At 40.4% G+C, this 57,671-nt stretch carries 59 protein-coding genes and 1 CRISPR repeat array (1 of these 60 running past the window's edge); of the genes, 43 read left to right on the forward strand and 16 right to left on the reverse strand.

All coding sequences use genetic code 11. The features are described 5' to 3' along the window. Nucleotides 1–53: 53 nt before the first annotated feature. The 9 genes from tnpA (GPK88_RS00485) to tnpA (GPK88_RS00525) all read right to left on the reverse strand — a co-directional run bounded on the left by tnpA (GPK88_RS00485) (nucleotide 54) and on the right by tnpA (GPK88_RS00525) (nucleotide 7,267). Complete coding sequence (tnpA, locus tag GPK88_RS00485; protein ID WP_148446810.1) at nucleotides 54–440, reverse strand: IS66 family insertion sequence element accessory protein TnpA; 387 nt, start codon at nucleotides 438–440, stop codon at nucleotides 54–56. Between the two features lie 715 nt (nucleotides 441–1,155). Further along, nucleotides 1,156–1,677: a hypothetical protein gene (locus GPK88_RS00490; protein ID WP_215707448.1), complete on the reverse strand. Its 522-nt coding sequence runs from the start codon at nucleotides 1,675–1,677 to the stop codon at nucleotides 1,156–1,158. Further along, a complete protein-coding gene (locus GPK88_RS00495) occupies nucleotides 1,652–2,347 on the reverse strand; it encodes a hypothetical protein (RefSeq protein ID WP_173763012.1) in 696 nt (231 codons plus the stop codon). Before GPK88_RS00495 ends, GPK88_RS00490 begins: the two co-directional genes overlap by 26 nt. Further along, nucleotides 2,337–3,062, reverse strand: a complete 726-nt coding sequence (locus tag GPK88_RS00500) for a hypothetical protein (protein ID WP_173763011.1) — start codon at nucleotides 3,060–3,062, stop codon at nucleotides 2,337–2,339. The genes GPK88_RS00495 and GPK88_RS00500 overlap by 11 nt, the downstream gene beginning before the upstream one ends. Nucleotides 3,063–3,487: 425 nt before the next feature. Continuing rightward, nucleotides 3,488–3,718, reverse strand: a complete 231-nt coding sequence (locus GPK88_RS00505; RefSeq protein WP_173763010.1) for a DUF6718 family protein — start codon at nucleotides 3,716–3,718, stop codon at nucleotides 3,488–3,490. Further along, on the reverse strand, nucleotides 3,690–4,313 hold the full coding sequence (locus GPK88_RS00510; protein ID WP_173763009.1) for a RelA/SpoT domain-containing protein: 624 nt from the start codon (nucleotides 4,311–4,313) through the stop codon (nucleotides 3,690–3,692). Before GPK88_RS00510 ends, GPK88_RS00505 begins: the two co-directional genes overlap by 29 nt. Before the next feature lie 216 nt (nucleotides 4,314–4,529). Continuing rightward, nucleotides 4,530–5,157: direct repeats of the CRISPR family, unit length 30 nt; unit sequence ATTTACATTCCAGTATAGTTCTATTAATAC. A 344-nt stretch (nucleotides 5,158–5,501) separates the two neighbouring features. Beyond that, entirely contained in the window at nucleotides 5,502–6,137 is a 636-nt protein-coding gene (locus tag GPK88_RS00515) for an IS66 family transposase (RefSeq protein WP_243279046.1), read from the reverse strand. A 394-nt stretch (nucleotides 6,138–6,531) separates the two neighbouring features. Then, a complete protein-coding gene (gene tnpB, locus GPK88_RS00520) occupies nucleotides 6,532–6,891 on the reverse strand; it encodes an IS66 family insertion sequence element accessory protein TnpB (RefSeq protein ID WP_148446808.1) in 360 nt (119 codons plus the stop codon). After that, on the reverse strand, nucleotides 6,881–7,267 hold the full coding sequence (gene tnpA / locus GPK88_RS00525; protein ID WP_195566328.1) for an IS66 family insertion sequence element accessory protein TnpA: 387 nt from the start codon (nucleotides 7,265–7,267) through the stop codon (nucleotides 6,881–6,883). Before tnpA (GPK88_RS00525) ends, tnpB begins: the two co-directional genes overlap by 11 nt. A gap of 988 nt (nucleotides 7,268–8,255) precedes the next feature. Here tnpA (GPK88_RS00525) and GPK88_RS00530 point away from each other — a divergent pair. The 16 genes from GPK88_RS00530 (at nucleotide 8,256) to GPK88_RS00605 (ending at nucleotide 24,191) form a co-directional block, all read left to right on the forward strand. Then, complete coding sequence (locus GPK88_RS00530; RefSeq protein WP_215707449.1) at nucleotides 8,256–8,672, forward strand: hypothetical protein; 417 nt, start codon at nucleotides 8,256–8,258, stop codon at nucleotides 8,670–8,672. Continuing rightward, entirely contained in the window at nucleotides 8,647–9,180 is a 534-nt protein-coding gene (locus tag GPK88_RS00535) for a hypothetical protein (protein ID WP_215707450.1), read from the forward strand. Before GPK88_RS00530 ends, GPK88_RS00535 begins: the two co-directional genes overlap by 26 nt. Nucleotides 9,181–9,201: 21 nt before the next feature. Continuing rightward, the gene (locus GPK88_RS00540) at nucleotides 9,202–9,726 is read left to right on the forward strand and encodes a hypothetical protein (RefSeq protein ID WP_148447055.1); all 525 of its coding nucleotides are present in this window, start codon (nucleotides 9,202–9,204) and stop codon (nucleotides 9,724–9,726) included. Between the two features lie 75 nt (nucleotides 9,727–9,801). Then, nucleotides 9,802–10,605, forward strand: a complete 804-nt coding sequence (locus GPK88_RS00545) for a toll/interleukin-1 receptor domain-containing protein (RefSeq protein ID WP_215707451.1) — start codon at nucleotides 9,802–9,804, stop codon at nucleotides 10,603–10,605. A gap of 176 nt (nucleotides 10,606–10,781) precedes the next feature. Beyond that, on the forward strand, nucleotides 10,782–11,081 hold the full coding sequence (relB, locus tag GPK88_RS00550) for a type II toxin-antitoxin system RelB family anti-toxin (RefSeq protein ID WP_195566324.1): 300 nt from the start codon (nucleotides 10,782–10,784) through the stop codon (nucleotides 11,079–11,081). A gap of 131 nt (nucleotides 11,082–11,212) precedes the next feature. Then, on the forward strand, nucleotides 11,213–11,770 hold the full coding sequence (locus tag GPK88_RS00555) for a transposase (RefSeq protein ID WP_148447051.1): 558 nt from the start codon (nucleotides 11,213–11,215) through the stop codon (nucleotides 11,768–11,770). Next, nucleotides 11,755–13,296: a YifB family Mg chelatase-like AAA ATPase gene (locus GPK88_RS00560; protein ID WP_148447049.1), complete on the forward strand. Its 1,542-nt coding sequence runs from the start codon at nucleotides 11,755–11,757 to the stop codon at nucleotides 13,294–13,296. Before GPK88_RS00555 ends, GPK88_RS00560 begins: the two co-directional genes overlap by 16 nt. 122 nt (nucleotides 13,297–13,418) lie before the next feature. Beyond that, on the forward strand, nucleotides 13,419–14,081 hold the full coding sequence (gene dprA / locus GPK88_RS00565; RefSeq protein WP_244094391.1) for a DNA-processing protein DprA: 663 nt from the start codon (nucleotides 13,419–13,421) through the stop codon (nucleotides 14,079–14,081). Between the two features lie 64 nt (nucleotides 14,082–14,145). After that, nucleotides 14,146–17,109: a fucose pyrophosphorylase domain-containing protein gene (locus GPK88_RS00570; RefSeq protein WP_195566321.1), complete on the forward strand. Its 2,964-nt coding sequence runs from the start codon at nucleotides 14,146–14,148 to the stop codon at nucleotides 17,107–17,109. 36 nt (nucleotides 17,110–17,145) lie between these two features. After that, nucleotides 17,146–17,526 carry a hypothetical protein gene (locus tag GPK88_RS00575; RefSeq protein WP_243278947.1) on the forward strand — a complete coding sequence of 127 codons (381 nt, stop codon included), beginning with the start codon at nucleotides 17,146–17,148 and terminating at the stop codon, nucleotides 17,524–17,526. A 111-nt stretch (nucleotides 17,527–17,637) separates the two neighbouring features. Further along, nucleotides 17,638–18,411 carry a YveK family protein gene (locus tag GPK88_RS00580; protein WP_195566319.1) on the forward strand — a complete coding sequence of 258 codons (774 nt, stop codon included), beginning with the start codon at nucleotides 17,638–17,640 and terminating at the stop codon, nucleotides 18,409–18,411. Nucleotides 18,412–18,432: 21 nt separating this feature from the next. After that, entirely contained in the window at nucleotides 18,433–19,137 is a 705-nt protein-coding gene (locus tag GPK88_RS00585) for a CpsD/CapB family tyrosine-protein kinase (RefSeq protein WP_195566318.1), read from the forward strand. Between the two features lie 17 nt (nucleotides 19,138–19,154). Beyond that, on the forward strand, nucleotides 19,155–20,150 hold the full coding sequence (locus GPK88_RS00590) for a hypothetical protein (RefSeq protein ID WP_207743744.1): 996 nt from the start codon (nucleotides 19,155–19,157) through the stop codon (nucleotides 20,148–20,150). 20 nt (nucleotides 20,151–20,170) lie between these two features. Further along, entirely contained in the window at nucleotides 20,171–21,196 is a 1,026-nt protein-coding gene (locus GPK88_RS00595) for an LCP family protein (RefSeq protein ID WP_195566315.1), read from the forward strand. 145 nt (nucleotides 21,197–21,341) lie between these two features. After that, nucleotides 21,342–21,962, forward strand: a complete 621-nt coding sequence (locus GPK88_RS00600; protein WP_195566313.1) for a hypothetical protein — start codon at nucleotides 21,342–21,344, stop codon at nucleotides 21,960–21,962. Nucleotides 21,963–22,382: 420 nt separating this feature from the next. Further along, on the forward strand, nucleotides 22,383–24,191 hold the full coding sequence (locus tag GPK88_RS00605) for a Na/Pi cotransporter family protein (protein ID WP_173761581.1): 1,809 nt from the start codon (nucleotides 22,383–22,385) through the stop codon (nucleotides 24,189–24,191). Between the two features lie 45 nt (nucleotides 24,192–24,236). Here the strand turns inward: GPK88_RS00605 and GPK88_RS00610 are convergent, their stop codons facing one another. Continuing rightward, a complete protein-coding gene (locus GPK88_RS00610; RefSeq protein ID WP_148447030.1) occupies nucleotides 24,237–24,716 on the reverse strand; it encodes a cyanase in 480 nt (159 codons plus the stop codon). Nucleotides 24,717–25,000: 284 nt separating this feature from the next. Between GPK88_RS00610 and GPK88_RS00615 the strand changes: the two genes are divergently transcribed. The 10 genes from GPK88_RS00615 (at nucleotide 25,001) to mscL (ending at nucleotide 32,973) form a co-directional block, all read left to right on the forward strand. Further along, complete coding sequence (locus GPK88_RS00615; RefSeq protein WP_148447028.1) at nucleotides 25,001–25,807, forward strand: alpha/beta hydrolase; 807 nt, start codon at nucleotides 25,001–25,003, stop codon at nucleotides 25,805–25,807. 150 nt (nucleotides 25,808–25,957) lie between these two features. After that, complete coding sequence (gene hxsD / locus GPK88_RS00620; RefSeq protein WP_173761582.1) at nucleotides 25,958–26,353, forward strand: His-Xaa-Ser system protein HxsD; 396 nt, start codon at nucleotides 25,958–25,960, stop codon at nucleotides 26,351–26,353. Continuing rightward, nucleotides 26,346–26,570, forward strand: coding sequence for an HxsD-like protein (locus tag GPK88_RS00625; RefSeq protein WP_148447025.1), 225 nt, complete (start codon nucleotides 26,346–26,348; stop codon nucleotides 26,568–26,570). Before hxsD ends, GPK88_RS00625 begins: the two co-directional genes overlap by 8 nt. Continuing rightward, nucleotides 26,557–27,579, forward strand: a complete 1,023-nt coding sequence (locus GPK88_RS00630; RefSeq protein WP_173761583.1) for a prepilin peptidase — start codon at nucleotides 26,557–26,559, stop codon at nucleotides 27,577–27,579. The genes GPK88_RS00625 and GPK88_RS00630 overlap by 14 nt, the downstream gene beginning before the upstream one ends. Then, entirely contained in the window at nucleotides 27,576–28,682 is a 1,107-nt protein-coding gene (gene hxsC, locus GPK88_RS00635; RefSeq protein WP_173761584.1) for a His-Xaa-Ser system radical SAM maturase HxsC, read from the forward strand. Before GPK88_RS00630 ends, hxsC begins: the two co-directional genes overlap by 4 nt. Next, a complete protein-coding gene (gene hxsB, locus GPK88_RS00640) occupies nucleotides 28,683–30,077 on the forward strand; it encodes a His-Xaa-Ser system radical SAM maturase HxsB (protein WP_215707452.1) in 1,395 nt (464 codons plus the stop codon). Then, a complete protein-coding gene (locus GPK88_RS00645) occupies nucleotides 30,074–30,985 on the forward strand; it encodes an MORN repeat-containing protein (RefSeq protein WP_215707453.1) in 912 nt (303 codons plus the stop codon). Before hxsB ends, GPK88_RS00645 begins: the two co-directional genes overlap by 4 nt. A gap of 12 nt (nucleotides 30,986–30,997) precedes the next feature. After that, complete coding sequence (gene hxsA3 / locus GPK88_RS00650; protein ID WP_148447015.1) at nucleotides 30,998–31,519, forward strand: His-Xaa-Ser repeat protein HxsA3; 522 nt, start codon at nucleotides 30,998–31,000, stop codon at nucleotides 31,517–31,519. Nucleotides 31,520–31,559: 40 nt separating this feature from the next. Then, complete coding sequence (locus tag GPK88_RS00655; RefSeq protein ID WP_173761587.1) at nucleotides 31,560–32,384, forward strand: TrmH family RNA methyltransferase; 825 nt, start codon at nucleotides 31,560–31,562, stop codon at nucleotides 32,382–32,384. 172 nt (nucleotides 32,385–32,556) lie between these two features. Next, nucleotides 32,557–32,973 carry a large conductance mechanosensitive channel protein MscL gene (gene mscL, locus GPK88_RS00660; RefSeq protein ID WP_173761588.1) on the forward strand — a complete coding sequence of 139 codons (417 nt, stop codon included), beginning with the start codon at nucleotides 32,557–32,559 and terminating at the stop codon, nucleotides 32,971–32,973. Between the two features lie 77 nt (nucleotides 32,974–33,050). On the opposite strand, the gene GPK88_RS00665 is transcribed toward mscL, so the two are convergent. Continuing rightward, on the reverse strand, nucleotides 33,051–34,589 hold the full coding sequence (locus tag GPK88_RS00665; RefSeq protein ID WP_173761589.1) for a PucR family transcriptional regulator: 1,539 nt from the start codon (nucleotides 34,587–34,589) through the stop codon (nucleotides 33,051–33,053). A 200-nt stretch (nucleotides 34,590–34,789) separates the two neighbouring features. On the opposite strand from GPK88_RS00665, the gene GPK88_RS00670 reads away from it, so the two are divergent. The 8 genes from GPK88_RS00670 to queA all read left to right on the forward strand — a co-directional run bounded on the left by GPK88_RS00670 (nucleotide 34,790) and on the right by queA (nucleotide 40,586). Further along, entirely contained in the window at nucleotides 34,790–35,785 is a 996-nt protein-coding gene (locus tag GPK88_RS00670; protein ID WP_021978098.1) for a uroporphyrinogen decarboxylase family protein, read from the forward strand. 195 nt (nucleotides 35,786–35,980) lie between these two features. Next, on the forward strand, nucleotides 35,981–36,304 hold the full coding sequence (gene ylxM, locus GPK88_RS00675) for a YlxM family DNA-binding protein (RefSeq protein WP_021978097.1): 324 nt from the start codon (nucleotides 35,981–35,983) through the stop codon (nucleotides 36,302–36,304). A gap of 3 nt (nucleotides 36,305–36,307) precedes the next feature. Continuing rightward, nucleotides 36,308–37,660: a signal recognition particle protein gene (ffh, locus tag GPK88_RS00680; RefSeq protein WP_118369243.1), complete on the forward strand. Its 1,353-nt coding sequence runs from the start codon at nucleotides 36,308–36,310 to the stop codon at nucleotides 37,658–37,660. A gap of 45 nt (nucleotides 37,661–37,705) precedes the next feature. Continuing rightward, nucleotides 37,706–37,951: a 30S ribosomal protein S16 gene (gene rpsP, locus GPK88_RS00685; RefSeq protein WP_015525220.1), complete on the forward strand. Its 246-nt coding sequence runs from the start codon at nucleotides 37,706–37,708 to the stop codon at nucleotides 37,949–37,951. A 56-nt stretch (nucleotides 37,952–38,007) separates the two neighbouring features. Beyond that, nucleotides 38,008–38,238: a KH domain-containing protein gene (locus GPK88_RS00690; RefSeq protein WP_015525219.1), complete on the forward strand. Its 231-nt coding sequence runs from the start codon at nucleotides 38,008–38,010 to the stop codon at nucleotides 38,236–38,238. A gap of 60 nt (nucleotides 38,239–38,298) precedes the next feature. Further along, a complete protein-coding gene (gene rimM / locus GPK88_RS00695) occupies nucleotides 38,299–38,805 on the forward strand; it encodes a ribosome maturation factor RimM (RefSeq protein ID WP_148447009.1) in 507 nt (168 codons plus the stop codon). Beyond that, nucleotides 38,806–39,558 carry a tRNA (guanosine(37)-N1)-methyltransferase TrmD gene (trmD, locus tag GPK88_RS00700; protein ID WP_021978094.1) on the forward strand — a complete coding sequence of 251 codons (753 nt, stop codon included), beginning with the start codon at nucleotides 38,806–38,808 and terminating at the stop codon, nucleotides 39,556–39,558. Between the two features lie 2 nt (nucleotides 39,559–39,560). Then, a complete protein-coding gene (gene queA / locus GPK88_RS00705) occupies nucleotides 39,561–40,586 on the forward strand; it encodes a tRNA preQ1(34) S-adenosylmethionine ribosyltransferase-isomerase QueA (protein WP_021978093.1) in 1,026 nt (341 codons plus the stop codon). Nucleotides 40,587–40,668: 82 nt separating this feature from the next. Here the strand turns inward: queA and GPK88_RS00710 are convergent, their stop codons facing one another. After that, nucleotides 40,669–42,183, reverse strand: a complete 1,515-nt coding sequence (locus GPK88_RS00710) for a CapA family protein (protein ID WP_173771501.1) — start codon at nucleotides 42,181–42,183, stop codon at nucleotides 40,669–40,671. Between the two features lie 171 nt (nucleotides 42,184–42,354). On the opposite strand from GPK88_RS00710, the gene GPK88_RS00715 reads away from it, so the two are divergent. Together GPK88_RS00715 and GPK88_RS00720 are read left to right on the forward strand one after the other, a co-directional pair. Next, on the forward strand, nucleotides 42,355–43,200 hold the full coding sequence (locus GPK88_RS00715; RefSeq protein WP_173771503.1) for a deoxyribonuclease IV: 846 nt from the start codon (nucleotides 42,355–42,357) through the stop codon (nucleotides 43,198–43,200). A 3-nt stretch (nucleotides 43,201–43,203) separates the two neighbouring features. Next, nucleotides 43,204–43,728 (forward strand): ribonuclease domain-containing protein, encoded by a 525-nt coding sequence (locus GPK88_RS00720; RefSeq protein WP_173771505.1) that lies wholly within the window; start codon nucleotides 43,204–43,206, stop codon nucleotides 43,726–43,728. Between the two features lie 87 nt (nucleotides 43,729–43,815). Here GPK88_RS00720 and GPK88_RS00725 read toward each other — a convergent pair whose 3' ends face one another. From GPK88_RS00725 to GPK88_RS00735, 3 genes are all read right to left on the reverse strand, one after another. Then, complete coding sequence (locus tag GPK88_RS00725) at nucleotides 43,816–44,802, reverse strand: 2-hydroxyacid dehydrogenase (RefSeq protein ID WP_173761592.1); 987 nt, start codon at nucleotides 44,800–44,802, stop codon at nucleotides 43,816–43,818. 257 nt (nucleotides 44,803–45,059) lie between these two features. Continuing rightward, the gene (gene aroA, locus GPK88_RS00730) at nucleotides 45,060–46,334 is read right to left on the reverse strand and encodes a 3-phosphoshikimate 1-carboxyvinyltransferase (protein ID WP_215707454.1); all 1,275 of its coding nucleotides are present in this window, start codon (nucleotides 46,332–46,334) and stop codon (nucleotides 45,060–45,062) included. A gap of 21 nt (nucleotides 46,335–46,355) precedes the next feature. Continuing rightward, a complete protein-coding gene (locus tag GPK88_RS00735) occupies nucleotides 46,356–47,447 on the reverse strand; it encodes a prephenate dehydrogenase (protein WP_215707455.1) in 1,092 nt (363 codons plus the stop codon). 230 nt (nucleotides 47,448–47,677) lie between these two features. On the opposite strand from GPK88_RS00735, the gene GPK88_RS00740 reads away from it, so the two are divergent. From GPK88_RS00740 to GPK88_RS00765, 6 genes are all read left to right on the forward strand, one after another. Beyond that, on the forward strand, nucleotides 47,678–48,400 hold the full coding sequence (locus tag GPK88_RS00740) for a phosphatase (RefSeq protein WP_148446997.1): 723 nt from the start codon (nucleotides 47,678–47,680) through the stop codon (nucleotides 48,398–48,400). A 150-nt stretch (nucleotides 48,401–48,550) separates the two neighbouring features. Beyond that, nucleotides 48,551–50,641 carry an elongation factor G gene (locus GPK88_RS00745; protein WP_215707456.1) on the forward strand — a complete coding sequence of 697 codons (2,091 nt, stop codon included), beginning with the start codon at nucleotides 48,551–48,553 and terminating at the stop codon, nucleotides 50,639–50,641. A gap of 116 nt (nucleotides 50,642–50,757) precedes the next feature. Continuing rightward, nucleotides 50,758–50,928, forward strand: a complete 171-nt coding sequence (locus GPK88_RS00750; RefSeq protein ID WP_215707457.1) for a chorismate--pyruvate lyase — start codon at nucleotides 50,758–50,760, stop codon at nucleotides 50,926–50,928. Next, nucleotides 50,925–51,932, forward strand: a complete 1,008-nt coding sequence (locus GPK88_RS00755; protein ID WP_215707458.1) for a LacI family DNA-binding transcriptional regulator — start codon at nucleotides 50,925–50,927, stop codon at nucleotides 51,930–51,932. The genes GPK88_RS00750 and GPK88_RS00755 overlap by 4 nt, the downstream gene beginning before the upstream one ends. 219 nt (nucleotides 51,933–52,151) lie before the next feature. After that, the gene (locus tag GPK88_RS00760) at nucleotides 52,152–53,828 is read left to right on the forward strand and encodes a glycoside hydrolase family 13 protein (protein WP_215707459.1); all 1,677 of its coding nucleotides are present in this window, start codon (nucleotides 52,152–52,154) and stop codon (nucleotides 53,826–53,828) included. 14 nt (nucleotides 53,829–53,842) lie between these two features. Then, nucleotides 53,843–55,834 (forward strand): glycoside hydrolase family 31 protein, encoded by a 1,992-nt coding sequence (locus tag GPK88_RS00765; RefSeq protein ID WP_215707460.1) that lies wholly within the window; start codon nucleotides 53,843–53,845, stop codon nucleotides 55,832–55,834. Nucleotides 55,835–56,000: 166 nt separating this feature from the next. On the opposite strand, the gene GPK88_RS00770 is transcribed toward GPK88_RS00765, so the two are convergent. Continuing rightward, nucleotides 56,001–57,230, reverse strand: a complete 1,230-nt coding sequence (locus GPK88_RS00770; protein WP_148446992.1) for a dicarboxylate/amino acid:cation symporter — start codon at nucleotides 57,228–57,230, stop codon at nucleotides 56,001–56,003. 252 nt (nucleotides 57,231–57,482) lie between these two features. Here GPK88_RS00770 and leuS point away from each other — a divergent pair, with 252 nt between their 5' ends. Then, nucleotides 57,483–57,671, forward strand: the start of a protein-coding gene (gene leuS, locus GPK88_RS00775) for a leucine--tRNA ligase (RefSeq protein ID WP_148446991.1). 2,229 nt of this gene lie beyond the right edge of the window; the window shows 189 of its 2,418 coding nt (coding positions 1–189); the start codon lies at nucleotides 57,483–57,485; its stop codon lies beyond the right edge, outside the window.

Here is a 57,671-nt window from a genome sequence, read left to right on the forward strand (position 1 = left end):
GTCTCAGATCTGTGTAGCCGGTAGCCAGGTAGATCCTGCGGAACCCGGAAGCATCATTCAGCATGAAAGATCTCTCCGATCCGTGACAGGAGTTCTGCTGAAACGGAATTGGATATCTCTACAGAAACCGCTCCTTTTCGGATGATGATATCTGGCTGGAATCCATTTCTGACAGACTCCTGTTTTATTGGAAGGCTGATCTCTGCAAATGAGATCTTTTGCGGTCTGGTTTCATCTGCCGGGGCTGTAATAACCGAAAGTTCCTTTGATGCCGAAGCTTCAAAAGCTTCTTTTCTTAAGATTCTTTGCCAGTAAAAGAATTGTTTGTCTGAGATTCCATTAGCCCGGCACCATTTGGTCTTATTCATGCCGCTGTTCAAACATTCATTCATGATCTGGGTCCAATGCTCAATACGGACCTGACGTGTGATCTTATCCATAAGATTGCTCCTTTAAAAAACTTTTAGTTTTACAAAGAGATTATCTCATGGTTTTAGGCAAAAAGCACGGTACTGGTTATTTACCGTATACCTGTGTGAAATCTCACCTTAACGATAAACCCACATGTTGCCTTCCCCTCAGACCACAGAGTCGGCACTCCAATTTATGGTATTTCGGCGCTCAATTGCTGTCCCTGCAACCTTGCTGTCTACGCTTAGCCCATTACATTGCTGTAATACACTCAAGACTCGCTTCAAATGCTGTGGTTAGCAGCTTATTTGACAGGATTTCCACCTGTCGGATTGCACGCCCTTTGCTGGACGCACGGTCTGGCACCCGGTATTCCCATTCGACACCTTTCGACATCATTTGAACTTTTGTTCACACTTTGTTAACGGTACCTGACCCGGAGCTCCACGGAGCTCCATTGCTACCTGACCCCAAGCAGCCCCCTCAGACAGATGACTCTAATCTGTCTGTTTGTCGTGTCCAAAACTGACAATTCTCTCACTTTTTCTTGTAATTTTATTGCATACATGTTGCTTTTTATCATACCGAACACTTTATCGAACATCTGGCTTAATGGCATTGCCCAGTGCTTTATTCTACATTAACAGGCCTAAAGACAATGGGGGAAAATCTTAATTTTCAGAATTTTCAGAGTTATCTGGCACTTAACCCCTATAAATTCGTTTTGAAGGAGCTCTGAAATACCTAAGCAATCAGTAATTTATATTTTTTTATATCTTTCAATAAGTCTTCATTTATTTCTTCAATATTTATTAATTTTGCATCACATACTTCTTTAATATATTCCTTAACAGTATCTCTTGATAAATCCACAACTCTTTTTTCCATGCTAAGAGATTCTTTAGTCAACATAATAATTCCACCTATTTTTTCATATGTAAGATTGCAAAAATCCACATGTAACTCTTCAAATCCCAAATACCCCGTTTTACCTTTTTTACTGAAATCTCTTTCTATGCTATATTTATCAAGCATATCATCGTCCAATATAATAAATCTAGATTTTTCAATCCCTGTAGTAGATAAAAGAATTGCTTTTATAGTATCTACTATATTGTCTAAAGACTCACATTTCCAGAACGAAAGAGTATTTCCTTTTGTTGTCCATTCCTGCTTTAGTAGATCAGCTGGGGTATTTCCAATATTAGGCATATATTTTAATTTATTTACAGTATTTGGTTTAGATAATTTTCTGATATAGTACATTTTTCCTCTCCAGGTTTTCTACTACATCCTTTATATAATCTTTCAACCAACCAGTTGTAACTTGTAAAGTTTTCAAAAGTGGCAATAACTCAACATCACTCCAGTTATCAATCAACTGAATGGTATATTCTTTGACACGTTCATCAGAATGATTTAAAAGGCCAGCCAACATCGCCACTCCCCAAGGTTTCACTTCCTCCAAATCGTATCTTAAAAGGGATCTACATATTCCAATCAAATATAAAGGATTATCAAAATTTCTAACATAGATATGTTGAATCACTTCTCCTAAAATTCTCATTTTATAATCATGCTCAATTTCTATAATTTTTCTTTCTGCAGATGAATATTCTTCATTTTCTTCATCAAATAAATTTAATTCTTCCTCCAATTCATATACAAGTTTCTCAATAACTCTATCTTTTTCTGCTTCTTCATCTATAATATTACGTCTTGCAAGCATTCTATTTAATTCTGAAAATCCGCTGTTATTTATAATTTCTGTCGATGTTCTCGTTTCTGCAAAAACAGATGTCTTTTCATTTGATTCTGAGCTATCAAAAGATACGGGTAATATTTTTACAGATGAAGAAATACTTTCCTCAGTATCTTTTGTTCCTTCATTTAATAAGCCTAAAAATAATCTTAAATATAAAGCCTTATTTTTCATCTTGTATCAATCCTTCAAGATCATCTTGTATTTCTAAGAAAATACTCCTAGCTTGTTTTTTAAATATCGCTATTGAATCAGATTCAAATCTAAAGTCCTTATTTTCAGGTATTGTATTAATATCCGTATGGCATATAATCCTTGTTTCTTTTGTCGTTTGCTCAGTTGCATATGTGTATTCTGTAATAATATTTAGACTTTCTTCAATACCATTAATGCTCATCATACCTCGTGCATTCGTTCTGGATGACCATTCCTTAATTGTTTTATTCTTATAGAATGGCCCAACGTACATAACCTGTTTTTCAAACACACTATTGCCATTACATATATTGCTTAAACAAGTAACATTTAACGCTAGTCTATTAGCAAAAACCTTTGCCTTCTTCATAATAAACTGAATAATTTCCGAAGCTATATTAAACTTATCTTCTATCCCTTCCTGATGATCAATATCAAAATTAAAAACACAGTCAATTCTATTTTCAGTACAAATAACTTGGCCTGAATTATCCATAGTTGAAAACGATAAGTCAGAAACATTTTCGATTGTACCTGTTTTAATATCTATTTTTTGAGAATTTACAACATTAGGAAGAAATTCTATTCCTGATAATTCCTTTAATTTAGGCATTAATACAGCTATATTCTCCGCATTTGGGAGTACTTTCTTATTACTAAATGCTGAAAGTTGAATTGTCAAAATTGCGCCCATGCGATACTGCTCCTCTCTCATTCTTGTAGTGTTATATTAGATATATTTAGCTTTTTTAAATAAAAAAACAATTTTCTAATGATAAAAGTATTGATCAGATATTAATACTTTTAAATTTAGATATTATTCATAGTCATAATCTTTTCAACCACATTCCATTTTATCCCTACATATGTACTTCCCTACTTCTACAAACACAGCCGACACATTAGCCTAGGCCTCAAATTAATGTTCAATAATTGGTACTTATTCACCTTACAATATTTCTTATATAATCTCCCCAATAATATTTCCGATATGAATTCATATAATTTAATCAATTGTGCAATGATATCAGTTTATACTGCATTCAGCATAACCGTTTCACTACATTTCATCCGAAGAACCTTTCAATTCCTGGCTACTTGCTGTTCTGTACATTAGTCCTATGGACGAAGTCCTTTTACAAGATTTTGAAACTCCTGCTCTGTATCCACAAAATGATAAGGTGCATACTCTCCATACGCTGTTGGCCTACTAATTGTTACAAGCTGTACTCCCTTGTAACCGACTGCTCGATTCAGTTCCCTTTTTAATTCTACCAGATGTTTCCCATGAGTTGTTTTTAAAGCAAAACAACCATGTGTATCACGATCTTTCGCTACCAGATAACACATTATTCAGCACCTCCTTAAATTCTTGCTCATTTCGAATCAATCCACTTTCATACTTTTCACGCATTACTCTTCCTGTTTCTATCGGATAATTCTTCTTATATAGGTAATCATGTAACCAGTTATTCAGCTGTCTGTCAAATAGCGTATTAAACTGGATTTCTATAGGATAATGTCTTCCACTTTTCTGATAATACACATGAACACCTCTGTATCCATCATCCACTGCTTTTCCTTCTGTCATATCTGCGACTCTGAATTGCGAAGAGCCTCCTTCTAATATTTGATCGTAACTATCACAAAAAGCCCGAAACCCCAGTATATCATTAAATACTTTCCGCGTCTGATGATCTGGATAGTAACGGTCATACTTCAAAAGTATGGAATCCAAACTCTTTATCCTATAATCTAGCGCAATATCTGAAAGGATTTCCAGTTCATCCAACCACTCAGTCAGCTCAATCAATTCAGCAATTAATATATCCTTATCAAAATAATGCAAATTCTTCTTCAATGGAATTCCCATATGTGACTCAAATGACAACGCATCCAGAATTTCCATCGATAAACCATTCATTTTCAGCAACTGCTCATTCATAAGCACACCTCCTGCTTATCAGGATTCTTTAACTATGCTACCACAGATATTTTAAATTATCAAGGCATTAATCATTCCTCTATTAATAGGGATTTGGATGCGATAAAAATGAATGTAAAAGTATTCCTTTACATTCATCTTATCTAACCTCTAGCCCGTCCCATTCTCTATACCGAAATCCAAGTAATAACAACAGTTACTTTCATTTTTGTTCGAATTTGCATTCCAATATGGTTCTATTAATACTCAAAAGAATGATCTCAGCAGCTACAACTGTCACTGCATTTACATTCCAGTATGGTTCTATTAATACGCTGACATTACGGAATTGGTGTACAACCTTATTTCATTTACATTCCAGTATGGTTCTATTAATACTCTGAAAAAGACAATTGAAGATAATCATTTTGATTTATTTACATTCCAGTATGGTTCTATTAATACAGACTACCGGAAGAATCGTTAAACAGCGTGATTGGCATTTACATTCCAGTATAGTTCTATTAATACTAAGCACCAATGTTCCCTCTGGCTATTCCTATTTTATATTTACATTCCAGTATAGTTCTATTAATACCTGATATTGATGATTATGAACAGTCAGAAATCATGAATTTACATTCCAGTATAGTTCTATTAATACATAATACTTGCTAACACATCCTCTGTTTTCTCCACCTATTTACATTCCAGTATAGTTCTATTAATACTGATGCCGGAGTTGTACTTTTTTTCTTTTTACTTTTATTTACATTCCAGTATAGTTCTATTAATACCCTTTATCAAACACTCCTGCAAATAAGCCTTATCCTCAATTTACATTCCAGTATAGTTCTATTAATACCCCGTCTTCCGCAAATTCCTTTCTGATAAGCATTATTCTACCACTTTCTGTCGACCTTGTCATTTCTTATTTTTTCGGGGTCCATAATCTTCTATTATGATCCATTAAATCACCTGTTTTTCCTTAAAATAAAGGCTTTGTCGACCTACCGCTCTTTTTTCCTTATCTCAGGTCGACAATTTTCTTTCCGAAATTAACGTTTTAAAGTGCTTTACTATTTTTTTACTGGCATCCAAGTAGATGCCAGTTTATACTCTTTTTACAGAACTTTTATCCCAGCTTTCGAGTACCTGACCCCACTGTGGTCCAAACAGATGCCAGTTTATACTCTTTTCACAGAACTTTTATCCCAGCTTTCGAGTACCTGACCCCACTGTGGTCCACAGATACCTGTCTGCACACTGGATCATCCAGTTTGCCATGACCTGTCTGGAGATATGGATGTCATTCCGCAGGAATTCCTGGCTGATCCTATAAAGAGGAAGGCCGTTTACGTACTTGGCATTCATGATGCTTGCTGCAAGTGATGGAGTGAGCAGGCTGTTACGCAGCAGATCTTTTGAGCGGTCTGCTTTTATGATCGTCTGGTTGTCCCTGCCGGCATAGACTGCCACGTGATGTTCCTCAACGGTATAGACAGCAGGCTGTACACGGACTCTTTTATAAATCTCATCCGGAAGCTGCTTCCATCCATCTGTGCCAAAGACATCCCGGAGTTTTTCTTCTGACAGGGTATGGCTGATCACTTCAACCGGAAGATCCTTCAGATCTGCCTCGCGTTTTCCCTTACTCTTACGATGGCGCGGCTGTATCACATCTTCCTCAGCAGGCTCGACCACATACAGTGTTTCCGTAAGTGCTTCAGCCTCGTTAAAGATAAGTTCCAGTTCCATCTGTCCGGAGATCGTCTCCAGTTTTTCGGAAGAACGGCCGTAACGCTTGTTGTTTGCGTCAGCGATCTGCTCGATAAGGCGCTCCATGTTTGTATTCAGCTGGCTGATCTGATCCTACATGGACAGGATGACTGCCATGAGTGTTTCCCTGCTGAAACTATTCAGTTCTTCTTTTGTATATACTTTTGCCATGGATGCCCTTCTCCTTTATCTGATGTCTTTATTGTAACGCAAAGATAAAGAAAAAGCGAATCCGGCAGATAGAGCATCCGTCATTTTTACCAATGGATGAACACTCTGAAAAACTCAAAAAACTAATAGTTTTTCGGGCTTTTCAGAGTACTTATCCACAAGCCCCGTAAATGGCCTGAAAGTACTCCTTAATAAATGAAGACAGCGGATCATGAAAAGTGGATAACTTTTTTCTGAGCTTATAATGACCGGAAGATATTTTTTTATTTTCTCTGTTTTGCACAGGACTTTATAAGACTTTCCCCGGTCTGACTTCCTGGATCGGATGGCGTGCAACAACTTCAAGTCCCTGCATGAGATACTGGTACTGCTCCGGTGTGATCTCCAGTGCTTCTTCTTTCGTGCGGGGCCAGTTAAATGCGCCCAGTTCCAGTCTTTTGTATAAGAGTAGGAAACCATCGCCTTCCCAGACCAGCCCTTTGATACGGTCAGTCCGCCTTCCGCAGAACAGGAACAGAATATCTTTCTGATACGGATCCAGCTGAAAATTGAACTTGATAATGGATGCAAGCCCCTCCATACCACGTCTCAGATCTGTGTAGCCGGTAGCGAGATAGATCCTGCGGAACCCGGAAGCATCATTCAGCATGAAAGATCTCTCCGATACGTGACAGGAGTTCTGCTGAAACGGAATTGGATATCTCTACAGAGACCGGTCCTTTTCGGATGATGATATCCGGATGGAATCCATTTCTGACAGACTCCTGTTTTATTGGAAGGCTGATCTCTGCAAACGAGATCTTTTGCGGTCTGGTTTCATCTGCCGGGTCTGTGATAAGCGAAAGATCCTTTGATGTCGAAGCAGCAAAAGCTTCTTTTCTGAGGATCCTTTGCCAGTAAAAGAATTGTTTGTCTGAGATCCCATTAGCCCGGCACCATTCAGTCTTATTCATACCGCTGTTCAAACATTCATTCATGATCTGGGTCCAATGTTCAATGCGGACCTGATGTGTGATCTTATCCATAAGATTTCTCCTTTAAAAAACTTTTAGTTTTACAAAGGGATTATCTCATGGTTTTAGGCCAAAAGCACGGTACTAACTATTTACCGTATACGTAGATCCTGCGGAACCCGGATGTATCATTCAGCATGGAAGATCTCCTCAATCCATGACAGGAGCTGTGCTGAAACGGAATTGGATATCTCTACAGAAACCGATCCTTTTCGGATGGTGATATTTGGCTGGAATCCATTTCTGACAGGCTCCTGCTTTATAGGGAGACTGATCTCCGCGAATGAGATCTTTTGCGGTCTGTTTTCATCTGCCGGATCTGTAATGACCGAAAGTTCCTTTGATGTCGAAGCAGCAAAAGCTTCTTTTCTGAGGCTTCTTTGCCAGTAAAAGAATTGTTTGTCTGAGCTCCTATTGTCTGTACCACTCGGTCTTATTCATACCTCTGTTCAAACATTCATTCATGATCTGGGTTCAATGTTGAATACGGACCTGACGTGTGACCTTATCCATAAAATTTCTCTTTAAAAAAACTTTTAGTTTTATAAAGGGATTATCTCATGGTTTTAGGTAAAAAACACGGTACTAGCTATTTACCGTGTACTTAAAAAAGACGGTATCGCTTGGAAATACGCTTCTCTGGCGATTCAGTTTCCAGTAGGTGGAATTCAATGATTCGATGGTATTTGTATTAAGAGAAGTATAAGCTCTTTCTGATAAACTACAAAGTAATTATTTGATTATAAGCAAGTAACAAAGTCAAATTGTAAATGTCTACTTAAATAAGTGTATGTGTTTTATCAAAAATAAGTTCTGATCCAATCTACCAGGAAATCAAGCATAGATAAAAAAGAGCTTAACCTTTAACATTAAAATATTTTCACAATATATTTCCATAGGTATAATAAATGAAAATTTATTTGTAATATTTGTCAATCTGCGAATAGAAAAAATAATATAAAGATACTATAATCATAAAAACTAAAGAGGAGGTATTACCATGCGAGGAAGTGAAGTAAATATTAATTTATCAGAAATGAAAGAATGGACATCAGCTTTAAAAAGTTCTGATACTATGAAAATTATAGCATTGGAAAATGGGAATATAGCGATGGGTGCAGAATTGAGAAAAAGTATGTCAGAGAAAATGGCAGATGCATGGAAAATAAAACTCTATGCGACAGATGATATGAAAATATTAGCAGTACATCCAGATATAAATAGCGATTTCAGATATCCTAAAAATGGAAGAAGAAAATTTAAATCTTATGTGGAAAGCTTAAAGAATAAAGGTTATAAAATCCCGGCAACCTATAATGTTGAGTGGAATGAGAAAATACAGTCATGGGTAGGAATTTTACAGGAAGTAGCAGAAAGTCCGCGATTGACAAATGGAAGGAGAAAAAATGCGAAATAAAATTTCTCGTTACGAAGAAAATCAGGTTGACAGATTTTTATATGATTTGTATTTACTGTGGGGCGGAAACCTTGATGAAGATATGTGTATAGGAGAAGGATGGATTGTATATTTGGAAGGAAGAGAAAAATATCAATATGATATTGGTGATGCAGAATATTGGGAATATGTACGCACGAATGTAAAAAAATTATTTCTGGATTTAAGAAAAATAAGAAATAACAGGATTCGTATAGAAAGCCGGCTTTCATTAAATCAGAGATTTGGAGAGGAAAAAGAAGAAATAGGGGCAATCTTTCCGGGAAAAACAGGTGATTTTGCAAATTATGTTGCACTGTGGGACTATGCTGAAAGATTAGGATCTATAAAATATGAAATTCTTAATTTGATGAATGCACGGGAAGAAGATTATGACATTATGAGAATTTTACATTTGGATAAAGAAGATTATTATGGCTTAAAGAAAGAATTAAGAGAAGATTTTCTTTATTACTTGGAATGTGCATAAGTTATAAAAGGAGAAAAAACTATGGAAGAGGGGTATATGAATCCGTTTGTTGAAATGGGAGCTTCATTGGCGGAGTTAGTAATAAAAGGGACCGCATCTGCAGTAAATAAAAAAATCAGAGCTGCTAAAGAGATAAAGGATTCTGAAAAATTAAGAATTATGTATGATGAACTGATCAATGAAGTTCTTCAGGAAAGAGAAGAAGCGGTTCGAATCGCTCAGGTATATAAAGCTGAATTGGATAGAATTGAAATCAGTGATAAAGATATCGAACATTTACATAATACAGTTTCAAGAGTTCTGGAAATAATAAAAGCGATTCAGCTAGCAGGAACGCTTGGAAAACCGGAAAGTGAAAGAGAAAAAATAGAGATACAGGTTCAAGGATATGAGCAAATAAAAGAATTAATTAGTGTAGATACACTAAAATCAATGCAGCTGTTAGGATTTAATTATAAAGCAGCGATTGGAGAACCACTGACACAATTATGTGCTAATGCGATAACTGGTTGGGGAAATAAGAATAATTACCATAAAAAAAGATAAATTATAAAAAGTGAGAGAAAATGAAGCGGATATGAGCAATCCGCTTCAGAATATATCAGAAAGCAGGAATAATACATGGAAAAAGGCTATATCTGGCAGGGTGAGTACGGAAAAAGATCACATTTAAAACCACTATTTAAAGAATTATTGAAAGAACAGGATACCTCTTCTTTGGAGATGATGGCAATTTTTGTAAATAATAATCCATATAATTTTGAATTTTATATTGCTATGATATATGATATCCCAAGAGAAAATCATGTAGAAAAGATGATGGAATTATTTGAAAATGCAGGGTTAATTTCCAGAAATGATCTTACTTTTTCCATGCTTATGAAGTCAATGGGAGATAGAAGATTTAATTCCTGTACATTTTTGAGTGAAAAAGAAGTTGATTTACAGTTTGAATCTATGTTTATTTTTTCGGAAATTGAAGTACTGGAAGAGTGCGGATATTATATGCGACCGTTTGGAAAGGAAAAACAGATTTTTATCAGTCATTCATCAATGGATAAAAAGGATGTGGAAATGATAATTCCATATTTGAATGGACAGGATTTGCCAGTCTGGTTTGACAAATACAGTATTCCGGTTGGTACATCAATTACGGAACAGGTGCAAAAAGGAATTGAAGAATCAGATATGGTGATTTTCTGGGTGACAGATAATTTCTTGAAATCAAATTGGTGCAAAATGGAAATGAAAGTGTATATAGGCAGAATGATAGAAGAAAATATACGTATGTTTATTGTAATGGATGATGAAATAGAAATTAAAAAACTCCCATTATTTTTAAGGGATATTAAGCATCTTCGAAGAGAACATCGATCAGTAATAGAAATAGCGGAAGAGATTGCAGGAATTATTAAGCAAATGTAATAAAAGACAAGAGAGGTGTTTAAATGTTCTGTTAACTGCAACAAAGCCAGTTCATTTGTTTAACGCGGAGGATGTCGAACTTTGATTAAAATTTGATAAAATGGTTGCAAAAACATATCATTGATGATATAATCGTAAAATAAAAATTCGAAAGAGAAAGAAAGTATAATATAAAAATGCAGAAAAATGTAGAAGAATACATGACAGAAAAAGAAAGACGGGAAAAAAGGCTGATGATATATACAGAGGAAATTCAGAAAAAGGTCCTGCAGAATTCAGAACAGGTCATTCAGAAGCTGGTAGAGGAGAGGCATCGTCAGCATATGACACAGCAGGAAATTGCGGATATTACAGGAATATGCCCCTCGAATCTTGCGAGATTTGAGGGTGGAACAAGAATTCCAACATTGCTGGTGCTTGAAAAATATGCCAATGCTTTAGGAAAACGTGTGGTAATAGAAATATGTGACGAGTAAAATAGGATAGAGATAGAACACTGTTAATTTAAACATTATTAAATAACTATCATTAATGATAGTATCATAAAAGGGATGATGATATAGCTAGAAAATTAAGAAGCTGGTTTCCGGGTGCTACCTATCATTTAATGCATCGCGGAATACGCAGAAAAAGTATTTTTGAAGAAATAATAGATTATCAGGTCTTTCTGGAACTGTTAAAGAGGGCTCTGGAACATTACGGATGTAAAATTCATGCATATTGTCTTATGACAAACCATATTCATTTGCTGCTTGAAACAGGAGAGCAGGAAGTATGGAAATTTATGAAATATTTATCCGGATGTTATGCAATATACTACAATCATAAATATTTATACAGCGGACATTTATTTGAGGGCCGTTACAAGTCTTGTCTGGTAAAAGATGATACATATTTTCTGCAAACCAGCCGGTATATTCATTTGAATCCGGTAAAAGCCAGAATAGTAGAACATCCTGAAGAATATCCGTGGAGCAGTTATGTAACTATGATTGGTTTGGGCGATGATAAAATAACACAATGCAGAGAGACACTGGCATACTTTCCGGGAAATAACATGTATCGTTACAGAGAATTTGTAGAGGATTTCAGCCACAAATATATTGTGCAGGAGCAGGAAATCAGAAAGAGTATAGGTGAGGATGAATTATGGCTACCGTGGTAAAGAGCTTTGCAATACAGGGGATTGATGGATATCCGGTGGATATTGAAACCAAGATGCTTGATGGACAGCCAATGATTTCAATTATCGGTCTTGGAGATCAGGCAGTAAAAGAAGCTGCAGAGAGAATACAGGCAGCTATAGATGAAAGCGGTTATGTTTTTCCCAAAAAACGTGTAATTATAAGTCTTGCTCCCAGTGATAAAAAGAAAAGCGGGTCACATTTTGATCTAGCAATGGCAATAGGCGTATTACAGCAAAATGGAGATATTGGTGCGAAAAATATAGAGGATTATGGGTTTATAGGAGAATTATCATTAAATGGGCAGCTGCGAGCGTGCAGAGGAATTCTTCCGATGATCATAGCAGGGCAGAAAAAAGGAATTCATAAAATCATAGTACCAGAACAGAATTTAAGAGAAGCAATGCTTGTACAGGGTGTGGAAATTTTGGGATTTTCCTGTCTGAGGGATGTAATCGCATATTTGGAAGGAAAAATATCAAAAAGAACAGAATGCTCAAAAGACAATACAGATTCGGGAATTCTCGGATATACATTGGATTTTTCAGAAGTAAAGGGACAGGAAGATCTTATTGAAGCGGTTGTACTGGCAGCTGCTGGCGGTCATAATATGTTGATGATTGGGGAACCAGGATGTGGTAAGACGATGATTGCACAGAGAATTCCAACGATTCTTCCTGAAATGACAGAAGAAGAGTGTCTGGAAGTAACCAAAATTTATAGTATATCGGGAATGCTGCCTAATGGACATGCATTAATAAAGTTCCGTCCGTTTCGGGCACCACATCATAATGCATCTTTGAACGCTTTGATTGGTGGAGGGGTAAATGCAATGCCTGGCGAAGTTTCATTGGCGCATAATGGAGTTCTATTTCTTGATGAACTGGCGGAGTTTTCAAGACGTACGCTGGATGCCCTGCGTCAGCCGGTTGAGGACAAAAAAGTATGTATTTCTAGAGTGAATGGTACCCATACATTTCCATCTAATTTTATGTTTGTCACAGCAATGAATCCATGCCCTTGCGGATATTATCCTGGAACAAAATGCAGATGTACAGACTATGAAGTATTGAAATACAGGGGAAAAATTTCCGGCCCCATTATGGACAGAATTGATATTCAGAAGGAAGTTCATCCAGTGAATTTTTTTGAAATAACAGGTGAAACGACGGGATATTCTTCCGAATTATTAAGAAAAAAAGTTGAAATAGCCAGAAAAATACAGCAGGAAAGATATTCGGATCAGGCAGGAGTTAACTGCAACGCACAGATGACAACAGCATTGATTCAAAAATACTGCGAATTAGACCAGGAATCTTTGAAATTGTTAAGAAAAACCAGTGAAGAATACGGTTATAGTGCAAGAGTGATACATAAACTGTTACGCCTGGCACGAACCAGTGCAGATATTGATAAAGAAGAGAAAATACGTTTGCAGGATATCCGGAAAGTGTTGGATTGCAGAGATCTGGATAAGAGCAACAGTAAAATGGTGGTGGTAAAATAATGCTTTTTGATATATGGCTGACTCTTCTTCCTTATATAGGCCCCGTGAAAGCACGGTATTTACTGAAACAGTTTGGAAATGCAAAAACGGTATATAATGTGGAACCGGCTGAAATAGAAGAAATGAGGGGATTATCTTTAAGGCAGAAAAAAAGTCTGATAGAAAACAAATCTTTGAATAAGGCAGAGCAGATTCTTCAAAAATGCAGAAAATACAATATATCTGTTCTGACAATAGAGAATCCATTATATCCTGACCGAGCAAAAATGATTAAAGATGCACCAACCGTTATTTATTATAAAGGAACTATCAAAAAGATGGAAAAAACAGTGGGGATCGTAGGAGCGAGAAGATGTAGCCAGCAGGATAAACGGAAAGCTGTGAAAATAGCAGAATATTATACAGAGAAGCAGAATGCAATAATAAGTGGTATGGCTAAAGGGATAGACAGTTATGTTCAGACCGCCTGCCTGAAACTTGGGGGATATACTGTTGCTGTTCTGGGGAATGGGCTGGATATCTGTTATCCGGAAGAACATAGGCTGTTAATGAAAAGAATTGAAGAAAAAGGACTTTTGATTTCTGAGTATCCGCCAGGGACACTGCCTGCAAAATATAATTTTCCACGTCGAAACCGTCTGATAAGTGCCTGGTCGGATGAACTTGTTGTAATTTCTCCCGGAAAAGGAAGTGGTTCACTGATAACTGCAAAATATTCCGAAAATTATGGCAGAAAAGTGAAAATAATTGTCCAGTCAGAAGTTGCCCGAGACTTCACAACATGAATAAAATGTGGTAGAATCCATAATATATGTTTTCAGATGAGCAATTACCAAAGGAGAAATACGAATGAATAACCTTACATCATTATTTTTGTCACAGTCTTACCAGGATACTTGGGAAGATTATAACCGTTCGCTTTCATCGGAGAATTTTCCCAAATGGGATTACATTATTTTGACTGCTTCTAACGAAAATCAGGCAGCCGGTTATCGTAGTCAGATTGAATCCAGAAAAGATTTTTTACCGACGGAAACACATTTTGCAGTAATTCCGGATGAAGGAAATGTCAGGGTGGGATCTGGTGGAGCAACGCTTTCTGTCCTTCGCTATATTTATCAAAGAGAAGAGAAATTGAAAGGAACGGGATCATTTGCAGGATTGCGTATTCTTGTTATTCATTCGGGTGGTGACAGCAAGAGAGTCCCCACTTATTCTGCATTGGGCAAACTTTTTAGTCCGGTACCACATAAATTACCAAATGGAAAATCTTCCACACTGTTTGATGAGTTCCTTATTGCAATGTCTTCAGTTCCATCCAGAATTCGTGAGGGAATGTTACTTCTTTCCGGGGATGTTTTACTGTTGTTTAATCCGCTTCAGATTGATTTTCCAGGAAAGGGAGCAGCAGCCATTTCTTTTAAAGAAAATGTCGAAACCGGTAAAAACCACGGTGTTTTTCTTAACAGTGAAGATGGAAACGTAAAAAAATTCCTTCACAAACAGACGGTAGAAACACTTCGGGAAATGAGAGCGGTCAATTCGAATGATTGTGTAGATATTGATACAGGAGCAGTGATTTTTTCAACAGATATGTTGGCCTCTCTTTATTCGTTGATTTCTACAACGGAAGACTATCACAAATATGTAAATGATACAGTCCGGCTTTCTTTATATGGCGATTTTCTTTATCCGCTTGCCGAGGATTCCACATTGGAACAGTTTTATGATGAAAAACCAGAAGGAGAATTCTGTGCAGAACTTCATGAAGCAAGAACAGAAGTGTGGAAAATATTAAGACCTTACAGAATGAAACTTCTACGACTTGCTCCGGCCAAATTTATACATTTCGGTACAACAAGAGAGATTCTTGCTCTGATGAGTGGTGGAGTGGATGATTATAAGGCTCTTAGCTGGAGTGAGAAAGTAAACAGCAGTATCAGTGGAAATACTGCAGGTTATAACAGTGTACTGTCAGGAAAGGCTTCTATTGGTGAAAACTGTTATCTGGAAGTTTCTTTTGTACACAGTAAAGCTGTTGTGGGAAAAAATGTAGTTCTTTCATATATTGATATCCATGATGAGCAGATTCCTGATAATGTAGTGCTCCATGGACTGAAACAGAAAAACGGAAAATTTGTCTGCCGTATTTACGGAGTTGAGGATAATCCTAAAGAGAACAGGCTGTTTGGGATGAATTTGGAAGAAGCATTGGAAAAGGTAGGAATTCATGGAGAAGAGGTATGGGATCAGGATGAACATCTTCTGTGGTTTGCAAAAATTTATCCAGAATGTGATAGTATTAGAGAAGCAGTAGAAGCTGCACTTAATTTATTTAGTCTCTTACACGGTGATGGAAATATAAGTTCCTGGAAGAATACACAGAGAAAGTCACTCTGTTCTGGATTTAATGATGCAGACGCTTCTGCAATCATTGCATGGAACAAAAGAATGGGTGAACTTGTAAGAATGGATGAGATTGCCAAAGACATCCGTTATGGAAAACCGGCCAAAGAAACAGAAGCCCTGGCTCCCCTGACTAAGCTTCAGGAGAACTGGCTGAAAAAAAGACTGGGCAGAGCTGATTTTTCCGAGGCAGTTCGTTTGAATTATTATATTGGAACAGCACTTGGAAACAGACAGGGTGATAAGTATATTGCGGAAAGCTTTAAAACAATTTCCGGACAGATTTTGGAGGCTACGCTTCACAATCTGGAATATAATGATACCTGCAAGATTGTAAGTGAAAAACATACAGTAAAACTTCCACTTCGTGTGAACTGGGGTGGAGGCTGGAGTGATACCCCGCCAATCTGCTGTGAGATGGGTGGAACAGTATTAAATGCCGCGATCAGTCTGAATGGTGAACTGCCGGTGGAAGTAACTCTGATAAAAATTCCGGAAAAGAAAATTATATTTGACAGCCGTGATATGGATGTACATGGAGAATTTGATTCTATTGAAGAACTTCAGAGAACGGGAGATCCATATGATCCATTTGCGCTGCAGAAGGCATGCCTTCTTGCCTGCGGAATTATTCCGGCAGAAGGTGGAAGGCTGGATGAAATTCTTACGCGTCTGGGCGGTGGATTTGAAATGCATTCGGAAGTAACCAATGTACCGAAGGGAAGTGGGCTTGGAACCTCCTCCATTCTTTCAGCAGCCTGTGTAAAAGCTGTATTTGAGTTTATGGGGATTACCTATAAGGAAGAAGAACTTTATGCACACGTTCTGGTTATGGAACAAATCATGTCTACCGGTGGAGGATGGCAGGATCAGGTTGGTGGAGTAACCAACGGGATTAAATATATTACCAGTAAGCCGGGGTTGGATCAGCAGCTTAAAGTAGAACATATTGAACTTCAGCCGGAAACAAAAAAAGAGCTTAATGAACGATTCTGTTTGATTTATACAGGACAGAGACGACTTGCCCGTAATCTGCTTCGTGATGTTGTTGGGCGTTATGTTGGAAATGAACCGGACAGCCTATATGCACTGAATGAAATTCAGAAAGTTGCAGCACTGATGCGATTTGAACTGGAGCGAGGTAAGATTGATGAATTTGCCTCTCTGTTGAATTATCATTGGGAACTTAGCCGTAAGGTAGACGCAGGCAGCACAAATACTTTAATTGATCAGATATTCCTCTCCATAGAAGATTTGATTGATGCAAAAATGGTATGTGGTGCCGGTGGCGGTGGCTTCCTCCAGGTGATTTTGAAAAAAGGTGTTCAGAAAACAGATGTACATAAACGACTGAAAGATGTATTTCAGGATAATCCTGTAGATGTCTGGAACTGTGAAATTATGTGAGAACAAGTGCCTTTTTATAAAATTTGAGGATTAAATATGCAGTATACAGATCTGGAACAACAAAGGAAATATGTAGTTGAAAAACTTCAGGAACAGCCGGATCCGGAACATTTGTGGGAATGTATTCTTGCGTTTCAAGGATATGAATTCAGAACGATATCAGGTCTTCCGTTTACTTATCAGCTAAAAAAAGGAAAAAATGGTAATCTGACAAAAGAATTATGGATCGATAGACGAAAGAACAGTAAGAGTCTTGCATGGAGTTCGGTATTGAAAGCATTTGAAAAAACGGAGGGCAGACCTGTAGTTGTCAGGCCCAAAGCGCTTGGGGATATTCGGGGAGTATCGTATCTTTATGGTATATTTTATCGCTTTGGTCTAATCGAAATGCCGGAAAAATCAGAACGATGCAATTGACTTTTGTACTATCCTACGGTAGAATATATTCGGCTTATTAAAAGATGTTACAGGAAATGGAAATACTGGTAACATAAGACTACATTATTAAAGAAAGAAAAGGAAATAGCAATGGTGAACAATTTAGACAGTAAATTAGAGAACAGCACGATATCTGCAGTATCTGCGCCTGACATTAATGATGACGAAGTGGAGATTGATTTAAGAGAAATTTTTTATGCTTTGAAGAAAAAAATCTTGCTGATTCTGATGGTTGCTCTGATTGGTGGATGTGGTGCAGGTGCCTATACACAGTTTATGATGACTCCGATCTATAGCTCAACATCCAGTATGCTGGTACTTTCGAAAGAGACTACTCTTACATCACTGACGGATCTGCAGTTGGGTGCCAGCCTGACCAGTGATTATACGGTACTGATTAAAAGCACGCCGGTTCTGGAACAGGTCATCGAGAATCTTAAACTGGATATGACAGCAGATCAGCTGAGAAATTCGATCACAATCAATAATCCGACGGATACACGTATTCTGGAAATTACAGTGAATAATGCAGATTCAGCCCTTGCAAAAGAGATTGTGGATGAAGTTGCCAATGTTTCCTCTTCTTATATTGGAGATAAGATGGAAGTTGTTCCGCCTAAAATTATTGAGGTTGGTAAGATTGCTACAGTCAGAACTTCACCAAGTGTAAAGAAGAATACAGAGCTTGGCTTCCTGCTTGGACTCGTAGCATGTGCAGCGATTGTTGTAATTCTTGCAGTGATGGATGATACCATCAAGACAGAAGAGGATATTGAAAAATATCTGGGAATTTCTGTTCTTGCAAAGGTTCCGGACAGAAAAGATTTTGCAAATAAGAAGAGCAATAAAAGAAATCGTCGCTGAATCAATGGAGGAATCTGATCAATGAAAAAAATCACATTAACAGATAAACGTAAATCAAATTATTATTATAATGAAGCTATTAAAACTCTGAGAACCAATATTCAGCTGTCTGGTCAGAGTATCAAAACAATTCTGGTTACAAGTTGTTATCCGAATGAAGGAAAAAGTGATGTAATTCTCAGCCTGGCACAGGAGCTTGGCAGTATTGGAAAAAAGGTGCTTCTTCTGGATGCGGATATCCGAAAAACAGCATATGTAGGACGTCTTGGTGTTGAGGAAGAAGTAAAAGGCCTTTCCGAGTTTTTGAGCGGTCAGGCTAATGTCAATGACATTATTTATGAGACCAATTTCCCGAATATGGATATTATATTTGGAGGTCCTACGGCTCCGAATCCGTCAGGCCTGCTTAGCGAAAATGTATTTCAGGTATTTCTGAAAAAAGTCAGGGAATATTACAGTTACATACTGATTGATACACCGCCGATTGGAACTGTTATTGATGCAGCAGTAATTGGAAGATGCTGTGATGGAGCAATTTTCCTGATTGAGCCGGGAAGCGTACGGTACAAGGATGCACAGAAAGCTATGTCACAGTTAGAGAGAAGTGGATGCCAGATACTTGGAGCTGTTATGAATAAAATTGACAGTAAATCAGATAAATATTATTCTTCTTATTATAAACATTATGGAGAATATTATCGGAAAGCAGATGAAGAAAATAAATAATAGAAAGCTGGGAAAAAGTGAACGGAAATAGAAGAAACAGCAAATGGATAAACATATTGTTGGCATTTATCTGCATTGTGTTAATTGGAGTTCTGGGAGCAATTTTTGTTACTAGCAAGAAATCTGAAAGAGAAGAAGCACAGAGACTGGAAAAACTTGCAAGTGATCAACAAAAAGGGATCGAAGATTATGAATCTGTAAAAGAACATGCTGCAGAGCTAGAAAAGGAAGATGGGTCAGAGACAGATTCATCTGTAGCTTCAGAACCGGACGATTCGACAGATAGTGCTGATGAAGCGGACAGTACGGAAAGTTCTGAAAAAGAAAATATTTCCGCGGCGGATGAGACAGAAGATAATACTGACAGTACAGATTCAACTGCAGATGCAGAAAGAACAGTTTCAGGTGTAGTATGCTGGGGAGATGATCTGATTAATGGCACTGATTCAGATACATATTCCTATATGGCAGTACTTCAGAAACTTTTGGCAGAAAATGGATACAGTAATCTTACTGTGATCAATAAAACGCTGCAGGGAGGGGGAACTCTCTCCATGATGAAAATGGCAGGGGTAAGTGATTCAGTTCTCCAGAGCTATATTACGAAACATCAGCAGGCAGCTAACGGTGCACAGTTGAATGTGACAGAGACAGGAATTCGTGATCTGACAGAAGAACAGACCACAAGAAATGATATGGATTGTATTCCGGTTATTTTTATGGGATATTATGGGGGCTGGAATCATGATCCGCAGGAACTTACTGAGCAGCAGGAGAATATCTTAAATACATTCCAGAATAAAGATGAATTTATTGTGGTTGGAACTAGGCCAATGGATGGTACAGTAACATCAGAGGCTCTGGACGAGGTGCTCAGTCAGAAGTGGGGAGAACATTATATCAGCCTTGCATCTGTAACATCTCAGCCGGCTTCGACCAAAGAAGCACAGCAGACAATGGCGGAGGCAATTCTGCAGAAACTGGAAGAACTGGGATATATCAGTAAAAATTAAATTTGCCTAAAGGAACAGAAATGAAAAATTCAGAAAAAAATAAGGTACATCAACGAAAGCGCAATTTAATAATACTGGTTATTCTGATTATATTAGTTACGATCCTGGGAGGCGGATACTATTTCTGGAATCAGAATGCTTCAGAAACAGGAAACGGTATTTCAGAAGAAGGCGCCGAAGGTCAGGCAGTAACGGATGAAAATACGGTCCAGTATCAGGGAAATACATATAAATATAACGATCATCTCAGTAATTATCTGTTTATGGGAATAGATACCAGAGATAATGTAGACAGTTATGAGTCTCAAGCAGATGCAGGACAGGCAGATGCTATTTTTCTGGTTTCCATGGACAGAGCTACAGAACAGTTGAAAGTTTTATTTATTCCCCGTGATTCCATGACAAAAATAGAAGTACTTAATCCGTCTGGAAAGAGTTTTGGCATGACAACGGATCATATTAATATTCAGTATGCGTACGGGGATGGAAAACAGAAAAGTTGTGAGCTGATGAAAACAGCCGTATCCAATATGTTAAATGGGCTTCCTATTCAGGGGTATTGTTCCATGAACATGGACGGAATTTCGACAATTACAGATTTTGTTGGTGGTGTGGAAATTACAGTACCGGATAACAGTCTGGAAGAAGTAAATCCTGATTTTAAGGAGGGGGCATCTGTAACGCTGACCGGTGAAAACGCCGAGCAGTTTGTGCGATATCGTGATACAGAAAAAAGCCAAAGTGCACTTGTGCGTCAGGAGCGTCAGAAAACATATCTTCAGGCTCTTTTGAAAAAGGTACAGGAGCAGGCTTCGGAAGATGCCGGTTTTGTAACAGATCTGTATGACAGTATCCGTGATTACACAGTTACCAATATGGGAAATGATATTTTTGCAAAACTTCTCGTTGCATCCAGAAATGGAATTGCAGATACACAGACAGTTCCAGGTAAGGGAACAGAAGGTGAAAATTTTGATGAGTATCAGATTGATGAAAATAAGCTGTCAGAAATGATTATTTCCATGTTTTATGAAAAAATGGATTGATATTATGATCTATTTGTTTTACTATGTATACATATGGGGTAAATGAGATGTTTGCCTTATTATATACAGTTATGTTACATAAGAGATGGATGGTACGAAAGTACTGTTATCTAAATAATTTTTTACTCAAAAGGAGAGGTGCATTATGAAAATGGCAAAGAAATTCATGGCACTTGCGTTAGCTGTTGTCCTCAGTGTAGGATGTGCATTTTGCGTTAGCGCAGATGGAAGTCGTACCAAGAACATTACAGTAAGTCAGGAGCAGTCCAAGATCTATGAAGTCCTTCAGAAGATTGAGGAGACTGACGGGTTTAAAGAGCTCAAAGAAGAATACCCGGAAATTGCGGAAGTATTACAGAAAGTTGGAGAAGGCAAGATGGATATGAAGGAATTTATTGATTTCCTGAAAACTCTTGCTACAGAAGAAAAAGATGAAACCCGTAAGGCTAAACTTGAAGATGTAATTGAAAAACTTGAGAAAAAAGAGTTTGTTACAGGGTTTGTTCAGTTTAAAGTACTTGACTTTGATAAAGCTGTAAAAAGTGCAGAGGATGAAGATAAGTATGAGGTAGATCTTTCTGTTCCAAGCATCACAGATGAGATGGAGAATATTCAGCTGTTATGTTACAATAAAGAAAAGAATGAATGGAGCATTGCTGAACCAATCAGTGTTGACAAGAAAAATAAGACAATTAAAGTTGCTCTGGAAGATCTCTGCTATTTTGCTATTATCGCAGATGCGAAAGAGGAAAACACTACAAAATAATTTGTTTTAACTGAATAATTTCAGTACAAAAAAACAGCTTTATGATATCAGAACGGGATATCATGAAGCCGTTTTTTGTTTTATATACAAGGAAAAATGATATGAAAGTTTCTAGCACACTTAAGGAAGTTAATGCACTTGAAGAAGATTATAAAACAAAAAGCAGAGAAATTTTTGTGCAAAACTGCTCAAAAATACTCATATTAAGGACTGACTTTTGGAAACACAAGGCCAGTCTTTAAAATTTTTTATTTTGGGTGTAAATCTTTTGTTGTAATCTGGGAATTGATGTGGCATAATAAATGGGAAAATGTTAAAAATAAGAAAAATCCGGATTAAGGAAATGTAAAATTACATTTTCGGGATAACACGGCTCCTGACAGATGCTGACAGGAAGCGAGTATGACAAAGGAGAAAATTATGGCAATTTTTTCAATGATCTTATCTTTGTTATGTGGAGTATCATTATTTTTATTTGGAATGTCCTTAATGGGCGATGGTCTGAAGCTGGCAGCCGGTAATAAGCTGGAAGCGTTTCTCTATAAGATGACCAATACTCCACTGAAGGGTGTCGCACTTGGTACTGGTGTTACCAGTGTGATCCAGTCGTCTTCTGCGACGACTGTTATGGTAATCGGTTTTGTAAACTCCGGTATGATGAAACTGAAACAGGCGATAGGTATCATCATGGGAGCAAATATCGGAACCAGTATTACAGGCTGGATCTTATGTCTTTCTTATATTGAAGGATCCAATGGTATTGCAAGTATTCTTTCCACAGCAACAATTTCAGCTGTTGTGGCAGTTATTGGTATTATTTTCCGTATGTTCTGTAAGCGAACCTTACATAAGAATGTAGGAAATATCATGCTTGGTTTTGCGATTCTGATGACAGGTATGCAGATGATGAGTGGAGCGGTATCTCCTCTTCGTGAAAGTCCGGTATTCATTAAGATGCTGACCATGTTTTCCAATCCGATCGCAGGTATCCTTGTTGGTATTGCATTTACCGCAGTACTGCAGAGTGCATCTGCAACAGTCGGTGTACTTCAGGCGCTGTCTGTAACCGGAATCTTGACATTTGCGAGTGCGTTTCCGATCGTTCTTGGTATTGGTGTCGGTGCTGCATGTCCGGTCCTTATTTCTGCGATTGGAGCCAATAAGAATGGTAAGAGAACTGCTCTTGTGTATCTGATCAATGACCTTTTTGGTTTGATCCTCTGGTCAGTGATCTTCTATACAGTAAATGCATTTGTACATTTTACATTTATGGATATGACGATGACACCGGTAGCGATCGCCCTTCTGAACACAGTCTTCCGTCTGGCGACAGTTATTGTGCTGTTCCCGTTTATTCCAAAGATCGAGAAGCTGGTATGCTGGCTTGTGAAGGATAACAAGGAAGATTTGGAAGATGAGGCAGACTTTGATCTTCTGGAGGAGCGTCTTTTGAATTATCCGGCTCTTGCTATTGCACAGTGTCACCGTGTAATGAACGGAATGTCCAAGAAACTTCGTAAAAACGTCAACAGAGCCATGAACCTTCTGAATGATTATCAGCAGGATAAATATGATAAGGTTCAGCGAAAAGAGGATCTGATCGACAAGTATGAAAGCCGTCTTGGAGAATATCTGATTCAGCTAACCAAGAGAGAGATGAATTCCGCACAGACAAGACAGACTTCACTGTATCTGCATACGATCAATGACTTTGAGCGTATTGGTGATCATGCTTCTTATATTGCACATATGTCCAGTGAGATGCATGATAATCACACGAATTTTTCTCAGGAAGCCTGGGATGAACTGAATGTTGTTATGGAAGCAGTTCGTGAGGATATCAATATAACCTGCAATGCTTTTATGAAAGATGATAAGGAAATGGCACAGAGAGTAGCACCTCTGGGAGCTGTGATCACAGGACTCTGTGATGTGCTGAAGATGCGCCATGCAGAACGTCTGAGCCAGGGCAAATGCGGACTGGAGGAAGGAACAGTATTCAGTGATATCCTGAACAGTTTCTGCCGTATTGCAACTCACTGTGCAAGTGCCATGGTTGCGCTGATGAAGAGTGGAGAGACCGGTTCAGATCTTCATATCCATGATTCCAAGATCTATCCTACAAACAGTGTGGAGTATTATCAGTATTTTAAGGAATACGGACAGAAATATGATATTGTAAACCAGGAAGGTCATATGCTTAGTATGGAGCCGGAAGAGGTAGAATAAAAAATTCAGGCAGCGGAGTAAAAAATAATCTCCGCTGCTTTTTTTCTACCACGGATATTTACCCTTTTTAGCATAAGGAAGAAGTTTACCATCGAATTTAATGATAACACGGTGATTTCCCTCTGCATCTTCGGTCACATCTACATCCAGTCCGAAATCTATAGCGCTCATGATGGCGTTTCCACCCTGTTCGTGAATAATGTCTTTGATGGCAGGACCGTAAGTATCAATAACTTCATGAAGTCGGTAAAGAATCGGATCAGTATTTCCCTTATAAGGATGGCTGTTGAGAAATGCAGTAGCGGATGGACTGATTTTAAGCGCTTCTGCAAGTTTCAGTGTGTATTCTTCCGGAACATACTGCTGTCCTTCAAACACAGAAGCGAGCCATACTTTATTGACTCCTATGAGTTCAGCTAATTGTTCGTAAGTCAGCCCGGAAGCTCTTTTTGCTGCTTTTAAAGATTCCAGTTCGTCAGCATGTTCCAGTCGGGTAAGATAATCAGCGTTATTCATTGGTGTCATAATAGATTCCTCCTTAAGTAATAATCTTAAATAAATAATTGTATAAAAAAAACGAGATGCCTTAAAAAGGTACCTCGCTGTACAAAAACAATTATAGTTCAGAGAACAGAATGTGTCAATGCTTTATTTATTACTATTTACTATAAAAAAGTATATAATTGCTGATAATTAGAATCAGGGGTTATCAAAATACAGATTTCATGGTATGATAAATCTATATCAGACAGCGTAAGACATATAATGGGGATATGCATCTTACAGCAGGAAAAAGGGAGGTTTTTACTATGGGTGAAAGTATGATCACATCGTTTGACGGAACGAAACTGTATTTAAAAAAGGAAACGGCAGCAGATAATAAGGCTGTGATCGTGATCGTTCACGGTCTCTGTGAGCATCAGGGCAGGTATGATTATTTTGCAGAGAAGCTTCATGAGGCGGGAATTGGTACCTACCGTTTTGACCACAGAGGACATGGACGCTCTGAAGGAGAGGAGACTTTTTATTCGGATTTCAATGAACTTCTGGATGACACCAATGTAGTGGTGGATATGGCTATTGAAGAAAATCCGGATATCCCGGTATTTCTTCTCGGACACAGCATGGGAGGATTTACCGTTTCTCTGTACGGGGCCAAATATCCGGCCAAAAAGCTCCGGGGAATCATTACCAGCGGTGCGCTGACTGCAGATAACGGAAAGCTGATCCGTGGAGTGCCGGGAGGAATGGATGTACATACACGTCTTACCAATCAGCTGGGTTCCGGTGTATGCTCTGTGCAGGAAGTGGTAGACTGGTACGGAAAAGATCCATATAATAAACAGTCTTTTACAGCAGGTTTATGTTATGCGATCTGTGACGGACTTGACTGGTTCAGGGAGAAAAAAGCAGAATTTTATTATCCGGTTCTTATGACTCACGGTGAGAAAGATGGATTGGTAAGCGTACAGGATACCTACGATTTCTTTAAAGAAGCAGGATCAGAAGATAAACAGATGAAGATCTACGGCGGACTTTTCCATGAGATTTTGAATGAATACTGTAAAGACGAAGTAATCGGGGATATGATCCGGTGGATGGAAGTACGGATCTGATTGGATACTTTTTGCTCCAGATTTGAAATTCGGTAAAGTTTCAGATCTGGAGTAATTTGCGTTTAAATCATGTAATTATCAGGGAGAAAATAGTCAGATTTTGTCGTATATAATAGGACGGTACAAAAATTATACGACAGAAGAAACAGCATGACGGATAAGTTATGTTATATCATAGCAGAGGGATTGGATAGTATGAGGAAATATTCAAAAGAATTGTATAGTAAAGATGTTTTGATGAAAGCAGCATATGCATTTACAGATGATGTATATGTTCACCTTGATTGTGATAATGAAAATTATATGGTTTCTGTAACTTCAAAATTGGATGAGTCAGAAGAAAATATTTTTAATAAATTTGAAAATGAACTGATAGCGCAGGAAACAAGAAAAATTATTGCGGGACAGACAAAAAATATTCGGGAAATGATTGTAGCAAGAGCTTTATCATCCACAATGGTTCATCTGAATGAAGAAAATGTAAAGGATGAAGAAAGTTTTGATGCAAAAGAAATTTCAAAAAGCTGGTTTGATAAAAATGAATGATTTAAAATTAAATAAAGAATTATATAAATACGAAGATATTATTTTAGTTACGAAAGTATTTTCTCATCTGGCATTGATTGAAGTTGAAGAAGACAATAATTATTGGAAATGCAGATTTAAAAACTGCAGATATAATACAGAACAGACAGAGTTGGAATTTGAAAATTATCTTATTGATTATATAAACAGCAAAGGGAGAAAAAATGATCATCTGTGAATCCGCTTTGATTGGAATTATTTTTATGTTGGGCATTTATACTTCTGTCACGGATATCAGATATGGAATTGTCAGTAATAAAAGTATAATTTTGGCATTGGCGGCCGGAACACTGGTTAATATTTTTTATTATCTGCGATATGAAGAAACATTTGTGAAATTATATTTTGTCAATCTTACAGGTATGATAATATTATCTGTTTTGTTATATGGATTTCATTTCTGGGCAGCAGGTGATTCGAAGTTACTTATATGTATGACAGCGTTGATTCCGGCAAGATTATATGAAACAGGAAACATGGTACTTGTTCCGGGAATCTATCTTTTTGTTATGATCTTTCTTCTGGCATATATTTATGTTCTGTCAGAATCAGTCATATATCTGTTCGGACAAAAAAAACGCTACCAGGGTAATAAGCTTACCAGACAAAAAGTGAAAAGTTTTGTTGTACAATATCTGATCAGCATGCTTTATCTGACAGCGCTTGGCAGTGTATGGAGAGTTTTTTTCGAAAGACTGTATGATGAGAATATTATTTTGTTTACAACAGGTAATATATTTGCTGTGATATTGATAAATAAAATTCAATTTCTTAGATCAAAGATATGTATACTGATTATTACACTTATTGATTTATATGTGATTGTATTTCAGCATGGAGTCCGGTTTCAGCTGATCAGTCTTTTGATCCTGCTGATAATATATTTACTCAGACATTTTATGAATGAATATAATTATGAGGAAATACCGACAGAAGCGGTTAAAAAAGGGATGGTTTTATCCTATATGGTGATCATGCAGTTTACCAGATCAAGAGTAAAGGGATTGCCGGAAGAAACAAGTGAAGATATGAAGAGCAGAATTACCGAAGAACAGGCAGAAGCAATTCGCAGATGGAAAGACAGCAAATATGGTAAAGAAACAATTATTATTGTAAGAAAGATTCCATTTGCAATATTCATTTTTCTTGGAACAGTGGTATTTCTGACAGTAAGGACAATAGGATGATAATTGGAAAAGTAATAAACTGGGGATTTTCAGAGGTATTGGCAAGGTATGTGGGGAGAGAGAACGATATATCACAAGAAATAACCCCGATGGTATCTTTGCTGGATAAAGATATTTATAATATATGGATAAATAAAAAAGCATATACTATAAAAATTTGGCTGAATGAAGGAGAACAGCTGGAAGATAACGATATTTTAAATATCAGAGAAAACGGAAACATAGAAAAAGTGTTTTCAGGTTGTGAAAGAGAGGCAGACATTTTTGTAACAAATCAGTGTAATTCCAACTGCATCATGTGTCCAGTGGCTGCTGCTGTACGAAAAAAAGAAAACAGGGAAAAAACGGAGTGGATATTAAATTATATAGAGGCGCTTCCGGATAATATTGAATATATTAATATTACAGGCGGTGAACCTACACTGGCAGGAGAAGACTTATTTAAGATTCTTGAATCTCTGAAAAATAAATTTCAGTATGCGGGATATCAGCTGCTTACAAATGGCAGAATATTTAGTGATATAAATTATACCGAAAATATATTAAACTATATACCTTATGGACTGAGATTTGCAATACCGGTTCATTCGGCAAATGTTGAAATTCATGACAAGATCACACAGGCTCCGAAAAGTTTTATTCAGACAGATCATGGAATTCGGAATTTGTTGAAATATAGACAAAAAATAGAAATTCGGGTTGTGGTATCGAAGCGGAATGTGAATACTGCTCTTGATACCGCAAAATATATTGTAAAAAACTATAAGGGTGTGTTTTGCGTCAATTTTATTGGAATGGAAATGATGGGAAATGCAGCTGTAAACAGAAAAGATTTGTGGATAGATTATAAAGATGCTTTTATCAAAATAAAAAGAGCAATCGATTATCTCATTTTAAATGGAATTGATGTTCAGTTATATAATTTTCCGCTGTGTGCGGTAGAGCCCGGGTATAGACCTATCGCAGTGAAGAGTATTACAGATTACAAGATACGTTTTAAAAAAGAATGTACACAATGTGCAGTAAGAAAGATATGCGGTGGTTTTTTCTGGTCTACACGGAACTTAATGGATCCTGATGTATATCCTATAGGAGAACAGTAGATGAAGTCAAATTATTACAATTTTAAAAAATATAAAGATAAGTATTTGCTGACAAATGAAGAGGGTAAATACATATTTTTATCGGAAGAAGAGTTTCATCATTTGGTTTACAGAGAGTATAATAAGCTGGAAGAGGGTATATTTGTCAGATTAAAACAAAATTATTTTATATATGATGAAAATGATGAGGTTTTTATAGAAAAAGTGAAAGAACAATATCGAGGTATGAAATCTTATCTGTTTTCAGCAACTTGTCTTCATATTTTTGTACTGACAAATGCATGCAATTTAAATTGTGTTTATTGTCAGGCACAGGATTCAGAGCAGAATAATAAAGGGAGCATGTCTGTGGAGACCGCAAAAAGAGCTGTTGATATTGCTTTGCAGTCTCCGGAGAAGCATCTTACTTTTGAATTTCAGGGCGGTGAACCACTGCTTTGTTTTGATGTAATTCGATTTATAATAGAATACAGCCAGAAAAATTGCAATGATAAAGAAATTGAATACTCTCTTGTAACGAATACGTTATTACTTACTGACGAAATGATAAGATTTTTTAAAACACATGCTGTGAAGATTTCCACATCACTGGATGGTCCGCAATGGATTCATGATGGCAATCGTTCAGATAAAAGTGGAAGAGGATCGTTTTCAGCAGTTCATGATAATATTGGAAGATTAAAACAATATAAAGTTCCGGTTGGGGCTATTCAGACAACAACAAGGAAAAGTTTGGAAAATCCAAAAGGAATTATCGATGCGTATTTGGAAGAAAGACTGCCATATGTTTTTATAAGACCGCTTACCCCTTTGGGGTATGCCAGTGAACACTGGGATGAAATAGGCTATACATTTGATGAATTTATAAGTTTTTACAGAGAAATACTGGAATATATGCTCCGACTGAATCAGAAAGGGGTTCGCATAATAGAAGGACATGCCAGAATCTTTCTCAGGAAAATATTGGGCGGTTTTTCCGAAAATTATATGGAGTTGCGCAGCCCCTGCGGAGCAGCGGTGGGACAGATTGCATATTATTACGATGGAAATATATATACCTGCGATGAAGGAAGAATGCTGGCAGAAATGGGAAGTGATTCTTTTCGGCTTGGAAATGTCTACGATACATTAGAATATGATGAACTGATGAATTGCGGAGTGTGTAAGGTTACATGTCAGGCATCTGTATTGGAGGCGTTGCCGGATTGCTGCGAATGTGTTTATCATCCATACTGTGGTGTTTGTCCGGTCATAAATCTGGCGTTGGAAAAAAATATATATTCCAGACAGGCAAATTCTTATCGTTGCAGAATATATAAAGGGATGTTGGATACCATATTTGGTCTGATATACAACAATGAGAAAGCATTAGAGATTTTTGAAACATGGATATGAAAAAAGGAAAAAAGAATAAAAAAATCAAGGGTATTGCACTTGTTATAGCCGGAGTGCTGGCAGCTACAGCGTATGGTGGAGTTCAGTATCATGAAAAGCCAAAAAGTACAGAGGTTTCAGTCCAGGTACAGGAAAGTCAGCATGCGGCTGAGGCAATTAAAGTTAAAAATATATCAAAAAAAGCATTAAATGTAAAAGGCAAAACCAGACAATCCAAAAATACAGAGAAAAACAGTAACGTTGTGAAATATACTGTACTCGATGATTCTGAAACAGTAAAGATCACTTATAAGGACGGATCTGTATATGAAGGGAATGTTGATAAAAACAAAAAGCGTTCCGGGCAGGGGACATTATGGGTTACGGATGGAACTACATATACAGGAGAATGGAAAAAAGACGCTATAAACGGAAAAGGAGAATGCAGAACTTCTGATGGCAGCGTCCTTTCCGGGAAATTTAAAAAATATTCTTTGAAAAATGGAACTTATACATATACAGATGGAAAGCAGAGCATTACCAGATATATTAAAAAGGGAAAGCTGACCTCACAGGTACATATAACGGTGGAGGGAAATAATTATGATGGTAGCATCAGAGATGGTGAATTGGAAGGAAAGAGTTACATTGTATATGCAAATGGTGATATTTATGATGGAACATTGAGTGGAGGGCTGAAAAGTGGCACTGGTACTTATACATGGACATCTGGAGATCATTATGTTGGTGAGTGGAATGGCGATGTGATGTCTGGCAGTGGAAAGTATTATTTTTCAGCTGGAGAGGCTCCGGTTCTGGAAGGAGATTTTGCCAATAATAAACCGGATGGAAATTGCACATATTATCGAGATGATGGGAAAATATATGATACGCAATGGGCGAATGGTGTTTGTATCCGTATACAATAGGAGGAAAATAAAATGAAAAATGATTTTTTTCCAAAATTGGAAAGATCGTTGGAAGATTTTTTATATGAGGAAGAGGGCAATATTACAAGAAACAAAATGGTTATGGTTGGTTCGCTGGTATTAGTGCTGAGCTTATTAATGTATGATGAAGTGTTTGCGGGACACCGTTCTCATAGTTCTCATAGTTCACATCGTTCACACAGCTCGGGCAGTGGTGGTGGACATGGAAGCCACAGCAGTCATGAAAGCCATACGAGTCATGTCTCGGGAGAGACATATGGAACTCACAGTAACGTGGCAACTCATGGAAGTCACAGCAACCATGCGAATCATGCATCTCACAGCAGTGAAAGCCATTATAATAATGCAGATGCATCTACCGGTCTGCATTCAAATACTTCGGTTATTACACCGGATGAATCAATCAGTGTGGCAGATGTATCCGGAATATTAACACCTCAGAACAATTACATTGCACCAGTTGAAGGAACATTAAATACGGCAGTCAGTATTCCGGATGAGGTAAAGAACTGAAAATACATACGATATACATGGAACAGGAGAGAAAACAACAATGTCAAACATCATAGAAATCACAGATTTTAACGCACCGGAGCTGGATGTATATGCCAGGATTTCTGAGATTCAGCTTCTGAACCGGGCAGAACCGGAGAAGGGAATCTTTATTGCGGAGAGCCCGAAAGTTATTGAGAGAGCATTGGATTCCGGGTGCCGGCCGATTTCTTTTCTGGTGGAACATAAGCATATCGAGGGAGAAGCAAAGGAGCTGATCCGTCGCTGTGGAGAAATTCCGGTTTATACAGCAGAATTTGATGTGTTGACACAGCTGACCGGTTTCAAGCTGACAAGGGGAATGCTCTGTGCCATGCATCGGCCGACACTTCCGGGTGTTGCAAAGATCTGCAAAAATGCCCACAGGGTCGCGGTTCTGGAAAATGTAGTAAATCCTACCAATATTGGCGCGATTTTTCGTTCTGCGGCGGCTCTTGGAATGGATGCGGTGCTGTTAACGCCAGGATGCAGCAATCCCCTGTACCGCCGTGCGATCCGTGTCAGCATGGGAACTGTATTTCAGATCCCATGGACGTTTTTTGATGAAAAGACAGAGTGGAAGACCGAAGGCATCCGGCTGCTGAAGGCAATGGGATTTAAGACCGCGGCCATGGCATTGAAGGAGGATTCTTTTGATATTGACGATCCCCATCTGATAGCGGAAGAAAAACTGGCGGTTGTTCTTGGGACGGAAGGAGATGGACTTGCCTCAGAGACCATTGCGGACTGTGACTATACGGTATGCATTCCCATGGCCCATGGCGTAGATTCATTGAATGTGGCTGCAGCCAGTGCAGTGGCATTCTGGCAATTGGGGAAACATTAAAAAATCTGTGCCGGACAGGAAGAACGTATTCTTTTATAAGATGTAAGATTTTGTCTGGAATATCTATGGAAATTAAGAAATGCCGGTGTTATAATTTTCCTGAAAAACAGCGAAAATCCAAAACGGAACCAAAGTGTCATAGGATTTTCGAAAAAAGAGGGAGGAATCACAAATGAAAAAGTTTCTGGAGGAATTCAAAGCCTTTGCATTGCGGGGCAATGTCATGGACATGGCTATTGGTGTGATTATCGGAGGTGCTTTCTCAGGTATCGTAACATCACTGACCGATAACTTTATCAATCCGATCCTGAATGTGCTTACAGGAGGAGCAACGTATACACTGAAGGATGTATCCGGATTTGCTTCATCCTTTGTCTCCTCAGTGATCAATTTTGTGATCATGGCATTTATCCTGTTCTGCCTTCTGAAGACAGTTAACAAGATCACTTCCATCGGAGCAAAAAAAGAGGAAGAGCCTGCACCAACTACGAAGGTATGTCCGTTCTGCAGAAGTGAGATCGACATCGAGGCTACAAGATGCCCACACTGTACTTCAATTCTGAACGAAGCAGAAAAGGAAGAATTATAAAAGAGAATATCCGCTTTACATAGAAAAAACGGGAAATCAGGAAGCATATTATGGTATGCATGAGATTTCCCGTTTTTTTATGCGTTTGTGTTCTGATTTTCTTCTTCCATGTCCATCAGATGAAAAGAAAGCAGCAGATACAGGATTTCATCTCTGTCTGTGAGATCCGAATCCAGAAATGCTTTGATCTTATCCAGACGGTAAAGAAGAGTGGTTCTGTGGATAAATAAAGCGCTGGCAGTATGGGCAATGTTCTGGTTGTGTTCCAGAAAACAACGCAGTGTGTCATAGAGATGAGATTGTTTTGCCTCATCTTTGTATTTCAGTGACAGAAGCTTTTCGTGGCAGATCATGTAAGCTGGAAGTTTTCTGGTAGCCTGTTCCAGGATATAGGGCAGAGCGATGGAGTTAAAATAGTGGATACTTTCTGCAGGATTTTTGCGTTTGCCAACCTGTAAAGAGACAGAAGCTTGTGTGTATTGCCGGTGGAAATTAAAATGTCCAAGCATCTTCCGGCTGTATCCGGCACTTAACATGCTGTTTTTGATAAAACCCTCGATCTTATCAGAAATTTCATGGACAGTCATGGTACATAGGTCCAGATTGATAAAAAGCACAGCATTGCCTTTGTATTCGGTAGCACAACTGGCCGGGATCGTATTTTCCAGATAATTGCAGATGGCATTGAGGGTCAGATTTTTCTGGTCGATCAGTCCGGTCTGGATCAGGATGCATTGATACATATGGGAAGAAAGCCATCCTACATTTGTCAGCTGCTGGCTGACTTTTACGTAATCAGCTCCTGGATCAGTCAGGATAGATACAAAAATCTGGTGCAAAGGAAACGCTTTATCCCGGTTGTGCATGATACCGGTGGAAAGGGCATGAGATATCATCTGGGAAAGGTACTCCAGGATAAAACCAAATGTATCATCCAGAGGAACTTCGCCTCCGGAAAACATCAGTCGGTATACAGCCTTATCATTATTGGAAATGTTTACGCAGAGAGAAGGAACCGTAAGGCCATTTCCGGGATAATAAAAGTATCCGGTTTTATAAAAAGCTTCCTCATAATGGGGATCCTGTTTCAGACTGTCAACAACAGCCCAGGAATTTTCGTTGGAACCCAGAACGGAATTGGAAAGATCGCCCAGATCCCAGCCTCTGGAGGCAATGATAGTAAAATCCATACCGATCAGCATCATTGGGTTGGGAATAATGGAAGCGGTAAGATCCAGAAGTTCCTGAATAGAAGCGTTCCGAAGACGGGAATCCATCAGAGACTGATTCCATCGGTCATAAAGGATAAAAATTTCCTGAAGTTTGTTAAAAATGGTATTGGCAGGAAAATCTTCAGGAATGACGCACATGTTTGGCTGAGTTAATTCGTAATTCCGGTAAGTTTTTCCGATCATCAGGAACAGGATATTTTTGGGATGATGAAAAGTCGGTTGAAAATCAGGATCTGTAATAAGATAAACACGTCCTTCCTGAAGCGGTGTGTTTTTTTCGTAACAGGCAGGACATAGCAATGTGGGCTCTGTATCCAGCCTGGAGGTATCCATAGGAAATGATTTCTGCAAATGATAGCAGATAAGTTTTGCGCTGAGTTTCAAAGAAAATCCTCCTTCCTATATTTTATAGGAAAAAATAGGAATAATCACCATATTATGTGGAATTGTGATTCTTCTGATTTTCAGTATAATAGAATCATAAAGAAAAAACAAGTGCAGAAATAAGCCTTTTATATTGGGGTGTAGCAAAACAAGTGCGGAAAAAAGGCTTTCCTGCATAATAACGTAGCGGAGGTGTTTTTATGTTAACAAAAAGACAGAATATGATGGAAGTAATCCGTGGAGGAAATCCGGATCGTTTTGTAAAACAGTATGAGGGACTGACCTTTGTTCTGAATACTCCCTATCAGCAGCAGTATCCGATGATGCCGGAAGGACCTGGTGCACCAACAGTAAAATGTGGCTGGGGATATTATAATTCCTGGCCGGCAGGAACGCCAGGAGCGTTTCCACTTCATGATCCCGAACATCTGGTATGCCCGGATATCACAGAATGGAAAAAATATGTAAAAGCACCGGATATCAATTACACAGCAGAAGACTGGAAAGCATGCCAGGAGACCATTGCCGGAATTGATAGGAATGAAACAATGGTTGCCACACTGATCGCACCGGGAGTTTTTGAGATGTGCCATTATCTCTGTGAAATTCAGAATACTATGATGAATTTTTACGAAGAACCGGAAGCCATGCATGAACTGATCGAATATATTACAGAGTGGGAACTGAAATGGGCAGAGCAGATCTGTACCTATATGAAACCGGATGTTGTATTCCATCATGATGACTGGGGAACGCAGAAGTCTACATTTATCAGTGTGGATATGTTCCGCGAATTCTTTATGGATTCCTACAAACGTATTTATGGCTACTACCATGACCATGGTGTGGAACTGATCATTCATCATAATGACAGCTACAGCGCAACACTGGTTCCAACAATGATCGAAATGGGAATTGATGTATGGCAGGGATGTATGTCTGTCAATGATCTTCCGAAACTGATCAAAGAATATGGAAAAGATATCACATTTATGGGTGGCATTGACAATGGCAAAGTGGATCGTTTTGACTGGAATCAGGAAATGATTGAAGAAGCAACCGATCAGCTTTGCAGAGACTGTGGTAAACTTCATTTTATTCCATGTACCACCCATGGCCTGAATTTTTCCTGCATCCCAGGTGTTTATGAGGCAGTAGATCAGGAAATCGATAAAATGACGAAAGAAATGTTCTGATCGAATTCCGATTGGCGCATATAGCATATAATAGGAAGAAAATAAAATAAACAAAGGTCGGAAAAGCCTGCGAAACCCAGCAGAAAAGCGCTTTTCCGGCCTTTTCTCTGTAAAATTTTAGAAAAAATAAATTTGTAAAGCAAAAAGCCTTGACAGACATGGCGGAATCGTGTATGATAGCCAAGGTGATTACAGATGGAGAAATTTGTAGAGCAGACTTTTTTATTTGATTTTTATGGAGAGCTTCTGACAGAGAGGCAGCGGCAGGTGTACACCAGTGTGGTATTTGAGGATTATTCCTTGAGTGAGGTTGCCGAGGAACTTGGCATCAGCAGACAGGGTGTGCATGATATGATCAGACGGTGCAACCGGACGTTGGAAGAATACGAAGAGAAACTCCATCTGGTCGAGAAATTCCTGAACATCCGCAGTCAGGTTATGAAGATCCATGAACTGGCTGACAAGTACCACGCCGAAGATATTGCGGCGATTTCCAATGTGATATTAGAGGAGTTATGATCAATGGCATTTGAGAGTTTAACAGATAAACTGCAGAATGTATTTAAGAAGCTGAAAGGCAAAGGACGTCTTACAGAGGCTGATGTCAAGGTAGCGCTGAAAGAAGTTAAGATGGCGCTTCTGGAAGCGGATGTTAACTTCAAGGTCGTTAAGCAGTTTACGAAATCCGTTCAGGAAAAGGCTATCGGACAGGATGTTATGAATGGTCTGAATCCGGGACAGATGGTGATCAAGATCGTAAATGACGAGCTGGTCAATCTGATGGGAAGCGAGACAACAGAGCTTCCGATCAAACCGGGAATGGATCTTACCGTTCTTATGATGGTCGGCCTCCAGGGTGCAGGTAAGACAACAACGGTTGCCAAACTGGCAGGCAAACTGAAATCCAAGGGAAAGAGACCACTGCTTGTGGCCTGTGATGTTTACCGTCCCGCAGCGATCACACAGCTGCAGGTGAATGGTGAGAAGCAGGGCGTTGAGGTCTTTTCCATGGGAGATAAGCAGAATCCCGTGGATATTGCAAAAGCAGCTATCGAGCATGCGAAATCCAATCAGCAGAATGTTGTGCTGATCGATACAGCAGGACGTCTTCACATTGATGAGGATATGATGCAGGAGCTTGAGAATATCAAAGCAAATGTGAATGTGGATGCCACAGTGCTTGTAGTTGATGCCATGACAGGACAGGATGCGGTAAATGTAGCGCAGAACTTTTCTGATAAAGTCGGCATTGACGGTGTGATCCTGACCAAGATGGACGGTGATACACGAGGTGGAGCTGCACTTTCCATTAAAGCCGTAACCGGCAAACCGATCTTCTATGTTGGTATGGGAGAGAAGCTTTCGGATCTGGAACAGTTTTATCCGGAACGTATGGCTTCCAGAATCCTTGGCATGGGCGATGTAATGAGTCTGATCGAGAAGGTGGAAGCATCTGTAGATCAGGAGCAGGCCCAGGAGATGCAGAAGAAGCTGAAGAAAATGGACTTCGACTTCAATGACTATCTTACCAGCATGGAGCAGATGAACAAAATGGGTGGTATTTCCAGTATCCTGAACATGCTTCCTGGAATGGGCGGCAAGATGAAGGATATTGAGGGTATGATTGATGAGAAAGCTATGGACCGTACCAAGTCCATCATCCTTTCCATGACACCTCAGGAGAGAAGCAATCCGAACATTCTGAACATATCCCGTAAGAACCGCATCGCCAGAGGTGCAGGCGTGGATATCACAGAAGTAAACCGTCTTGTGAAGCAGTTTGAGCAGAGCAAGAAAATGATGAAACAGATGCCGGGCTTAACGGGCGGCAAGATGAATATGGGAAAAAGAGGCGGCTTTAAGCTTCCCTTTTAATAAACAACAATAAATTTTTAGAAAGATAATTGGAGGAAAACAAAAATGGCAGTTAAGATCAGATTAAGAAGAATGGGACAGAAAAAAGCACCTTTCTATAGAATCGTAGTAGCAGATTCCCGCTGCAAACGTGACGGAAGATGTATTGCAGAGATCGGAACATATGATCCGAACCTCGACCCAAGCGTATACAAAATCGACGAAGAGGCAGCTAAGAAATGGCTTGCAGCTGGTGCTCAGCCTACAGAAGTAGTTGCTAAGCTTCTTAAACTTGCCGGAATCGAGAAATAATACCTGACAGATTTAAGATCTGTGGGCCCCGTAAGGGCAGAGCAAGGAGGTATGTAATGAAACAACTTGTAGAAGTAATTGCAAAATCTCTTGTTGAAAATCCGGATGAGGTAGTCGTTACTGAGACTGAGAAAGACGACGCGATTGTTGTTGAGCTGAAAGTCGGACCGGCCGATATGGGCAAGGTTATTGGAAGACAGGGAAGAATTGCCAAGGCAATCCGTACTGTTGTGAAAGCGGCTTCTTCAAAAAGCAGCAAAAAAGTGATTGTAGATATTCTGCAATGAAAAATGAGACAGGAGCTGTGGATTCCATGGCTCCTGTTTTTACTCTGAAAGGGAGCAAAAATGGAAGATTTATTAAAAGTAGGAGTTATCACAACAACGCATGGTGTCCGTGGTGAGGTGAAGGTTTTTCCAACAACGGATGATGCAGAGCGTTTTCTTGATATTGAATATGTGCTTCTGGATACAGGAAAAGAACTTCGCAGACTGAATATTCAGAATGTGAAATTTTTTAAGAATCTTGCGATCCTGAAGTTTGAAGGTGTTGATAATATCAATGATATTGAAATGTATAAAGGCCGTGATCTCTGGATCCCACGTGAAGAGGCACAGGAGCTTGGCGAGGATGAATATTATGTGGCAGATCTGATCGGAATGGATGTACTTCTGGAGAATGGGGAGAAATTCGGAGTACTCCGTGATGTGATGGAGACTGGTGCCAATGATGTTTACATCGTAGATCGTGTGGATGGAGAAGAAATTCTGCTTCCTGCGATCCATGACTGTGTTCTTGATGTAGATGTGGAAAAAAATACCATGACTGTACATTTGATGAAAGGGCTTGTTTAAATGAATTATCATGTACTTACACTGTTTCCGGAAATGATCGAGAACGGAATGAACACAAGTATTACAGGCCGTGCCATTACAAAAGGACTGTTATCACTGGAAGCAATCAATATCCGGGATTTTGCCTTCAACAAACACCAGAAGGTAGATGATTATCCCTATGGTGGCGGTGCCGGAATGCTGATGCAGGCAGAACCCGTATATCTGTCCTACGAGTCCATTGTAGAACGTATCGGAAGAAAACCCCGTGTGATTTTTCTGACTCCTCAGGGAAAAACTTTCAACCAGAATATGGCGAAAGAGTTCGCACTGGAAGAAGACCTGGTTTTTCTCTGCGGTCATTATGAGGGAATTGATGAGCGTGTTCTGGAAGAAATTGTGACAGACTATGTTTCTATTGGTGATTATGTACTTACAGGCGGGGAACTTCCGGCTATGGTTATGATGGATTCCATTTCCAGAATGGTACCAGGTGTTTTAAACAATCAGGAATCCGGAGAGACGGAATCTTTTTCCGGAAATCTTCTGGAATATCCTCAGTACAGCCGCCCGGAAGAATGGCATGGAAAAAAAGTTCCGGAGGTGCTGCTTTCCGGACATCATGCAAATGTGGATAAATGGAGAAGAGAGCAGTCTATTATCCGTACTGCCAAATGGAGACCGGATCTGCTGCCAAAGGCCGATCTTACAAACAAAGAGTGGAACGAGGTCCGCAGGCTTCGCAAACAGTGGAAAGAGGAAGTGGAAAAATAATTATGAAAACATCAGATTTTTATTATGACCTGCCGCAGGAACTGATTGCTCAGGACCCGCTGGAGGACAGAAGTTCTTCCAGACTGATGCATCTGTCTCTGAAAGACGGAAGTATCGAGCATCGTCATTTTACCGATATACTGGATTACCTGCATAAGGGAGACTGCCTTGTGATCAATGACACCAAAGTTATTCCGGCACGTCTTTACGGACATAAGGAGGAGACAGGAGCACTGATCGAGATCCTGCTTCTGAAGCGTCGTGAGAATGATATCTGGGAGTGCCTTGTAAAACCTGGTAAAAAAGCCCGTCCTGGTGCTAAAATTACTTTTGGTGATGGCATTTTAAAGGGCGAGATCATCGATATCGTAGATGAGGGAAACCGCCTGATCCAGTTCCATTATGAGGGAATCTTTGAGGAAATCCTGGATCAGCTAGGAGAAATGCCGCTACCGCCGTATATTACCCACAAGCTGAAAGATAAAAACCGTTATCAGACCGTATATGCAAAGAATGAGGGATCTGCCGCGGCACCGACAGCAGGACTGCATTTCACACCGGAACTTCTTGAGAAGGTAAAAGAAATGGGCGTGAACATTGCTCATGTGACCTTACATGTAGGTCTTGGAACATTCCGTCCGGTAAAAGTGGATGATGTGGAGAAACATCATATGCATTCGGAATTTTATATTGTGGAGGAAGATCAGGCGAAACTGATCAATGACACAAAGAAAAACGGTGGAAGAGTGATTTCCGTGGGAACTACCAGCTGCCGTACCCTGGAGTCCGCAACCGGAGAAGACGGAATCGTAAAAGCCGGAAGTGGCTGGACAGAGATCTTTATTTATCCAGGCTATAAATTTAAAGCGATTGACGGACTGATCACCAATTTCCATCTTCCGGAGTCCACGTTGCTGATGCTGGTTTCTGCCCTTGCAGGAAAAGAACATATTATGGCTGCCTATGAGGAAGCGGTGAAGGAAAGATACCGATTCTTCAGTTTTGGGGATGCCATGATGATCGAATAACAAAACACAATTATCTTTCATAAAAAAATCCTGACAGATTTTCGCATGGATCATGCGGTATCTGCCAGGGTTTTTATTTTACCTATTCTTCGCTGTTATCTGAGAAATCTGCTTCTTCGTCTGAACTGTAATCTTCTTCATCTGAAGCATCATAATCCGAACTGTCAGATTCATCGGAAAAATCCGAGCTTGTATCAGATTCATCAGAAGTGTCAGTGTTTCCGGATGCCTCATCTGCAGAAACAGTATCAGAACTGCCTGTATCGCCGGATGATTTGGCTGTAGAATCAGCGGATGGAATCGCTGCACTGCGTTCATCGATCTTGGCTTTGATTCTGGTAGCTTCATCGCCGGTAGCAGGAGTTGGTTGATAATTGTTATAACCGTCTGCGGAAGAAATGGAGCAGGGAATGATGTTTGTTACATTATCGGCCTGTACACCGTTGGAAGTGATAGTAAAGGTCTGCTGGAAGATCATGGTGTCCATATCGCTTGGTGAACTGTTTCCGCCAAAGCAGAAGTTTCCGAGGCTGTAAACGATATTTTTGCCCTTGTAAGTTTCAATTCCCTGAAGTACATGTGGATGATGTCCGCATACAAGATCAGCACCCTCATCGATAGCCAGACGGCCCAGAGTCATCTGATTGGTATCCGGAACGGTTTCAGTCTCATTACCCCAATGGAAGATTACAATAACAAGTTCTGCTCCGTCTGCTTTGACTTTTGCGATATTATCTTTCAGCTGTTGTTCACGGCCAAGATGGTCATTCAGTTCATAAATGCCAACAAGTCCGACTTTAACTCCTTTGATGTCCATAACTGCAGTATCATCATATCCGAAATGGGTGATCCCTTCATTATCCAGAGCAGTCAGGGTGTCCGTGTAACTCTGGTCTCCGTAATCATGGCTGTGATTGTTGGCAGTATTTACAGCTTCTATGGAACCACTGGTGAGGATCTGGGCATATTCGGCAGGTGCTTTAAATGCAAATGTTTTATCTTCACGGGTATCCGAATCCGTAAGTGTTCCCTCAAAATTGGCGATGGTCAGATCATCAGCTGAAAAAATACTTTTTACATTCTGGAAAAAGTAATCTTTTCCGTTGCTGTCGTAGTAGGCGTTCAGACTTGTGTCATAGTCGAAGGTTTCGTCTGTACCAAGGGTGCAGTCACCCACAACACTGATGGTCAGTGAAACAGGATCCTTCTGGGCTGCTTTCGCTGCTTCTTCGGCTTTTTTTGCCGCTGCTTCTTCCTGCGCTTTTTGGAGGGCAGCAGCTTCAGCTGCTTTTCTGGAAGAAATACATGCGCGGGCAGAAAAAATAATTACAAGAAGTAAGAGCAGAAGTCCACCTCCTGCAAGCATCATTTTCTGACGACGTACTTGCTGATATCTGGAATTTTTCTTGATGGTTTTTCTGCGTGATGCGGCAGAACTGTGCGTGGACGGGCGGTTGTTTTCCCGTGAAGTGTTTTGGCGATGGCCGCTTTCTTTCTGACTGGAATGATGTGTGCGTGTCTGTCTGGCCTTAAGTGCTTCTTTTCGTGCCAGTTCCGGATCATGTTTGTGGGGCGGCTTTCGATTATCATTTGCCATACTTTTTCTCCTTCATATGTAAAGATACATTTATTATAGGAAGAATTGGAAGCAATGTAAAGAATGAATACCGGACTTTGCAGAAAAAAGAGTTTTTGCTATAATATACAAAACTCCACAATCGTGGCTTTAAGTTACCGTAAATAAAAAATACAGGGAGATCAGAAAAAAATGGTATTATATATCGGAAATCATACAAGTTCATCCAAAGGCTATGCAGCCATGGGACGTCAGATAGTAAAAAACGGAGGAAATACATTTGCATTTTTTACCAGAAATCCAAGAGGCGGTAAGGCGAAAGAGATTGATCCGGCAGATGTGCAGAAATTTCTGGAACTTGCAGGAGAGAATCATTTCGGTAAGCTTGTAGCTCATGCACCATATACAATGAATGCCTGTGCGGCGAAAGAAAATCTGAGAGATTTTGCCCGGGAGATTATGGCGGATGATCTGAAACGCATGGAATATACTCCGGGGAATTATTATAACTTTCATCCGGGTAGCCATGTAGGACAGGGAACAGAAACTGGAATTGCAAAAATTGCGGAAATTCTCAACGATGTTCTTAACGAACAACAAAGTACCACAGTTCTTCTGGAAACCATGTCCGGCAAGGGCTCTGAGGTGGGCGCAACGTTTCAGGAACTAAGAGAGATCATTGACCGTGTGGAAAAAAATCACAAACTGGGAGTCTGCCTGGATACATGTCATGTCTGGGACGGCGGGTATGACATTGTCCATGATCTGGATGGAGTACTGACGGAATTTGACCAGGTGATCGGCCTTTCCAGATTAAAAGCCGTTCATCTTAATGACAGCATGAATGGCCTGGGAAGCCATAAAGACCGTCATGCAAAAATTGGCGAGGGAGAAATTGGTCTGGATGCGCTGGTTAATGTGGTGTGCCATCCGGCACTGAAAGGAATCCCCTTTATTTTGGAGACGCCTAATGATGATGAGGGATGGAAAAGAGAGATTGCACTTTTAAGAGAACAGTATACAGTGAAAGGAGCTTGATTCATGAAGAAATTCAGAATTTTTCTTTTGGTAATGACAGGTGCTGCTGTTTTGATGCTGGGAGGATGCAAGGAGAAAGCCAAATATGACGAATCAGCATTTCAGGATGATCTGGAACCATTAACAGATGATGAACTGGAGGACATGGACGAAAACAGTGACGATGAAATGATAGTGGAAGATGATGCGGAACTGGAGCAGTCACAGCAGCAGGAAGATTCCACAGAGAAAGCAGATGCGGAAAGTACAGACAGTAACGAAGAAACGCAGAGTAAGCTGGATGAAAAAGGGACATACACAGATAAAGATGAAGTTGCCCAGTATATTTATGAGTATGGGCATGCGCCGTCAAACCTTTCTGCAAAAAGTTACGATAATGCAGATAAAATGCTTCCGGTAGAAGATGGAATTACCTATCAGCAGTGCAGCCTGGATTCTGAAGAAAAACAGAAGATAATATTTACACAGGATGGAAAACGTGTGTATTATACAGAAGATGACGGAAAATCTTTTGAAGAAATCTATTAAAAAATAAAAATCCGGGTACAGAATTGCTTGCGGATATTCGCTTTGCTTAATTCTGTACTCGGATTTTTTTGTGAAAATGGAACTATATCAGTGAACCAGATTTTTCATTTCAGTTCCATCCATAAAGGCTTTTGCGTTTTCCAGAGTTGTCTCGGCAATATTGGTCAGTGCTTCTACCGTGAAAAATCCCTGATGGGAAGTCATGGTAACATTCGGGAAGGACAGAAGACGCTGGATCGTGGAAGTAGGGAGAATGCTGCTGGACATATCTTCATATACATAAGCGGATTCTTCTTCGTAAACATCCAGACCAACGGCAAAGAATTTATGGTCACGGATACCTGCGATCAGGTCGTCAGTTTTGATCAGTCCACCTCTGGAGGTGTTTACAAGGATCACTCCATCTTTCATTTTTGCGATGGTCTCGGAGTTGATCAGATGTTCAGTTTCCGGAGTCATCGGACAGTGGAGGCTGATCAGATCACTGGTGGCAAGAAGTTCGTTCAGCGAAACATATTCCAGAAAGTCAAGATTTTTATTTGGGAAAAGATCATAAGCGATTACTTTCATACCGAAGCCACGGCAGATTTTTGCCATTGCCTGGCCGATTTTTCCGGTACCGATGATACCGGCAGTTTTCTGATAAAAGTTTACGCCCATGAGACCGTTCAGTGCAAAGTTGTTTTCACGGCATTTGATATACGCTTTATGGGTGTGGCGGTTGGCGGTAAGGGCAAGTGCCATGGCGTGTTCGGCAACTGCTTCCGGAGAATAACCTGGAACACGTGCCACCTGGATTTCGCATCTGGCAGCAGTTTCCAGATCAACGTTGTTGTATCCTGCACAGCGCATTAGGATCAGTTTTACACCTTGTCGGTGAAGTTCTTCGATGACCGGTGCGCCAAGATCTGCATTTACAAATGCACAGATAGCGTCGTAGCCGTGGGCAAGAGCTGCAGTTTCCTCATGGATATTTGCTTCAATGAATTTAATCTCAATACCTGGATAGGACGGAAGCAGCTTCTCAAAAAATTCTCTATCGTAGCTCTTAGTGTCATAAAACAAAATTTTCATAATCGTTGCTCCTCTCTGAAAATATTTTATTTTCCGGATAAATAATACCATAATAGTAGGAATTTGGAAAGTGGGAAAATAGATAAAGTTTATCAAAAAAATGATTTTATTTTGGAATTATGATACCACTAATAAATAAAAAATATACGAAATATAAAAAAATACAAAAAACAGAGAGCATTTTCATGCACTGCTATCTGATAGAACAGATGCAATGAATTATGCATAAAAATGCTCTCTGTCGGGATATCTGATAATTATTCTGCCAGACTGTAAAGATCGGAATAGAATTCCGGATAGGAGATATTGACACATTCTCCGTTTTTGATGGAAAGAGTTCCCTCCGAGAGAAGTCCTGCCACTGCGAAAGACATGGCTATACGGTGATCCAGATGAGAATCGATCTCTGCACCGTGGAGAGACTTTCCACCGTGGATGATCATGCCGTCTTCCGTTGCTTGGATATCTGCCCCCATTTTCTGGAGGTTTTCTGTCATAACCTGGATACGGTCGGATTCTTTGACACGAAGCTCCTGGGCATCACGGATAACAGTGGTTCCTTCTGCAAAGGCTGCCATAACCGCGATCATCGGAAGTTCATCGATTAGGGTAGGAATGATGGCACCTTCTACGGTTGTTCCGTGAAGAGTGGAGGAGCGGATCAGAAGATCAGCAGTAGGTTCGCCTTCTGTGGTTTCATTGAGAAGGGTGATATCTGCGCCCATGGCTTTGCATACACGGAGAATGCCGTCACGGGTCGGGTTGATTCCCACATTTTTCAGAAGGATCTCGCTGTTGGGAACAAGGAGGCCGGCTGCGATAAAGTAGGCAGCAGAAGAGATATCTCCAGGAACCAGGATCTCACGTCCGTAAAGAGATGAGTCCGGTTTGATGGATGCAGTTGTTCCCTCTGATGTTACATCAGCACCAAAGTAATGCAGCATGATCTCTGTGTGGTTTCTGGAGAGAACCGGCTCTGTTACACGGGTGATGCCGTCCGAGTACATTCCTGCAAGAAGTACGCAGGATTTTACCTGGGCGGATGCTACCGGAGAATTGTAATGGATGGCATGGAGTTTTTTCCCGGAGATCTTAAGTGGGGCACATCCGTTTCCGTTGATGCTGATGATATCTGCGCCCATCTGGGAAAGTGGAGTCATGATCCGTTTCATGGGACGCTTCTGGATGGAAGCATCGCCGGTAAGCTCTGATACAAAATCCTGGCCTGCCAGGATTCCGGAAATGAGACGGGTGGTAGTACCGCTGTTGCCTACATCAAGAGTCTCCGTTGGAGCGCAAAGGCCATGGAGACCTTTTCCGTGGACCAGGATCTCTCCGCTTGTATTTTCAATGTCAATGCCCATTTTCTGGAAGCAGGAAATGGTGGAGAGACAGTCTGCACCTTCCAGAAAGTTTGTGATCCTGGTAGTGCCTTCTGCAAGAGAGCCGAACATAATGGCTCTGTGGGAAATGGATTTATCTCCGGGGATGGCAAGAGAACCGGATAATTTTTTTGCTTTTTTGATTTCCATAATAAATACCTCGTTTATATATCAGCGTTCGCAGATTTTGTAATTGCGTTTGGTAAGAAGCACTTTTGCCTGCTCCAGGGCTGCATCTGTATAAAATTCGATCTTCAGAACGCCGTCTTCAAATTCACGGTTGTGAATGATGCCGATATTTTTGATGCTGACTTTTTCTGTTGCAAGGATGGTTGCGATGGTTGCGATGGCACCGGCCTCATCTGCCACATCGATATAAAGGACATAGGAGCGTGGGATCAGGCTGTTATCCACAATGTCAATGGAGTCGCGGTAATCCTTGGAACTTGCGAACATGTCAAAAATATTGTCAGCCTCTTTGTTGTCAATGGAACAGCGGATCTGGATCAGCATACGGATAAATTCATCCAGAACTGTGGAAATGTTTTTCTGGTTTTCCAGGCAGATCTGCTCCCACATGATCGGTGAGGAAGAGGCGATACGTGTGATGTCTCGGAAACCACCGGCTGCGATCATTTTCATATACTGGGCATCGTTGTCCAGAAGGTTTACAAGATTCACAAGAGCGGAGGCTACGATATGAGGAAGGTGGCTGACTCCTGCTGTGATAAAATCATGTTCTTCCGCAGTGAGAACAAGAGGGATCGCACCAAGCGAGGAGACCAGTTCTGTGAAATCGGAAATCCTCTCCAGAGCAACTTCTCCTCCGGGGGTAATTATATAGTAAGCATTTTCCAGAAGATGATCACTGGAATTGGAAAAACCGCTGCGCTCGGACCCTGCCATTGGGTGGCCGCCGATAAATTTTCCTTCCAGGCCAAGTTCGGTTACTTTTTCGTGGATGATGCTTTTTACACTGCCCACATCTGTGAGGATACAGTTTTCTCCAAGAGAATCCTTGATCTTTTCCATGTACTCCACATTAAATTCTACAGGGGCACAGAGGAAAAGATAATCACAGTTGTATAATCGTTCGTCTTCAATATCGCAGATCCCGTCGATCACATTTAAACTGACTGCCTCTGCCAGAGCGTCTCTGTCTTTGTCAAAGGCAAGCAGGCGATAATCCGGGTGAAATTTTCGTATGGTTCTGGCAATGGAGCCGCCGATCAGCCCAAGGCCGATAAAACCTATGGTTTTCATAGTACTTCAGAGTCCTTTCCGGTTACTTTTTACTTTTATTCTTTAATAGTGTAAATCACGACTATATTGTAAAAGAAAGTACGAAAAATGTCAACAAATGTTAGAGGAAACAGAAATATTGCCAATGAGCAGCAGCAAACAATAAACAGTAATAGAAAAGGGCTTGAGAAATCAGGGATTTCGGACGTATAATAAGAAAAAACAACGTAAGATACAGAGGAGAATTTATTATGAAATATCAGTCAGTAATGGATCTGCACACACATACTGTAGCCAGCGGGCATGCATACTGTACCCTTCGCGAGATGGCGAAGGCGGCTTCCGATAAAGGGCTTGAGCTTCTTGGAATTACAGAACATGCACCGAAGATGCCGGGAACCTGCCACAAATTCTACTTTCAGAATATAAAAGTAGTGCCTCGTGAGATGTACGGGATCCAGCTGCTTCTGGGCTCGGAGGTAAATATCCTGGATGCGGCAGGAACCGTGGATCTGGCGCAGAATACCCTGGAAAAGCTGGACGTGGTTATTGCTAGCCTTCATGTGCCATGTATCAAACCGGGCAGCAGGCAGGAGAATACAGAGGCTTATCTTAATGTTATGAAAAATCCATACGTCAATATCATCGGACATCCGGATGACGGAAGATACGATATCGACTATGAAGCACTTGTACAGGGAGCGAAAGAATACGGTAAAGTTCTGGAGCTTAACAACCACTCCATGGACCCGGATTGTACCCGCGAGAATGCAGTAGAGAACGATACCATTATGCTGAACTACTGCAAAAAATATCAGGTACCTGTAATCATGGACAGCGATGCTCATTTTGACCTTCTGATCGGGGAATTTGATCTTGCCAGAGAGCTTCTCACAAAACTGGATTTTCCGGAAGAACTGGTACTGAACCATTCCGTGGATGCTGTGAAAAAGTATGTAAATCGGAAATTCTGACAGGAGGACAGACTGTTCTGTATCAATTGACGGTATAACTGAAAACTTTCTGAAAAAAAGTTGTCAAAATTGAATAAAATACTTGAAATTTGCATGGAAATTTAGTAAAATGTGAACATATTAAGTAAGACAAACAGGGAGGTATTACATATGGACGTTTTCAGAACAGACCGAATCAGAAATGTAGTCCTATTAGGTCATGGTGGCGCAGGTAAAACAACACTGGCTGAGGCAATGGCTTATCTGGCAGGTATGACAAACAGACTCGGACGTGTTGAGGATGGCAATACTGTCAGCGATTATGACAAGGAAGAAATAAAGAGACATTTTTCCATCACAACTTCTTTGATTCCGGTACCATGGGATAAGATGAAGGTAAATGTACTGGATACTCCCGGATATTTCGATTTTGTGGGAGAAGTTGAGGAAGCCGTCAGTGCAGCAGATGCAGCGATCATCGTTGTTTCCGGTAAGGCCGGTGTTCAGGTTGGAACACAGAAGGCATGGAATCTCTGCGAGAAATATAAACTTCCGCGAATGATCTTTGTTACCGATATGGACGTGGATGATGTCAGCTATCGTGAGGTCGTGGAAGAGCTGACAGAGCTGTATGGCAAGAGGATCGCTCCTCTTCATTTCCCGATCCGTGAAGACGGTAAGTTTGTAGGTTATGTCAATGTTGTGAAACAGGCCGGAAGAAGATACATTGACAAGGCCGGTAAAGAAGAATGCCCGGTTCCGGACTATCTGACCGAATATCTTGAGAAATATCATGAAACTCTGATGGAGTCTGTTGCAGAAACAAGCGAAGAGTTTATGGACCGTTATTTTGAGGGAGATACCTTCTCCGTAGCAGAGGTTTCTGCGGCTATTGCAACTAACGTACAGGATGGAAGCATTGTTCCGGTATGCATGGGTTCACCGGTAAATCTTCGTGGTGTATCCAATCTTCTGGATGATATCTGCGGTTACTTCCCGAGTCCGAGCGGACGTTCCTGCAACGGTATCGCACAGAAGACCAACGAGATCTTTGAGGCGAATTATGACTTTGCCAAGGCAAAATCCGCTTATGTATTTAAGACCATCGCAGATCCGTTCCTTGGTAAATATTCTCTGATCAAGGTATGCTCCGGTGTGCTGAAATCCGATGATACACTTCTCAATGTAGAGAAGGGAACAGAGGAGCGTGTAAATAAACTCTATGTTCTGGAAGGTTCCAAACCGATCGAAGTTCCGGAGCTTTTTGCAGGTGATATCGGTGCCATTGCCAAACTTGGCAGCGTACAGACCGGTGACAGCCTTGCGACCAAGGCAAACCCGATCCTTTATCCGAAGGCTGTACTTTCCACACCATATACATATAAGAGATTTAAGGCAGTGAAGAAGGGCGATGAGGATAAGATCGCACAGTCTCTCGCCAAGATGATGACAGAGGACAGAACTCTTAAAGTTGTCAATGACAGTGCCAACCGTCAGAGCCTGATCTATGGTATGGGCGATCAGCATCTGGATATCGTTGTCAGCAAGCTGAAAGAACGCTATAAAGTAGATGTGGAACTTTCGAAACCGAAGGTTCCGTTCCGTGAGACACTTCGCAAGAAGTCAGATGTAGAAGGCAAACATAAGAAACAGTCCGGCGGACACGGACAGTATGGCCACGTTAAGATGCGTTTTGAGCCATCCGGTGATCTGGAAACACCTTATGTATTTGAGCAGGTAGTTGTAGGTGGTGCAGTTCCGAAGAACTACTTCCCTGCAGTTGAAAAAGGTCTTCAGGAATGCGTCCTGAAAGGACCTCTGGCTGCATATCCGGTAGTTGGTGTGAAAGCAACCCTTTATGATGGATCTTATCATCCGGTAGATTCTTCTGAGATGGCATTTAAGATGGCGACGATCCTTGCCTTCAAGAAGGGCTTCATGGAGGCTTCTCCTGTACTTCTTGAGCCGATCATTTCCATGAAGGTTACTGTTCCGGATAAATATACCGGTGATGTTATGGGTGATCTGAACAAGAGACGTGGCCGTGTTCTTGGAATGAATCCGGATCACGAGGGCAATACCATCATTGAGGCAGATGTTCCGCTGCTTGAGATTTATGGTTATTCCACAGTCCTTCGTTCCATGACCGGTGGAAGCGGAGATTTCTCCTATGAGTTTGCACGCTATGAGCAGGCTCCGAGTGATATCCAGGAGAAAGAGATCGCAGCACGCGCAAGCAAGGTTGACGGTGCTGACGAATAAAAAGATACAGACAATTATCTTATGGGGGTAGGATAAAGAGTTGACAGGCTGCAGCATTTGCTGTAGCCTGTTTGTGACTGCAGCTGCAGGAAAAAATAAAGAGAGAGGACAAACTAATGTTAGTATGTGATTATATCGTAAAACAGATCGACGGAGATTACGCCCACCTTCAGCGCACAGACCAGCCGGAGGAAGAAATGAAAGTGGTTGCCAGGGCATTGCTTCCGGCAGAAATCTATGAGGGCTGTGAGCTTCACTATGAGCTGATGCAGTATTCCATGAAATGATACGCTTACAGGACATTGCAGATATGGCCGGGGTCAGCCGTACAACGGTATCCAATGTGATCAATGGAAACACAAAACGGGTTTCACAGAGTACTATTGACCGTATCACAGCGATCCTGAAAGAGCAGAATTACGTTCCCCATATGGGTTCGGTGATGCTCTCCGGTCATGGATCAAGGATTATTGGAGTGGTCCTTGGTTTTTCTTTTATCCATGGTATGCAGTCTCTGCAGGATTCATTTGTGGGAGAGATCACCGGAACGCTGCAGGTGGAAGCGGAAAACAGAGGCTACTACATCATGCTCATTGGTGGGGAAAAGATCGATAATGTGGTAGATATGGCATCCCGCTGGAATGTAGAAGGCCTCATCATTATAGGATATAACGAAGAACAGTATCACCAGCTTTCCAGAAAGATGAATAAAAAGATGGTATTGATCGATGCCTATCCGAAAGGCGAATATAGCTTTCAAAATGTAGGAGTAGATGATTATTCCGGAGGATATCAGATCGGGGAATATCTGTATTCCTGTGGATACCACCGGGCGCTTTTTGTTGCGGAAACAGAGCAGGACAGTGATTATGCAAGGTGGCTTGGATTCAAACAGGCTATGGAAAGAAATGGCGGCTTCTGCAGTCGTTCCCGTTATGTGGTGGTTCCCCAGGAACCCCGGCGCAGACTGAAAAAATATGAAGAGCTGCTGCCACATTTTCTGGAGACAAAGGCACTGGCATTTTCTTCTGATTACACAGCTGTGGAAGCTATCAATTATTTTACAGACAGAGGAATCAGGATTCCGGATCAGATTTCCATTACCGGCTTTGATGATAATTTTTATGCGCAGATCGTCAGGCCAAAGCTGACCACCATTCATCAGGATGTTCATCAGAAAGCAGTTCTTGCCTTACGGAAGCTGCTTCTTATGGCAGAGGGAAAGGAACCTGCCAAAAAAAATGTAAAAAGCCCTGTCTGGCTTGTAAAGAGAGATTCTGTAAAAGAGTAGCAGGATCTCTTTTTTTATTTTGTGACGACTTTTCCTGGGACATCATCGGGATACGGTGGAAATTCTTTCACCGGACAGTAGTGACTTATTGTTAAAACTGCATAAAAAAAACAGAAAATTTTGGCAGAAATTTAAGTTTCACGAGAAACCTGTTGATTTTAAAGGGCGGATAGGATATGCTGATTTCAGGATCAAACAGAAAAAAGGAGGCCGTTTACCATGAAAAAAAACTGGTGGAAAGAAAGCGTGGTATATCAGATTTATCCGAGAAGTTTTAAGGACAGCAACGGAGACGGAATTGGTGATATTCCCGGAATTATAGAAAAACTGGACTATCTGAAGGAGCTGGGAGTAAATGTTCTCTGGATCTCACCCATGCTGGAATCCCCGCAGGATGACAATGGCTATGATATTTCCGATTACCGCAGGATCTATAAAGAATATGGAACCATGGAGGATTATGAAAAGCTTCTTGAGGAAGCACATAAACGTGGCATTAAGATCCTCATGGATCTGGTCGTAAACCATACTTCCGATGAACACAACTGGTTTATTGAAAGTAGGAAATCCAAAGATAATCCTTACAGGGATTACTATATCTGGAGAGAGCCGGTGAATGGAAAAGAACCGAATAACTGGGGAAGTGCGTTCGGAGGACCTGCATGGGAGTATGATCCTCAGACAGAGATGTATTATCTTCACCTGTTTTCAAGAAAACAGCCGGATCTGAACTGGGAAAATGAAAAGGTTCGTCAGGAAGTTTACGATATGATGAATTTCTGGTGTGAAAAAGGAATCGACGGTTTCCGAATGGACGTGATCAGCATGATCTCCAAGGATCAGTCATATCCGGATGGAGAAATGAATGGAGGATTATACGGTGATTTTGGTCCTTACTGCGTCCATGGCCCGAGGATCCATGAGTTTCTTCAGGAAATGAACAGAGAGGTTTTATCCCGATACGATGTGATGACAGTTGGAGAAACCTCCGGTGTGACTATCGAAGAGGCACAGAAATATGCAGGTGAGGACAGGAATGAGCTGAACATGGTGTTTCAGTTTGAGCATGTAGAGGATCAGGGATCAGACCATGGTAAATGGACTACCGAGAAATACAATTTCCAGGAATTTAAAAAGGTTATGATCAAATGGCAGGAAGAGCTTGCGGGAAAAGCATGGAACAGTCTGTTTCTTGGAAATCATGACCAGCCAAGAAGTGTTTCCAGATTTGGAAATGATAATCCGGCATACAGGGAAACTTCAGCCAAGATGCTGGCAACCTGTCTTCATATGATGCAGGGAACTCCTTATGTTTATCAGGGAGAAGAGCTTGGAATGACCAATGCTTATTTTACAGACCTTAAGGATTACCGTGATATCGAGAGCATTCAGTATTTCCATGAATACACAGAAGCAGGTATTTATACACCGGAATATATGATGAAGTGCCTGATGCTGAGAGGACGTGACAATGCCAGAACACCGATGCAGTGGGAGGATTCCCATCAGGCTGGCTTTACGGAGGGAACGCCATGGATCAGGGTAAACTCCAATTATAAGGAGATCAATGCGAAGCAGCAGCTTTCGGATCCGGATTCCATTTTCCATTATTATCAGAAGCTGATCCGTTTAAGAAAAGAAAAACCGGTGATCGTTTACGGTGCATTTGAGGCACTTTACAGAGATCATGATCAGATTTTTGCATATACCAGAACCCTTGAGGGAGAGAAGCTTCTTACAGTCTGCAATTTCAGTGAGCATGTGGCAGAAATGGAAATCCCGGAAGAATTTCAGAAAAATGCAGAATGCCTGATCACCAATCTTGGAAGAAAGGATTTTGGGAAGAAAGTGATCCTGAAACCTTATGAGGCATTTGTTCTTTACAGAAATCTGTAACAGGAGAATGAAAAATGATAAAAAAATATGTATATGGAGAGCCCTTTGAAACTGAGGCACTGACAGAAACCCTTGAAACAGCAGAAGGAAAGCCAGGATATGGAGAAATCTGTGCAGAAGATGGATTTTCTTTTACTTATATCATGGATGAAGAGGATATCGTCTACGGATTGGGAGAATCCAACCGCGGTATCAATAAGAGAGGATTCATTTACACCAGTAACTGTACCGATGATCCGGAGCATACAGAGGATAAACATTCCCTGTACGGTGCACATAATCTTATCATTGTATCCGGAAAAGAAACCTTTGGAATGTTTTTTGATTATCCGGCAGCGATCACCTTTGACATTGGCTATACCAGAATGGATACCATGAAGGTAACCTGCGAAAATGCAGACCTGAAGCTTTATGTGATCGAAGGGGAGAGTCCCTATGATATTGTAAAGCAGTTCCGTCATGTGATCGGAAGAAGCTATATCCCACCGAAATTTGCCTTTGGATTTGGCCAGAGCAGATGGGGCTATACTACAAAAGAGGATTTCCGGAAGGTTGCAGCCGGATATCGTGAAAATCATATTCCTATTGATATGATCTATATGGATATCGATTATATGCAGTCTTATAAGGACTTTACATTAAGTGAAGAGAATTTTCAGGATTTCCCGGAGTTTGTAAAGGAACTGAAGGATCAGGATATCCGTCTGATCCCGATCATCGATGCCGGTGTCAAGGTAGAGCCGGGATACGATGTTTATGAGGAAGGTGTCAAAAACCGTTACTTCTGCCAGAGAGAGGACGGCAGTGATTTTGTAGCTGCTGTATGGCCGGGGGATACTCATTTTCCGGATGTATTGAACAAAGATGCCAGAAAATGGTTCGGTGACAAATACCGTTTCCTGATCGAGAAGGGAATCGACGGTTTCTGGAACGATATGAATGAGCCGGCGATCTTCTATTCCACAGAGGGAATGAAAGAGGTCAAAGAGCTTGCAGGAGAATTTGCAAAAGATACGGAAGGAAAGATCCATATCTGGAAGATGCAGAGTGCCCTTCGTGATGCTGCCAACAATCCGGAAGATTACCGGAGATTTTATCATAATGTAGATGGTAAAAAGATCCGCCATGACAAAGTGCACAACCTGTTTGGCTACAATATGACCAGAGCAGCAGGGGAGGCTTTTGAACGGATCGATCCGGAAAAACGTTTTCTGATGTTTTCCAGGTCATCCTATATTGGTATGCATCGTTATGGTGGAATCTGGACCGGTGATAATAAATCCTGGTGGGCGCATATCCTTTTGAACCTGAAGATGATGCCATCTCTGAATATGTGTGGTTTCCTGTATGCGGGAGCAGATCTGGGTGGATTTGGCGCTGATACAACAAGAGAACTGCTGCTTCGTTTCCTGGCACTTGGAGTATTCACACCGCTGATGCGTGATCATACAGCGATCGGTACCAGAGAGCAGGAATGCTACCAGTTTGAAAATGTGGAAGATTTCCGTCATGTGATCGGTGTGAGATATCGTCTTATCCCATATCTTTACAGTGAATATATGAAGGCAGCTCTGAACGATGATATGTATTTCCGGCCGTTGGGCTTTGTTTATCCGGAGGATAAGATTGCCGTACATGTGGAGGACCAGCTGCTCCTTGGAAATGAGATCATGATTGCTCCGGTTTATGAGCAGAACGCAAGAGGCCGTTACGTATATCTTCCGGAGGAGATGAAGTTTGTGAAATTCCTTCCGGACGGAACCATTGCAGAGGAGATCCTGGAAAAGGGTGTGCATTATGTGGAAGTGGCACTGAATGAGATCCCACTGTTTATCCGGAAGGGAAAATGTATTCCGGTTGCAGAAGTAGCAGAATGTGTGGCAGCTTTGGATACAGATAATATGCAGCTTCTCGGATATGAAGGTGCAGAGTATACCTTATATGAGGACGATGGAATCCATAAGGATTACGACAGTGAAGAAAATTACTGTGTTCTGAAAAAATAAAGCAGACAGCAGGATGTGAACAGCTGATAAACAGAAAAGCCGTAAGTATATGTGAAAGTTTCTTAAACATATATCTTACGGCTTTTGTTACTGGTGCTTTACATAAAATATTTTATGTAAAGTAATTTTGTATTCTGTTTAAATAACACTTCAGAAAGATCTTTTTTTATGCTTCTTCCTCAACCTTGATAACGTTTTTCAGTACAGAGCAGCATGCCATATCACCGATAACATTGACACAGGTGGCACCCATATCACAGAGGGTATTGATGCTGATATAAACACCAAGAACTCCTGCAGGAAGTCCGGCCATAGTTGCCAGCGCTGCGAAGGATGCGATAGCACCGCCGGGAACACCGGGAGTACCAACGGAAAGCAGTACGTTTGCAAGAAGGATAATGATCATAAGAGAAATACTTACATGGATCCCACAGGCGTTTGCAAAGAACATGATCATAAAGGACATCAGGATAGATACAGCATCCATGTTAACGGTAGCACCAAGAGGAATGGCGATGCTGGTGATCTGGTTGGATACGCCCATTTCTTCTTCCATACACTGTTTGCTGAGTGGAATAGTAGCGGAACTTGAACAGGTTCCGAAGGCGTTCAGGGCAGCAGGCAGGATCGCTTTCAGGAATTTAAACGGGCTCTGTTTTCCGATGATCTTTACAGACAGGCCATACACCACAATAGCGAAACCGAAGAATGCCGCATACAGGATGACAAGCTGTGTTGCAAGGGAAATAATAGTCTCGGTTCCGTTGGCTTCCACAACTGGTACGATAGTACAGAAAACACCGATCGGAGTGAAGTACATGATCGTTGTGATGATCTTCAGACATACCTCATTGACGGAATCGATCAGATTCAGGAATGGAGTTCCTTTTTTACCGACTGCGATCAGTGTGAAACCGATGATCAGGGCAAACACCAGAACTTGGAGCATATTTCCATTAGCAAATGCGGCGATCGGGTTGGACGGGATCAGGTTTTTCAGGGTATCCAGGATACTGCTCATTTCTGTAGCTTGGATGTCTGCCGCTGCCATCTCAAATTTCACTCCCTCTCCGAGATGGATCAGTCTCGGGATGATCAGTCCGCACAGGCTGGCAAGTGCCGTTGTGCAGAGAAAATAGATCATGGATGCTGCGGTGATCTTGCCGGTAGTACGTGCGTTTCCGATGGAACAGATTCCAATGACAATGGAGCAGAAGACCATGGGAAAGATCATCATGTTCAGGGCGTTCATGTAGATACTTCCGATCAGACTGGTTACAGTGAGGACAGGTTCAAACCGTCCGGCCAGGAAAAGTCCTGTGAGGATACCCAGGATCAGTCCTGTAAAGATCGCACCGGTAATATGCTTCCGGTACCAGGAATAAAAAGATTTCATTTATGCGTTCCCTCCTAGATAAATATGTATGATATGTATAATATAAGAAAATACATGCAGGAAATTATACCATGTGAAAAAAGATGCGTCAATAAAACCAGGTCAGGATTGCAGGTTCATACAGATTTCGATGGAAAAGGGCTGTTTTTGGATTTCTGTTTGACAAATACATCATAAGTAGTTAAAATTAATAGCAGTGTGTGAAAGCATTAAAGTATTAATACTGAGTAATTTGTCAGGAGGAATAAAAAAATGGCTGCACCTTATAACCATAGAGCCATCGAAGCGAAATGGCGCACAAACTGGGAGAAAAAGCCGGTAAATGTCAACGACGGCAAGAAACCGAAATACTACTGTCTGGATATGTTCCCGTATCCGTCCGGAAACGGTCTTCATGTAGGACACTGGAGAGGCTATGTGATCTCTGATGTATGGAGCCGC

The organism is Blautia sp. MCC269, from assembly GCF_018785655.1.
Classification (GTDB): Bacteria; Bacillota; Clostridia; order Lachnospirales; family Lachnospiraceae; genus Blautia_A.

Excerpts from the sequence above, each read along its gene's own strand:
- GPK88_RS00495 (WP_173763012.1), bottom strand. The coding sequence starts at position 2,347 with ATGAAAAATAAGGCTTTATATTTAAGATTATTTTTAGGCTTATTAAAT.
- GPK88_RS00510 (WP_173763009.1), bottom strand. The coding sequence starts at position 4,313 with ATGAATGAGCAGTTGCTGAAAATGAATGGTTTATCGATGGAAATTCTG.
- GPK88_RS00540 (WP_148447055.1), top strand. The coding sequence starts at position 9,202 with ATGGAAGAGGGGTATATGAATCCGTTTGTTGAAATGGGAGCTTCATTG.
- GPK88_RS00715 (WP_173771503.1), top strand. The coding sequence starts at position 42,355 with ATGGTATTATATATCGGAAATCATACAAGTTCATCCAAAGGCTATGCA.
- GPK88_RS00530 (WP_215707449.1), top strand. The coding sequence starts at position 8,256 with ATGCGAGGAAGTGAAGTAAATATTAATTTATCAGAAATGAAAGAATGG.
- GPK88_RS00710 (WP_173771501.1), bottom strand. The coding sequence starts at position 42,183 with ATGGCAAATGATAATCGAAAGCCGCCCCACAAACATGATCCGGAACTG.
- GPK88_RS00585 (WP_195566318.1), top strand. The coding sequence starts at position 18,433 with ATGAAAAAAATCACATTAACAGATAAACGTAAATCAAATTATTATTAT.
- GPK88_RS00580 (WP_195566319.1), top strand. The coding sequence starts at position 17,638 with ATGGTGAACAATTTAGACAGTAAATTAGAGAACAGCACGATATCTGCA.
- GPK88_RS00490 (WP_215707448.1), bottom strand. The coding sequence starts at position 1,677 with ATGTACTATATCAGAAAATTATCTAAACCAAATACTGTAAATAAATTA.
- GPK88_RS00505 (WP_173763010.1), bottom strand. The coding sequence starts at position 3,718 with ATGTGTTATCTGGTAGCGAAAGATCGTGATACACATGGTTGTTTTGCT.
- GPK88_RS00755 (WP_215707458.1), top strand. The coding sequence starts at position 50,925 with ATGATACGCTTACAGGACATTGCAGATATGGCCGGGGTCAGCCGTACA.
- GPK88_RS00630 (WP_173761583.1), top strand. The coding sequence starts at position 26,557 with ATGATCATCTGTGAATCCGCTTTGATTGGAATTATTTTTATGTTGGGC.
- GPK88_RS00740 (WP_148446997.1), top strand. The coding sequence starts at position 47,678 with ATGAAATATCAGTCAGTAATGGATCTGCACACACATACTGTAGCCAGC.
- ylxM (WP_021978097.1), top strand. The coding sequence starts at position 35,981 with ATGGAGAAATTTGTAGAGCAGACTTTTTTATTTGATTTTTATGGAGAG.
- GPK88_RS00570 (WP_195566321.1), top strand. The coding sequence starts at position 14,146 with ATGAATAACCTTACATCATTATTTTTGTCACAGTCTTACCAGGATACT.
- GPK88_RS00690 (WP_015525219.1), top strand. The coding sequence starts at position 38,008 with ATGAAACAACTTGTAGAAGTAATTGCAAAATCTCTTGTTGAAAATCCG.
- rimM (WP_148447009.1), top strand. The coding sequence starts at position 38,299 with ATGGAAGATTTATTAAAAGTAGGAGTTATCACAACAACGCATGGTGTC.
- GPK88_RS00535 (WP_215707450.1), top strand. The coding sequence starts at position 8,647 with ATGGAAGGAGAAAAAATGCGAAATAAAATTTCTCGTTACGAAGAAAAT.
- mscL (WP_173761588.1), top strand. The coding sequence starts at position 32,557 with ATGAAAAAGTTTCTGGAGGAATTCAAAGCCTTTGCATTGCGGGGCAAT.
- queA (WP_021978093.1), top strand. The coding sequence starts at position 39,561 with ATGAAAACATCAGATTTTTATTATGACCTGCCGCAGGAACTGATTGCT.
- GPK88_RS00500 (WP_173763011.1), bottom strand. The coding sequence starts at position 3,062 with ATGGGCGCAATTTTGACAATTCAACTTTCAGCATTTAGTAATAAGAAA.
- tnpA (WP_195566328.1), bottom strand. The coding sequence starts at position 7,267 with ATGGATAAGATCACACATCAGGTCCGCATTGAACATTGGACCCAGATC.
- aroA (WP_215707454.1), bottom strand. The coding sequence starts at position 46,334 with ATGGAAATCAAAAAAGCAAAAAAATTATCCGGTTCTCTTGCCATCCCC.
- GPK88_RS00770 (WP_148446992.1), bottom strand. The coding sequence starts at position 57,230 with ATGAAATCTTTTTATTCCTGGTACCGGAAGCATATTACCGGTGCGATC.
- trmD (WP_021978094.1), top strand. The coding sequence starts at position 38,806 with ATGAATTATCATGTACTTACACTGTTTCCGGAAATGATCGAGAACGGA.
- GPK88_RS00555 (WP_148447051.1), top strand. The coding sequence starts at position 11,213 with ATGCATCGCGGAATACGCAGAAAAAGTATTTTTGAAGAAATAATAGAT.
- GPK88_RS00670 (WP_021978098.1), top strand. The coding sequence starts at position 34,790 with ATGTTAACAAAAAGACAGAATATGATGGAAGTAATCCGTGGAGGAAAT.
- GPK88_RS00610 (WP_148447030.1), bottom strand. The coding sequence starts at position 24,716 with ATGACACCAATGAATAACGCTGATTATCTTACCCGACTGGAACATGCT.
- GPK88_RS00575 (WP_243278947.1), top strand. The coding sequence starts at position 17,146 with ATGCAGTATACAGATCTGGAACAACAAAGGAAATATGTAGTTGAAAAA.
- GPK88_RS00595 (WP_195566315.1), top strand. The coding sequence starts at position 20,171 with ATGAAAAATTCAGAAAAAAATAAGGTACATCAACGAAAGCGCAATTTA.
- GPK88_RS00645 (WP_215707453.1), top strand. The coding sequence starts at position 30,074 with ATGAAAAAAGGAAAAAAGAATAAAAAAATCAAGGGTATTGCACTTGTT.
- GPK88_RS00545 (WP_215707451.1), top strand. The coding sequence starts at position 9,802 with ATGGAAAAAGGCTATATCTGGCAGGGTGAGTACGGAAAAAGATCACAT.
- GPK88_RS00735 (WP_215707455.1), bottom strand. The coding sequence starts at position 47,447 with ATGAAAACCATAGGTTTTATCGGCCTTGGGCTGATCGGCGGCTCCATT.
- tnpA (WP_148446810.1), bottom strand. The coding sequence starts at position 440 with ATGGATAAGATCACACGTCAGGTCCGTATTGAGCATTGGACCCAGATC.
- GPK88_RS00560 (WP_148447049.1), top strand. The coding sequence starts at position 11,755 with ATGGCTACCGTGGTAAAGAGCTTTGCAATACAGGGGATTGATGGATAT.
- rpsP (WP_015525220.1), top strand. The coding sequence starts at position 37,706 with ATGGCAGTTAAGATCAGATTAAGAAGAATGGGACAGAAAAAAGCACCT.
- GPK88_RS00655 (WP_173761587.1), top strand. The coding sequence starts at position 31,560 with ATGTCAAACATCATAGAAATCACAGATTTTAACGCACCGGAGCTGGAT.
- GPK88_RS00600 (WP_195566313.1), top strand. The coding sequence starts at position 21,342 with ATGAAAATGGCAAAGAAATTCATGGCACTTGCGTTAGCTGTTGTCCTC.
- GPK88_RS00765 (WP_215707460.1), top strand. The coding sequence starts at position 53,843 with ATGATAAAAAAATATGTATATGGAGAGCCCTTTGAAACTGAGGCACTG.
- GPK88_RS00725 (WP_173761592.1), bottom strand. The coding sequence starts at position 44,802 with ATGAAAATTTTGTTTTATGACACTAAGAGCTACGATAGAGAATTTTTT.
- hxsC (WP_173761584.1), top strand. The coding sequence starts at position 27,576 with ATGATAATTGGAAAAGTAATAAACTGGGGATTTTCAGAGGTATTGGCA.
- hxsB (WP_215707452.1), top strand. The coding sequence starts at position 28,683 with ATGAAGTCAAATTATTACAATTTTAAAAAATATAAAGATAAGTATTTG.
- GPK88_RS00625 (WP_148447025.1), top strand. The coding sequence starts at position 26,346 with ATGAATGATTTAAAATTAAATAAAGAATTATATAAATACGAAGATATT.
- GPK88_RS00515 (WP_243279046.1), bottom strand. The coding sequence starts at position 6,137 with ATGGAGCGCCTTATCGAGCAGATCGCTGACGCAAACAACAAGCGTTAC.
- ffh (WP_118369243.1), top strand. The coding sequence starts at position 36,308 with ATGGCATTTGAGAGTTTAACAGATAAACTGCAGAATGTATTTAAGAAG.
- GPK88_RS00760 (WP_215707459.1), top strand. The coding sequence starts at position 52,152 with ATGAAAAAAAACTGGTGGAAAGAAAGCGTGGTATATCAGATTTATCCG.
- GPK88_RS00720 (WP_173771505.1), top strand. The coding sequence starts at position 43,204 with ATGAAGAAATTCAGAATTTTTCTTTTGGTAATGACAGGTGCTGCTGTT.
- relB (WP_195566324.1), top strand. The coding sequence starts at position 10,782 with ATGCAGAAAAATGTAGAAGAATACATGACAGAAAAAGAAAGACGGGAA.
- hxsD (WP_173761582.1), top strand. The coding sequence starts at position 25,958 with ATGACGGATAAGTTATGTTATATCATAGCAGAGGGATTGGATAGTATG.
- GPK88_RS00605 (WP_173761581.1), top strand. The coding sequence starts at position 22,383 with ATGGCAATTTTTTCAATGATCTTATCTTTGTTATGTGGAGTATCATTA.
- GPK88_RS00750 (WP_215707457.1), top strand. The coding sequence starts at position 50,758 with ATGTTAGTATGTGATTATATCGTAAAACAGATCGACGGAGATTACGCC.
- dprA (WP_244094391.1), top strand. The coding sequence starts at position 13,419 with ATGAGGGGATTATCTTTAAGGCAGAAAAAAAGTCTGATAGAAAACAAA.
- tnpB (WP_148446808.1), bottom strand. The coding sequence starts at position 6,891 with ATGCTGAATGATGCTTCCGGGTTCCGCAGGATCTATCTCGCTACCGGC.
- GPK88_RS00745 (WP_215707456.1), top strand. The coding sequence starts at position 48,551 with ATGGACGTTTTCAGAACAGACCGAATCAGAAATGTAGTCCTATTAGGT.
- GPK88_RS00615 (WP_148447028.1), top strand. The coding sequence starts at position 25,001 with ATGGGTGAAAGTATGATCACATCGTTTGACGGAACGAAACTGTATTTA.
- hxsA3 (WP_148447015.1), top strand. The coding sequence starts at position 30,998 with ATGAAAAATGATTTTTTTCCAAAATTGGAAAGATCGTTGGAAGATTTT.